The organism is Pseudomonas sp. B19125 (assembly GCF_044218855.1).
GTDB classification, from domain to species: domain Bacteria; phylum Pseudomonadota; class Gammaproteobacteria; order Pseudomonadales; family Pseudomonadaceae; genus Aquipseudomonas; species Aquipseudomonas edaphica.
Window position 1 is genome coordinate 5,376,912 of sequence record NZ_CP162589.1, and the last position, 57,214, is coordinate 5,434,125.

General features: G+C 60.3%; 56 protein-coding genes (2 of these 56 only partly in view). 29 read left to right on the forward strand and 27 right to left on the reverse strand.

The window, feature by feature from the left end:
- The 6 genes from adeC to AB4P96_RS24505 all read left to right on the forward strand — a co-directional run.
- Positions 1-64: the 3' end of an AdeC/AdeK/OprM family multidrug efflux complex outer membrane factor gene (gene adeC, locus AB4P96_RS24480; RefSeq protein WP_017137246.1), read on the forward strand. Its footprint begins 1,394 nt before the window's first position; the window shows 64 of its 1,458 coding nt (coding positions 1,395-1,458); the start codon falls outside the window, past its left edge; its stop codon occupies positions 62-64.
- Between the two features lie 164 nt (positions 65-228).
- Positions 229-1,926 (forward strand): molecular chaperone HscC, encoded by a 1,698-nt coding sequence (locus AB4P96_RS24485; protein WP_395600174.1) that lies wholly within the window; start codon positions 229-231, stop codon positions 1,924-1,926.
- 11 nt (positions 1,927-1,937) lie between these two features.
- The gene (locus AB4P96_RS24490; protein ID WP_395600175.1) at positions 1,938-3,620 is read left to right on the forward strand and encodes a J domain-containing protein; all 1,683 of its coding nucleotides are present in this window, start codon (positions 1,938-1,940) and stop codon (positions 3,618-3,620) included.
- A gap of 153 nt (positions 3,621-3,773) precedes the next feature.
- The gene (locus AB4P96_RS24495; protein WP_186616823.1) at positions 3,774-5,024 is read left to right on the forward strand and encodes an OprD family porin; all 1,251 of its coding nucleotides are present in this window, start codon (positions 3,774-3,776) and stop codon (positions 5,022-5,024) included.
- 83 nt (positions 5,025-5,107) lie between these two features.
- On the forward strand, positions 5,108-5,995 hold the full coding sequence (locus AB4P96_RS24500; RefSeq protein ID WP_017137240.1) for a polysaccharide deacetylase family protein: 888 nt from the start codon (positions 5,108-5,110) through the stop codon (positions 5,993-5,995).
- A gap of 110 nt (positions 5,996-6,105) precedes the next feature.
- On the forward strand, positions 6,106-7,701 hold the full coding sequence (locus AB4P96_RS24505) for a M91 family zinc metallopeptidase (RefSeq protein ID WP_395600176.1): 1,596 nt from the start codon (positions 6,106-6,108) through the stop codon (positions 7,699-7,701).
- 27 nt (positions 7,702-7,728) lie between these two features.
- Here the strand turns inward: AB4P96_RS24505 and pcaC are convergent, their stop codons facing one another.
- The 11 genes from pcaC to pcaR all read right to left on the reverse strand — a co-directional run bounded on the left by pcaC (position 7,729) and on the right by pcaR (position 18,747).
- Positions 7,729-8,127 carry a 4-carboxymuconolactone decarboxylase gene (pcaC, locus tag AB4P96_RS24510; RefSeq protein ID WP_017137238.1) on the reverse strand — a complete coding sequence of 133 codons (399 nt, stop codon included), beginning with the start codon at positions 8,125-8,127 and terminating at the stop codon, positions 7,729-7,731.
- A gap of 245 nt (positions 8,128-8,372) precedes the next feature.
- On the reverse strand, positions 8,373-9,164 hold the full coding sequence (gene pcaD / locus AB4P96_RS24515) for a 3-oxoadipate enol-lactonase (protein WP_017137237.1): 792 nt from the start codon (positions 9,162-9,164) through the stop codon (positions 8,373-8,375).
- A 10-nt stretch (positions 9,165-9,174) separates the two neighbouring features.
- Complete coding sequence (locus AB4P96_RS24520) at positions 9,175-10,539, reverse strand: 3-carboxy-cis,cis-muconate cycloisomerase (RefSeq protein ID WP_395600177.1); 1,365 nt, start codon at positions 10,537-10,539, stop codon at positions 9,175-9,177.
- 9 nt (positions 10,540-10,548) lie between these two features.
- The gene (locus AB4P96_RS24525; RefSeq protein WP_017137235.1) at positions 10,549-11,844 is read right to left on the reverse strand and encodes an MFS family transporter; all 1,296 of its coding nucleotides are present in this window, start codon (positions 11,842-11,844) and stop codon (positions 10,549-10,551) included.
- A 189-nt stretch (positions 11,845-12,033) separates the two neighbouring features.
- Complete coding sequence (pcaG, locus tag AB4P96_RS24530) at positions 12,034-12,600, reverse strand: protocatechuate 3,4-dioxygenase subunit alpha (protein WP_395600178.1); 567 nt, start codon at positions 12,598-12,600, stop codon at positions 12,034-12,036.
- Position 12,601: 1 nt separating this feature from the next.
- Positions 12,602-13,306, reverse strand: coding sequence for a protocatechuate 3,4-dioxygenase subunit beta (pcaH, locus tag AB4P96_RS24535; protein WP_017137233.1), 705 nt, complete (start codon positions 13,304-13,306; stop codon positions 12,602-12,604).
- A gap of 17 nt (positions 13,307-13,323) precedes the next feature.
- A complete protein-coding gene (pcaF, locus tag AB4P96_RS24540) occupies positions 13,324-14,526 on the reverse strand; it encodes a 3-oxoadipyl-CoA thiolase (RefSeq protein WP_395601000.1) in 1,203 nt (400 codons plus the stop codon).
- Entirely contained in the window at positions 14,523-15,302 is a 780-nt protein-coding gene (locus AB4P96_RS24545) for a CoA-transferase subunit beta (RefSeq protein ID WP_058421725.1), read from the reverse strand. The genes pcaF and AB4P96_RS24545 overlap by 4 nt, the downstream gene beginning before the upstream one ends.
- Positions 15,302-16,159, reverse strand: coding sequence for a CoA transferase subunit A (locus tag AB4P96_RS24550; protein ID WP_017137230.1), 858 nt, complete (start codon positions 16,157-16,159; stop codon positions 15,302-15,304). The genes AB4P96_RS24545 and AB4P96_RS24550 overlap by 1 nt, the downstream gene beginning before the upstream one ends.
- A 260-nt stretch (positions 16,160-16,419) precedes the next feature.
- Positions 16,420-17,760, reverse strand: coding sequence for an MFS transporter (locus tag AB4P96_RS24555; RefSeq protein WP_017137229.1), 1,341 nt, complete (start codon positions 17,758-17,760; stop codon positions 16,420-16,422).
- Positions 17,761-17,904: 144 nt separating this feature from the next.
- Positions 17,905-18,747: a pca regulon transcriptional regulator PcaR gene (pcaR, locus tag AB4P96_RS24560; RefSeq protein WP_017137228.1), complete on the reverse strand. Its 843-nt coding sequence runs from the start codon at positions 18,745-18,747 to the stop codon at positions 17,905-17,907.
- Here pcaR and AB4P96_RS24565 point away from each other — a divergent pair.
- From AB4P96_RS24565 to AB4P96_RS24575, 3 genes are all read left to right on the forward strand, one after another.
- Positions 18,736-18,957, forward strand: a complete 222-nt coding sequence (locus tag AB4P96_RS24565; RefSeq protein ID WP_157786502.1) for a hypothetical protein — start codon at positions 18,736-18,738, stop codon at positions 18,955-18,957. The two genes, pcaR and AB4P96_RS24565, sit on opposite strands and share 12 nt — an antisense overlap.
- Positions 18,958-19,252: 295 nt before the next feature.
- Complete coding sequence (locus AB4P96_RS24570; protein ID WP_003189295.1) at positions 19,253-19,453, forward strand: hypothetical protein; 201 nt, start codon at positions 19,253-19,255, stop codon at positions 19,451-19,453.
- Positions 19,454-19,787: 334 nt separating this feature from the next.
- Positions 19,788-21,263, forward strand: a complete 1,476-nt coding sequence (locus AB4P96_RS24575; RefSeq protein ID WP_017137227.1) for an inorganic phosphate transporter — start codon at positions 19,788-19,790, stop codon at positions 21,261-21,263.
- A 201-nt stretch (positions 21,264-21,464) separates the two neighbouring features.
- Here AB4P96_RS24575 and ccoM read toward each other — a convergent pair whose 3' ends face one another.
- The 3 genes from ccoM to AB4P96_RS24590 form a co-directional block, all read right to left on the reverse strand.
- Positions 21,465-21,581 (reverse strand): cytochrome c oxidase subunit CcoM, encoded by a 117-nt coding sequence (gene ccoM / locus AB4P96_RS24580; protein WP_017137226.1) that lies wholly within the window; start codon positions 21,579-21,581, stop codon positions 21,465-21,467.
- Positions 21,582-21,724: 143 nt separating this feature from the next.
- Positions 21,725-21,919 carry a hypothetical protein gene (locus tag AB4P96_RS24585; RefSeq protein ID WP_138452551.1) on the reverse strand — a complete coding sequence of 65 codons (195 nt, stop codon included), beginning with the start codon at positions 21,917-21,919 and terminating at the stop codon, positions 21,725-21,727.
- Positions 21,920-21,987: 68 nt separating this feature from the next.
- The gene (locus AB4P96_RS24590) at positions 21,988-22,473 is read right to left on the reverse strand and encodes a lipocalin-like domain-containing protein (protein ID WP_395600179.1); all 486 of its coding nucleotides are present in this window, start codon (positions 22,471-22,473) and stop codon (positions 21,988-21,990) included.
- Positions 22,474-22,631: 158 nt separating this feature from the next.
- On the opposite strand from AB4P96_RS24590, the gene AB4P96_RS24595 reads away from it, so the two are divergent.
- The 3 genes from AB4P96_RS24595 (at position 22,632) to AB4P96_RS24605 (ending at position 25,243) form a co-directional block, all read left to right on the forward strand.
- Positions 22,632-23,504, forward strand: a complete 873-nt coding sequence (locus tag AB4P96_RS24595) for a LysR substrate-binding domain-containing protein (RefSeq protein WP_169985436.1) — start codon at positions 22,632-22,634, stop codon at positions 23,502-23,504.
- Between the two features lie 90 nt (positions 23,505-23,594).
- Positions 23,595-24,065, forward strand: coding sequence for a RidA family protein (locus AB4P96_RS24600; RefSeq protein ID WP_099548591.1), 471 nt, complete (start codon positions 23,595-23,597; stop codon positions 24,063-24,065).
- Positions 24,062-25,243, forward strand: a complete 1,182-nt coding sequence (locus AB4P96_RS24605) for an aminotransferase class V-fold PLP-dependent enzyme (protein ID WP_395600180.1) — start codon at positions 24,062-24,064, stop codon at positions 25,241-25,243. Before AB4P96_RS24600 ends, AB4P96_RS24605 begins: the two co-directional genes overlap by 4 nt.
- Here the strand turns inward: AB4P96_RS24605 and AB4P96_RS24610 are convergent.
- Positions 25,240-25,581 carry a hypothetical protein gene (locus AB4P96_RS24610; RefSeq protein ID WP_017137220.1) on the reverse strand — a complete coding sequence of 114 codons (342 nt, stop codon included), beginning with the start codon at positions 25,579-25,581 and terminating at the stop codon, positions 25,240-25,242. The two genes, AB4P96_RS24605 and AB4P96_RS24610, sit on opposite strands and share 4 nt — an antisense overlap.
- A 217-nt stretch (positions 25,582-25,798) precedes the next feature.
- Here AB4P96_RS24610 and rapA point away from each other — a divergent pair, with 217 nt between their 5' ends.
- Positions 25,799-28,645, forward strand: a complete 2,847-nt coding sequence (rapA, locus tag AB4P96_RS24615) for an RNA polymerase-associated protein RapA (RefSeq protein WP_186616816.1) — start codon at positions 25,799-25,801, stop codon at positions 28,643-28,645.
- Positions 28,646-28,817: 172 nt separating this feature from the next.
- Here the strand turns inward: rapA and AB4P96_RS24620 are convergent, their stop codons facing one another.
- On the reverse strand, positions 28,818-30,164 hold the full coding sequence (locus tag AB4P96_RS24620) for an MFS transporter (protein WP_017137218.1): 1,347 nt from the start codon (positions 30,162-30,164) through the stop codon (positions 28,818-28,820).
- A gap of 251 nt (positions 30,165-30,415) precedes the next feature.
- On the opposite strand from AB4P96_RS24620, the gene AB4P96_RS24625 reads away from it, so the two are divergent.
- Both AB4P96_RS24625 and AB4P96_RS24630 read left to right on the forward strand, forming a co-directional pair.
- On the forward strand, positions 30,416-30,781 hold the full coding sequence (locus tag AB4P96_RS24625; RefSeq protein ID WP_099548587.1) for a YkgJ family cysteine cluster protein: 366 nt from the start codon (positions 30,416-30,418) through the stop codon (positions 30,779-30,781).
- Between the two features lie 138 nt (positions 30,782-30,919).
- Positions 30,920-33,184 (forward strand): putative bifunctional diguanylate cyclase/phosphodiesterase, encoded by a 2,265-nt coding sequence (locus AB4P96_RS24630; protein WP_395600181.1) that lies wholly within the window; start codon positions 30,920-30,922, stop codon positions 33,182-33,184.
- A gap of 284 nt (positions 33,185-33,468) precedes the next feature.
- On the opposite strand, the gene AB4P96_RS24635 is transcribed toward AB4P96_RS24630, so the two are convergent.
- Together AB4P96_RS24635 and AB4P96_RS24640 are read right to left on the reverse strand one after the other, a co-directional pair.
- Entirely contained in the window at positions 33,469-33,789 is a 321-nt protein-coding gene (locus AB4P96_RS24635; RefSeq protein ID WP_017137214.1) for a DUF2288 domain-containing protein, read from the reverse strand.
- Positions 33,786-33,992: a hypothetical protein gene (locus tag AB4P96_RS24640; protein WP_138453093.1), complete on the reverse strand. Its 207-nt coding sequence runs from the start codon at positions 33,990-33,992 to the stop codon at positions 33,786-33,788. Before AB4P96_RS24640 ends, AB4P96_RS24635 begins: the two co-directional genes overlap by 4 nt.
- Positions 33,993-34,130: 138 nt before the next feature.
- Between AB4P96_RS24640 and AB4P96_RS24645 the strand changes: the two genes are divergently transcribed.
- From AB4P96_RS24645 to AB4P96_RS24665, 5 genes are all read left to right on the forward strand, one after another.
- Positions 34,131-35,258: a branched-chain amino acid ABC transporter substrate-binding protein gene (locus tag AB4P96_RS24645; RefSeq protein WP_395600182.1), complete on the forward strand. Its 1,128-nt coding sequence runs from the start codon at positions 34,131-34,133 to the stop codon at positions 35,256-35,258.
- Positions 35,259-35,486: 228 nt separating this feature from the next.
- Positions 35,487-36,410: a high-affinity branched-chain amino acid ABC transporter permease LivH gene (gene livH / locus AB4P96_RS24650; protein ID WP_017137212.1), complete on the forward strand. Its 924-nt coding sequence runs from the start codon at positions 35,487-35,489 to the stop codon at positions 36,408-36,410.
- A complete protein-coding gene (locus tag AB4P96_RS24655) occupies positions 36,407-37,660 on the forward strand; it encodes a high-affinity branched-chain amino acid ABC transporter permease LivM (protein WP_099548585.1) in 1,254 nt (417 codons plus the stop codon). Before livH ends, AB4P96_RS24655 begins: the two co-directional genes overlap by 4 nt.
- Positions 37,657-38,424 (forward strand): high-affinity branched-chain amino acid ABC transporter ATP-binding protein LivG, encoded by a 768-nt coding sequence (gene livG / locus AB4P96_RS24660; RefSeq protein ID WP_017137210.1) that lies wholly within the window; start codon positions 37,657-37,659, stop codon positions 38,422-38,424. Before AB4P96_RS24655 ends, livG begins: the two co-directional genes overlap by 4 nt.
- Position 38,425: 1 nt before the next feature.
- A complete protein-coding gene (locus tag AB4P96_RS24665) occupies positions 38,426-39,127 on the forward strand; it encodes an ABC transporter ATP-binding protein (protein WP_099548584.1) in 702 nt (233 codons plus the stop codon).
- A gap of 50 nt (positions 39,128-39,177) precedes the next feature.
- Here the strand turns inward: AB4P96_RS24665 and AB4P96_RS24670 are convergent, their stop codons facing one another.
- Positions 39,178-40,470 (reverse strand): MFS transporter, encoded by a 1,293-nt coding sequence (locus AB4P96_RS24670; RefSeq protein ID WP_395600183.1) that lies wholly within the window; start codon positions 40,468-40,470, stop codon positions 39,178-39,180.
- Positions 40,471-40,695: 225 nt separating this feature from the next.
- Between AB4P96_RS24670 and AB4P96_RS24675 the strand changes: the two genes are divergently transcribed.
- From AB4P96_RS24675 to AB4P96_RS24690, 4 genes are read left to right on the forward strand one after another with little or no spacing between them, the layout of a single operon-like run.
- The gene (locus AB4P96_RS24675; RefSeq protein WP_017137207.1) at positions 40,696-41,004 is read left to right on the forward strand and encodes a DUF2282 domain-containing protein; all 309 of its coding nucleotides are present in this window, start codon (positions 40,696-40,698) and stop codon (positions 41,002-41,004) included.
- Between the two features lie 23 nt (positions 41,005-41,027).
- Positions 41,028-41,915 carry a DUF692 domain-containing protein gene (locus AB4P96_RS24680; protein ID WP_017137206.1) on the forward strand — a complete coding sequence of 296 codons (888 nt, stop codon included), beginning with the start codon at positions 41,028-41,030 and terminating at the stop codon, positions 41,913-41,915.
- Positions 41,912-42,688 carry a DNA-binding domain-containing protein gene (locus AB4P96_RS24685; protein WP_017137205.1) on the forward strand — a complete coding sequence of 259 codons (777 nt, stop codon included), beginning with the start codon at positions 41,912-41,914 and terminating at the stop codon, positions 42,686-42,688. Before AB4P96_RS24680 ends, AB4P96_RS24685 begins: the two co-directional genes overlap by 4 nt.
- Positions 42,685-43,170, forward strand: coding sequence for a DoxX family protein (locus AB4P96_RS24690; RefSeq protein WP_017137204.1), 486 nt, complete (start codon positions 42,685-42,687; stop codon positions 43,168-43,170). The genes AB4P96_RS24685 and AB4P96_RS24690 overlap by 4 nt, the downstream gene beginning before the upstream one ends.
- On the opposite strand, the gene AB4P96_RS24695 is transcribed toward AB4P96_RS24690, so the two are convergent.
- Positions 43,161-44,075 (reverse strand): LysR family transcriptional regulator, encoded by a 915-nt coding sequence (locus AB4P96_RS24695; RefSeq protein WP_395600184.1) that lies wholly within the window; start codon positions 44,073-44,075, stop codon positions 43,161-43,163. The two genes, AB4P96_RS24690 and AB4P96_RS24695, sit on opposite strands and share 10 nt — an antisense overlap.
- 104 nt (positions 44,076-44,179) lie before the next feature.
- Here AB4P96_RS24695 and AB4P96_RS24700 point away from each other — a divergent pair, with 104 nt between their 5' ends.
- The gene (locus AB4P96_RS24700; protein ID WP_099548580.1) at positions 44,180-44,779 is read left to right on the forward strand and encodes a short chain dehydrogenase; all 600 of its coding nucleotides are present in this window, start codon (positions 44,180-44,182) and stop codon (positions 44,777-44,779) included.
- Here the strand turns inward: AB4P96_RS24700 and AB4P96_RS24705 are convergent.
- Positions 44,764-45,144: a hypothetical protein gene (locus AB4P96_RS24705; RefSeq protein ID WP_170036492.1), complete on the reverse strand. Its 381-nt coding sequence runs from the start codon at positions 45,142-45,144 to the stop codon at positions 44,764-44,766. The genes AB4P96_RS24700 and AB4P96_RS24705 overlap by 16 nt on opposite strands.
- A 182-nt stretch (positions 45,145-45,326) precedes the next feature.
- Here AB4P96_RS24705 and AB4P96_RS24710 point away from each other — a divergent pair, with 182 nt between their 5' ends.
- Both AB4P96_RS24710 and AB4P96_RS24715 read left to right on the forward strand, forming a co-directional pair.
- Entirely contained in the window at positions 45,327-45,998 is a 672-nt protein-coding gene (locus AB4P96_RS24710) for a COG3650 family protein (protein ID WP_099548579.1), read from the forward strand.
- A gap of 106 nt (positions 45,999-46,104) precedes the next feature.
- Positions 46,105-47,718, forward strand: a complete 1,614-nt coding sequence (locus AB4P96_RS24715) for an NAD(P)/FAD-dependent oxidoreductase (protein WP_017137201.1) — start codon at positions 46,105-46,107, stop codon at positions 47,716-47,718.
- 135 nt (positions 47,719-47,853) lie between these two features.
- Here the strand turns inward: AB4P96_RS24715 and AB4P96_RS24720 are convergent, their stop codons facing one another.
- On the reverse strand, positions 47,854-48,948 hold the full coding sequence (locus AB4P96_RS24720; protein ID WP_017137200.1) for a PLP-dependent cysteine synthase family protein: 1,095 nt from the start codon (positions 48,946-48,948) through the stop codon (positions 47,854-47,856).
- A gap of 215 nt (positions 48,949-49,163) precedes the next feature.
- Between AB4P96_RS24720 and nhaA the strand changes: the two genes are divergently transcribed.
- A complete protein-coding gene (gene nhaA, locus AB4P96_RS24725) occupies positions 49,164-50,339 on the forward strand; it encodes a Na+/H+ antiporter NhaA (RefSeq protein ID WP_017137199.1) in 1,176 nt (391 codons plus the stop codon).
- 196 nt (positions 50,340-50,535) lie between these two features.
- Entirely contained in the window at positions 50,536-52,158 is a 1,623-nt protein-coding gene (locus tag AB4P96_RS24730) for a methyl-accepting chemotaxis protein (RefSeq protein WP_169985418.1), read from the forward strand.
- Positions 52,159-52,441: 283 nt separating this feature from the next.
- On the opposite strand, the gene AB4P96_RS24735 is transcribed toward AB4P96_RS24730, so the two are convergent.
- The 5 genes from AB4P96_RS24735 to AB4P96_RS24755 form a co-directional block, all read right to left on the reverse strand.
- A complete protein-coding gene (locus AB4P96_RS24735) occupies positions 52,442-52,906 on the reverse strand; it encodes a glycine zipper 2TM domain-containing protein (protein WP_017137197.1) in 465 nt (154 codons plus the stop codon).
- 262 nt (positions 52,907-53,168) lie between these two features.
- Entirely contained in the window at positions 53,169-53,816 is a 648-nt protein-coding gene (gene pdxH, locus AB4P96_RS24740) for a pyridoxamine 5'-phosphate oxidase (RefSeq protein WP_099548576.1), read from the reverse strand.
- A 27-nt stretch (positions 53,817-53,843) separates the two neighbouring features.
- Positions 53,844-55,001, reverse strand: a complete 1,158-nt coding sequence (locus AB4P96_RS24745; RefSeq protein ID WP_099548575.1) for an OmpA family protein — start codon at positions 54,999-55,001, stop codon at positions 53,844-53,846.
- A gap of 142 nt (positions 55,002-55,143) precedes the next feature.
- Positions 55,144-56,289, reverse strand: a complete 1,146-nt coding sequence (locus tag AB4P96_RS24750; RefSeq protein ID WP_017137194.1) for an EstA family serine hydrolase — start codon at positions 56,287-56,289, stop codon at positions 55,144-55,146.
- 82 nt (positions 56,290-56,371) lie between these two features.
- Positions 56,372-57,214, reverse strand: the end of a protein-coding gene (locus tag AB4P96_RS24755; protein ID WP_099548574.1) for a beta-galactosidase. It continues 1,455 nt past the right edge of the window; only the last 843 of its 2,298 coding nucleotides appear in the window; the start codon falls outside the window, past its right edge; the stop codon is at positions 56,372-56,374.

The window sequence follows — 57,214 nt, forward strand, 5'->3', positions numbered from 1 at the left end:
GAACGAGCAGACCGCGAAGAACGAGCCGTTGAAAGAAGAAGCACCGGCGCTGAAGTTGTTCTGATCGTGCTGATGTAGATAAAACCGCTTCCCTTACCGGAAGCGGTTTTTTTTTGCCATGTCGTTAATCAGCGCGAATCAAAGGTGGGCGCTGGCTTGCCTTCCCTTCAACCTTTCAGGGTAAAATTAGTAACAGATTCTTACAGACCACAGAGGGAGCTTGTCGTAATGATCGTAGGAATCGACCTGGGGACGACCAATAGCCTGGCCGCCGTGTGGCGCGGCGATGCGGCCGAAATGGTGCCCAATGCGCTTGGCCAGTTGCTGACCCCCAGCGTGGTCGGCCTGGATGATCAAGGCCGTATCCTGGTTGGCCAAGCCGCCAAGGAACGCCTGCATACTCACCCACTCCTGACCACGTCGCTGTTCAAGCGCTACATGGGCAGTGCCACCGAAGTGCGCCTGGGCGACCGCTCGTTCCGCCCCGAAGAGCTGTCGGCGCTGGTCCTCAAAAGCCTCAAAGAAGACATCGAGCGCACCTACGGCCAAACCGTCACCGAAGCAGTGATCAGCGTGCCCGCCTACTTCAGCGACGGCCAGCGCAAAGCCACGCGCATTGCCGGTGAACTGGCGGGGCTCAATGTTGAAAAACTGATCAACGAACCCACCGCCGCCGCCTTGGCTTATGGCTTGCACCAGCGTGACAAGGAAACCTCGTTCCTGGTGTTCGACCTCGGCGGCGGCACCTTTGACGTGTCGATCATCGAGCTGTTCGACGGTGTGATGGAAGTACGCGCCAGCGCCGGCGACAACTTCCTGGGCGGCGAAGACTTCGACACGTTGTTGCTGGAACACTTCGTCGACAGCCAGCGCAATGCCCAGGGTTTTCCGCCCACCAGCAGTGTATTGCAAGCCCTGCGCCGCGAAGCCGAGCGTGTGCGCAAAGCCTTGGGTCAGGACGACAGCGCCGAGTTCGCCCTGCGTATAGATGGCCGACAGTGGGTCACAACCATCACCCAGGCCGAACTCGCCAAGCTCTACACGCCGTTGTTGGAACGCCTGCGCGCACCGATTGAACGCGCCCTGCGCGACGCACGGATTCGGGTCGGCGACCTCGATGAAATCCTGCTGGTCGGCGGCACCACGCGCATGCCGCTGGTGCGCAAACTGGCCGCAGGTTTGTTCGGGCGTTTCCCGTCCATCAGCCTCGACCCGGACCAGGTGGTCGCCCACGGCGCGGCGATCCAGGCCGCGCTCAAGGCCCGCTCGGCGGCGCTGGAAGAAATCGTGCTGACCGACGTCTGCCCCTACACCCTGGGTATCGAAACCTCGAACCAGTACGGCGGCCATATCGAGAGCGGGCATTACCTGCCGTTGATCGAACGCAACAGCAGCGTGCCGGTGAGCCGGGTCAAAAGTGTGGTCACGCTCTACGACGACCAGCCCCGCGTGCTGCTGAAAATCTACCAAGGCGAAAGTCGCCTGGTGAAAGACAACATCGAACTGGGCCAGTTGGAAATCCCCGTGCCCAAGCGCAAGGCTGGCGAAGTCTCGCTGGACGTGCGCTTCACCTACGACAACAACGGTTTGCTCGAAGCCCAGGTGAACATCCCGCTGACCGGTGAGCAGCACTCGCTGGTGATCGAGAACAACCCCGGCGTGCTCAGCCCGCAAGAGATCCAGCAACGCCTGCAAGCGTTGGCATTGTTGAAAATTCACCCGCGCGACCAGCAGGTCAACACCGTGCTGACCGCCCGCCTCGAGCGGCTCTACCAGGAAAACCTCGGCGAATTGCGTGAGCAACTCGGACACTGGGCCGCGCAGTTCCAGCAAGTGCTCGACACCCAGGACGAACGCCGCATCCGTGAGGCCCGCAGCGAGCTGACCCGACAACTTGAGCAACTCGATAACGGGTTCTGGCGCTGAAGGAAATCCACATGGACTGTTGGACAGTGTTGCAACTGGCAGACGATGCCGACGAACGGACCATCAAGCGCACCTACGCGCGACTGCTGAAAAACTGCCGCCCGGACGATGACGCCGAGGGTTTCCAGCGCCTGCGCGAGGCCTATGAACAGGCGCTGAACATCGCGCGCTGGCGGGCCGACAACGAGGAAGTGGAAACCGTCGAGGCGCCAATGGCCGAGCAGGCACACGGCAATCTCAACGATCTGGCTGAACTGATGGACGTTCGCCCCTTGAGCCCTGCGTCGTTCGAACCGCCCATGGCGAAAAACGCGTATGACCTCGCCGAGCTGATGAACATCAGCCCACTCAGCCCCGCCGCGTTTGAAGCGCCAAAGCCCGACCCGGCCCACGCGCTGCTCGCCGGCGTGAACGTGCACAACCTCGATGAACGCTGGGCCCAGGCCCAACAGCAGAGCTGCGAAGAAACATTCCAGGCCGGCCTGCTGCGCCACTGCTTTGAAGCCCCCGGCGAGCGCAGTGCAATTGCCGGTTGGGCGATGCAACACCTGGAATGGCTGACGCCCTGGCAACAGGTGGTGATGACCCCGTGGCAGCACGAAGCCCTCACCAGCGAGCTGCTGCAGGACTACCGCCGCACCTTGCAGGAACTGCTGGAGCAAAAGGCCGAGCGCGAGTTCATCACCCAACTGACGCACTACAACGAGCAAGCCTGGCTGCGGGTGTTCGATCAGCAGCAACAGTGGCAGCGCATTATTCTGCAACTGCTGCACGACACCCAATGGAGCGTGCCGCTGTTTGAACGCGTGTGCCAGGCCTTTGGCTGGGACGACCAGAAAGGCGTGTACCCGGAACCTGAGTGGATGTGGCGTGGCTTGGTGTCGCGTTGCGAGCAGGAAAGCTTTTATCAGCACCTGCAAACCAAGGCGCAGGACACCACTTGGAAGTCCGCCGATGCCATGGCCGCACGTCTGCTGCTGACGCCCCTGTCAGAGACGCATCAATACAGGATGACGGCAAGTTTCAGCCACAACGATTGGAACGCTTGCCAGCAGTTGGCCGAAACATTGAATTGGCGCTACCCGCAGTTGCTGGAACGCCTGCCACAGACTGATGTGTTTTTCTGGCGCAAGTTTCTGCCCCGTCCGGTGTCCCATCACTGCTGGGTACAGGTATGGGGCGGCCTGGCACTGGCTACCGCCGTGGCCGTTACTCCACATACCACATCGAACTGGACCACCGAAGCGATCATGCTGGTAGCGCTGACCTTTATCCCAGCCTTCATCGCGATTCGCGGCGCCCAATTATGGGCAGCCTTGACCGCATGGCTGATCGTCCCAGACCTGTGGCTAAGCAAGCGTATGCTGCCGGAACGCTTCAACCCGCATCAACATTGGCTGGTGTTGCGCCACAGTATCCCGCAGTTATGCCTGTTACTGACATTCGGCTTGCTGCTGGGAGTGATGGGCATGGCGACGTACCTCGGGATGATTCTGATCCACCTGTTTCACCGCAAGCGGATCGGTAAAGTCAGCGAAAATATCGAGCACCTTTACCCTTGGATCAGCGGCCTGCATTGGGCGCACTGGAGCCCGCTGCAGCCCGTATTTTTAACGGTGATGCTGCTGGCTACCCTGCTTAGCCAGCGCTACCTGCCCGAAATTCCATGGACCAGCCTGATCCACTTTCTATAAACCCTTGAAGCCTGGCCGCCCTGCCGTCAGGGTGGCCCGCAACTTGCGTTCGATCATCGCCCACAACCCGCCTTCCCCCACTTTCATCGCCCCCGCACCGCCCCGCACCATGGCCGGCACCTGCATAAACCCAATAACAACAGGTCCAACACCATGAGCACGTTCCGCCCGCGCCAGCTATTGCTGGCAACTGCTGTCGCCAGCCTTGCCCTGCCCGTCGCCGCCGAAGAACACGGCTTTCTCGAAGACGCCAGCGCCAACCTCAACCTGCGCAACTTCTTCTTCAACCGCAATTACACCAACCCGACCAAAACCCAGGGTGGCGCGCAGGAGTGGACGCAGAGTTTTATCCTCGATGCCCGCTCCGGCTTCACCCAGGGCACGGTGGGTTTCGGTGTGGATGTATTGGGCATGTACTCGCAAAAGCTCGATGGCGGGCGCGGCACCGGAGGCACCCAGCTATTGCCGCTGGACCGCGACGGCCGCCCGGCGGATAACTTCGGGCGTCTTGGGGTCGCGTTCAAGGCGCGAATCTCCAAGACCGAAGTCAAGGTCGGCGAATGGATGCCGGTGCTGCCGATTTTGCGCTCGGACGACGGCCGCTCCCTGCCGCAAACCCTGCGTGGCGGGCAGATCACCTCAAAGGAGATCGACGGCCTGACCCTCTATGGCGGCCAGTTCCGCGCCAACAGCCCACGCGACGACAGCAGCATGACCGACATGTCGATGGTCGGTAAAACCGCCTTCACCTCCGACCGTTTCAACTTCCAGGGCGGTGAATACGCGTTCAACGACAAACGCACCCAAGTCGGCGTGTGGAATGCCCAGCTCAAGGACATCTACAGCCAGCAATACATCAACTTGATCCACAGCCAACCCATAGGCGACTGGACCCTGGGCGCCAACCTCGGCTTTTTCTACGGCAAGGACGACGGCAGCGCCCGGGCAGGTGACTTGGACAACAAGACCTGGTCCGGCCTGTTCTCCGCCCGTTACGGCGGCAACACCTTCTACGTCGGCCTGCAAAAACTCACCGGCAACAGTGCCTGGATGCGCGTCAACGGCACCAGCGGCGGCACCCTGGCCAACGACAGCTATAACTCCAGCTACGACAACGCCCAGGAAAAGTCCTGGCAAGTGCGCCACGACTACAACTTCGCCGCGCTGGGCATACCTGGCCTGACCTTGATGAACCGTTATATCAGCGGTAGCAACGTGCATACGGGCACCATTACTGATGGTAAGGAGTGGGGCCGCGAGAGTGAAGTGGGCTATACGGTGCAAAGCGGCACCTTCAGGAACCTCAATGTGCGCTGGCGCAATTCCACGATGCGTCGTGATTACAGCAACAACGAATTTGATGAGAACCGGTTGATCGTCAGCTACCCGATAAGTCTGCTGTAAACCAGCGTCGGACTTACTGTATGGTGCGCGCCTGCCGCTGCTGATCCGCCCAGCAGCGGCCTCTATTCGAGCGCATGCACACCATGAAATTCTTCGCCATGCTGGTCCTGGCTCTGAGCCTTTGCGGCTGCATCGGCGCACCTGTCGTCCTGACGCCGCAGACGGCGCAACGCTTGCAGGCTCAGGCGCCCATCCGCTTTTTGTTGACCTTCGATGACGGCCCCAGCGCCTCGGGTTATAACAACCCCAGCCGGTCGGTGATGGCCGATTTGCTGCACAACCCGATACTGCCGGGCATCAAGGCGGTATTTTTCCTGCAGACCGAAGCGTCCCGCTCCGGTGGCAGCCTGCGGGGTCGCAAGACCATGGAGCGCGAATACGCCGCCGGGCATGTGTTGGCCTTTCACACAGCCACGGCGTTTCACACCAACCACCGTTGGCTCAATGACGCCGAGCTGGAAAGCACCCTCACCGAGGGCGCAGCCGACATTGCGTCGATCACTGGCACTGCGCCCACGCTGGTACGCCCACCCTTCTGGAACTACGACCGGCGCACCTTCGCCGCCTACCAGCGCCACGGCATGCATGTGCTGCTGACTGACCTGAGTGCCAATGACGGAAAAATCTGGGGTTTCAATGGCAGCCCACGCCGGCGAGCGAACTTGTATCGGCAACTGTCTGTGGTGCGCGAACGCATTGCTCTGGGCGAACTGCCAACGGTGGACGGCGTGATACCCGTGGTGGTGACCTTCCACGATATCAACCGTTACACCGCGCGACACATGCAGGAGTACTTGCAAATCCTGATGGACAGCGCTCGAATCAATGGCATGAAGGTCGCAGCCGAGCCGTTCTACACCGACCACGCCACGCTGGAACGCGCAGCGCTGGCACGCACAGTCAAGGATATGAATGAAGTAGTGCATCTGCCGGGGGTGTGGAACTGGGTGTGGGATGCGGACTCGCATTAGTCGCTCTGCGACGACCGGTTATATTTGCTGCTACTTGCGCTTGCCGCTCATGGGGAACTCAAGTTCACGCCGCCAACACACATAGGGACGTCAATAAAAAAGAGAATCCCATGAACGTCACTTCGCCATCGCTTAATCAGCATTCGATTGCCCTCCCGGATACAACGCCAACAGCATCGCAAGCGCCCATTGAGATCAGTGCCCGGCGTTCCTACTACGTGGGGCGCGACAGACCGATAGATTTTCTATACCTATCCTCGCATTCCAAACTCACTCCCGATCAGCATCCGCTGGACAGTACCCAAAAAAAATACATCAACACCGACGTATTGCGACACGACAAGCACGTGAAGTTCTACCAGGAAATCGCCTACATGAGCGAAAACGGCAAGCCGATAGGCTCGTCCTCCAACGAACTTGTAATCGAGACCGGTAACCGTGCCGACAAGGTAACCATTAAAAAAGGCCCGGGTCATAGTCTGATCGCGACCATCAACAATAAGCCCTATCAACTGAACCTGCTGACGTCCCCTGACGGCAGTGAATCGCAACCCTTACGCATCAGGACCAACGGGGGCGACGATTGTGTTCTGATCGATCCTGAAGTTAAAAACGCCATTCGCATCGAGCTCGGCGCCGGCAATGATTACGCGCGTGCCGGCGCAGGAGACACCCGCCTCTATGGCGGTGCGGGAGACGATATGCTCAAGCTTGGGAGCGGCGACGGCATCGCATTCGGTAACGATGGCAATGACGTGTTGATCGCCGGCACCGGGAACGGTGTCCTGAAAGGCAACAATGGCAATGACCGTATGCAGGCAGGAAAAGGCTCGGCTGATCGTCGCCTGTTCATGGACGGCGGCGACGGTCACGACTTCATGATTGTCACGCGCAACGACACTCAAATCCCGACAGTCCTGCACGGCGGCAAAGGTGAAAACCTGATCGTCGCAAATGGCCCCGCCACAATTTACACCGGGCGCGACAAAAACATCGTCAGGTCTGATAACGACAATACCGTCATCTACGCCAAACCGTCGGACGAGGTTCATCGTACCCCGGGCTCCCAGCGCGTTCACACGCAACACAGCGAGGTGGGCAAAAGTGGCTATGTGATTGAGGGCTCTACCGAGTTCGTACAAAACGTAGAAGACGATATGGAGCTGCTAAGAATATCCCGGCAAGGCAAGAGAATGCTCGGTACTGCCGACGCCGCGGCTCAGCGGAATGATTCCCCGGTACGCATTACTGAATTGACGGAGGACAACGGCAGCTACTACTTCAGTAATGCGGCCATTCGCAACCACCTCGAAGCAGGTCACTCTATGGATACGCTGGCACCTGCGGCCCAAGGCTTCATCACACACCAACAAGCTGGCGCCGTCGCAACGGGTGCGCAGATACAATACAACCCCTCGTATTCGCTGGATGCAGACAGCGCACCCGTCAACGCCCTCTATCACGAAATGGCCCACGCCTATAATGGCGCCTCGGGAACGTTCCTCGCAGGCAGCACCGCCATACCGGAGAACCCCGACGGTGAACCCAATGATGAACGGCAAGCCGTAGGGCTGTTTACCGTGGCTCAGCCATTTAATTTTGTAGGTCACCCCGCGGCCGAACCGAGTACAACAAACCCCAAGCCGTTTTCCGAAAATGGGTTCCGAGAGGAGATGCGCCGTCCGTTACGCACTACCTACACCTGAGGGGTATTGAGCGAGGGAGTGGGTTGATCAAACCGACTCCCGTGACTCGACGCCCAGCTCATCCCACACCGACTCGGCCAAGTGGAACGTCGCATTGGCTGCCGGTATCCCGCAGTAGATCGCGCTCTGCATCAGCACTTCCTTGATCTCGGCGCGTGTCACGCCGTTGCTGGCGGCGGCACGCAGGTGAAGTTTTAATTCTTCACTACGATTCATGCCGATCAACATGGCGATGGTGATCAGGCTGCGGGTATGCCGAGGCAGGCCGGGGCGGGTCCAGATATCACCCCAGGCGTGGCGGGTGATCATTTCCTGGAACTCGCTGTTGAACTCGGTCAGGGCATTGAGGCTGCGGTCGACATGGGCATCGCCCAGCACTTCGCGACGCACTTGCAGGCCATCGGCATAACGTTGTTTCTCGTCCACAAAAACTCCTTAAACATTTGATAGAAGCTCGAACACGTGTGGCGAGCAGGCTTGCCCTGCGCTGGGGCGCGAAGCGGCCCCAAAACCTGGCGATGCGGTTCATCGGGAAGAACGCGGTGGCTGTATCAGGGCCGCTTCGCCGCCCAACGCAGGGCAAGCCTGCTCGCCACAACAAGCCTGTCTGTCACAACAAGCCTGCTATACAGAACACGTCAGCTCTCCAGAACAAGCTCGCTGCCACAGGTTTAATCAGCCAACAGGAACGCCAGCACGCGGTCGCTGAACGCGGCGCCGGCCTGTACGTTGGACAGGTGCGCCGCGTAGAACTCGGCGTACTCGGCGCCCTTGATCTGATTCTGGATAAAGCGGCTGCCGGCCGGCGGCGTAACGGCATCTTCGGTGCCGGCAATCGCCAGGGTCGGCACTTGGATCGTGGACAGTTGCTCGCGCAAATCCGCATCGCGTACGGCTGCGCAGTTGGCGGCGTAACCTTGGGGCGACGTGGCGGCAAGCATGTCGGTAATCTGCTGGGCCTGGTGCGGGTTGGCGGCGGCGAAATCGGCGGTAAACCAGCGTGCAATCGACGCATCGCGCAGCGCTACCATGGCCGCCGCACCGTCACGCAAAACCATCTCGATTCGCGGGTTCCAGATCTCCGGCGTGCCGATCCTGGCGGCGGTGTTGCACACCACCAGGCGCAGCAGGCGATCACCTGCGTGGATGCCCAGCCATTGGCCGATCAGGCCGCCCATGGACAGCCCGCAAAAATGCGCACGCTGAATATCCAGCGCATCGAGCAACGCAATCACATCGCGACCCAGCTGCTCGATGCTGTACGGCCCTTCGGTGACCAGGGATTTGCCATGGCCACGGGTATCGAAACGCAGTACGCGAAAGTGCTGGGTGAAGGCCGGGATCTGGATGTCCCACATATGCAGGTCGGTGCCCAACGAGTTGGACAACACCAGCACCGGCGCGCCCTCAGGCCCGTCCAGTTGGTAATGCAATGGGCCTTCGGCCAGTTGTACAAATGCCACGGCGGTCTCCTTACGCAGTCAAAGCAAAATGGTCGGTCACCGCACGGGTAACCCAGGTTTGAGCCTGGCCCAAGTAATGGGCCGGATCGAGCAGGCGGTCCAGTTCCACCGCCGACAACTCGGCGGTGACCTGTGCTTCGTCCGCCAGAACCGCGCGCAGATGTCGCCGTTCGGCGACGGCGCGTTTACAACATTGCTCCAATAGATGGTGAGCGGTCTCGCGGCCCAGGCGCTGGGCAAGCACGATACTCACGGCTTCGGCCAGCACCAGGCCCTGGGTCAGATCGAGGTTGTGCGCCATGCGCTCGGGGTCGACCTCCAAGCCTTGGCTCACCAGCAGCGCCTGTTTCAAGGCACCCGACACCAGCCGGCAAATCTCTGGCAGGGTTTCCCACTCGGCGTGCCACAGGCCCAGGCTGCGCTCATGCTCCTGGGGCATGGCGCTGAACATCGTCGCCACCAGCCCCGGCACGCGGGTGGCCGCGCTGATCAACACGGCGGCGCCGACGGGGTTGCGCTTGTGCGGCATGGTCGATGAGCCACCCTTGCCCGGCGCCGATGGCTCGAACACCTCCGCCGCTTCGGTCTGCATCAACAGGCTGAGGTCGCGCCCCAGCTTGCCGAGGCTGCCGGCGATCAGGCCGAGCACGCCGGCAAACTCCACCAGTCGATCACGTTGGGTGTGCCAGGGTTGCTCGGGCAGGCCCAGTTGCAGCTCAGCCGCCAAGGCCTGCGCCACCGGCATGGCGTGCTCACCGAGTGCCGCCAGGGTGCCGGACGCGCCGCCAAACTGCAGCACCAGCAAGCGCGGCTTCAGCTCGGCCAGGCGTTGGCGACTGCGCGTCACCGCGCCCAGCCAACCGGCGATTTTCATTCCGAGGGTGACCGGCGTCGCATGCTGCAGCCAGGTCCGCCCAGCCAAAGGTACGTCGGCATAACGCTGGGCCTGGGCAGCAAGCACCTCGCCCAATTGCGCCAGGTCCGCTTCAATCAGCGCGAACGCCTGGCGCAGTTGCAGCACCAGCCCGGTGTCCATCACATCCTGGCTGGTCGCGCCCAGGTGCACGTAACGCTCGGCACCGGCATCTTCAGCAGTAATCAACTTGCCCAAGGCCTTCACCAGCGGAATTGCCGAATTCCCCGCCGAGGCAATCGCCTCGCCCAGGGCATCCACATCGTAAAGCGAAGCCAGGCACGCCTGGGCAATCGGCGCGACGGCGGCTTGCGGAATCAGCCCGACCCGGGCCTCGGCCCGGGCCAGCGCCGCTTCGAAATCCAGCATGCCCTGCAAACGTCCCTGGTCGCAGAACACCTCGGCCATGCTGTCAGCGGTGAAGTAAGCGTCGAACAGTTGATTGCTCGTGCGCAGTGTCATAACTCATCCCTAGAGGTCGTGATGTAGATAAGCCGCCTGTTTGGGCAGACGCAGGCTGAACAGGAAAGCGACCGCCATCATCGCGGTGACGTACCAGTAAAAGGTATTTTCCATGCCAATGGATTTCAGGCTCAACGCAACGACTTCGGCCGAACCACCAAAAATCGCATTCGCCACCGCATACGCCAGGCCCACACCCAGTGCGCGCACCTGCGGCGGGAACATCTCCGCTTTGACCAGGCCGCTGATCGAGGTGTAGAAGCTGACGATCGCCAAGGCCAGGGTGATCAGCACAAAGGCCAGGAACGGACTGGTGACGGTTTTCAGGGTCAGCAGGATCGGCACGGTGAACAGCGTGCCCAGGCCTGCGAACCAGAGCATCGAATTACGTCGACCGATCTTGTCCGCCAACATGCCGAACAGCGGCTGCATGCACATGTACAGGAACAGCGCGCCGGTCATGATGTAGCTCGACGTCTTGGCGTGCATGCCCACGGTGTTCACCAGGTATTTCTGCATGTACGTGGTAAAGGTGTAGAAAATCAACGAGCCACCGGCGGTGTAGCCCAGCACGGTAATGAAGGCTTTGCCGTGGTCGCGGAACAGCGCGACGATGCTGCCGGCGTCTTTGTCTTCACGCATTTCCTTGCTGGTGGTTTCTTTCAAGGTGCGACGCAGCAGCAGGGAGATCACCGCAGCAATGGCACCGATCACGAACGGAATACGCCAGCCCCAGGCGCGCAGTTCTTCTTCACTCAGGATCTGTTGCAGGATCACCACCACCAGCACCGCCAGCAATTGGCCGCCGATCAGGGTCACGTATTGGAATGAGGCAAAAAAGCCGCGCTGGCCCTTGAGTGCCACTTCACTCATGTAGGTCGCCGTGGTGCCGTATTCGCCACCCACCGACAGGCCCTGGAACAGGCGCGCCACCAGCAGCAAGGCCGGCGCCCAGGCGCCGATATCTTTGTAGGTGGGCAAAAAGGCGATGACCAGCGAACCGGCGCACATCATCAGCACCGAGATCATCATCGAATTTTTGCGCCCGTGCTTGTCGGCCACTCGGCCAAACAGCCAGCCACCGATGGGTCGCATCAGGAATCCGGCAGCAAACACCCCAGCGGTGTTGAGCAACTGGACCGTGGGATCGTCCGAGGGGAAAAACGCCGGGGCAAAATAAATCGCGCAGAAGGCATAGACGTAGAAGTCGAACCATTCGACCAGGTTGCCGGAGGAGGCCCCGACAATCGCAAAAATCCGTTTGCTGCGTTCTTCTCCGGTGTAGTGACTCGTTTTTGTTGTCATGTTTTTTTACTCAGTGGGAACGGTTATAGCCTAGACATACTTTGCAACAACCATGTTCCGCAAGCAGACTTTTGCATAGGTGCGGCCTTGAGGGCGCCATCGCAGGCAAGCCAGCTCCCACCTTTGAACCTGTTCACCGTTCAAAATGTGGGAGCCGGGCTTGCCCGCGATGGCGCCCGCCAGCTCAACTCAATAATCGAAGAACACCGTCTCCTTGTCTGTGCCCTGCAAAATCACATTCCACTGATGCACACCCTGCGCATCCGGCTTGGCAATCAACGTGCCGCGACGCTCAGCAGGCACACACGCCAGCAACGGGTCATCGCCATTCAACGCTTCGCCATCGAAATAGATCCGCGTCAGCAGGTGCTTGACCAAACCACGGGCAAACACCAGCACCACCAGATGCGGCGCCTGGGTCGTGCCTTGCAGGCCCGGCACACTGCCCGGCTTGATGGTGGTAAACCGAAAGCGGCCTTCGGCATCCACCGGCACCCGGCCAAACCCTTCAAAGGTGGGATCGACGGCCTTGGCCTGCTCGTCTTCGGGGTGGTCGTACTTGCCGGCGGCATTGGCTTGCCAGACTTCCAGCATGGCGTCGTTGACGACATCACCGTTGCCGTCCACCACCTGCCCGCTGATTGCCACGCGCTCGCCCAAGGTGGCCGGCACGGTCAGGTCTTCGCGGTTCAGCCAGGTCAGGCCGATGTGGTAATACGGCCCGACGGTTTGGGACGTGGTCGCATTGAGGGTCATCTCATTTCTCCATCGGCGTGGCGTCGCGGCCGCGCAAAACGATGTCCCAGCGATAGCCGAGGGCATAGGACGGAATGGTTTTTTCCAGATCAAAACGCGCGATCAGACGCTGCTTGGCGCTGGTGTCCGGCACACAGTTGTAGATCGGGTCGTATTCCAGCAGCGGGTCACCGGGGAAATACATCTGCGTGACCAGTCGCGTCAGCACGCTGGGACCAAACAGCGAGAAGTGGATATGCGCCGGGCGCCACGCGTTGTGGTGGTTGCCCCACGGGTAGGCGCCGGGCTTGATGGTCTGGAACTGATACCAGCCGTCGGCGTCGGTGACGGTGCGGCCGGTGCCGGTAAAGTTCGGGTCCAGCGGCGCATCGTGCAGGTCGCGCTTGTGGTTGTAGCGACCGGCGGCGTTGGCCTGCCAGATCTCCACCAGAATGCCCGGCACCGGCAGGCCGTTTTCATCCAGCACACGGCCGTGGATGATGATGCGCTCGCCCTGGGGCTCGCCTTCGTGCTGGGCGGTGAGGTCGTTGTCCTTCTCGTTGATCCGCTCGGCGCCGATGGTCGGGCCAGTGATTTCCGACAAGGAGTGCGGCAGAAACACCAATGGCTGGGACGGCGAACGCAGGTTCGTCGACTGGTAGGCCGGGTGCAGGTAATCAGGTTGGGTGCCCGCTTGCGGGCGCCGGTAACCGGGCTTGTCACTCATGGAGCAATCCTCTCTTATCAGATGCGTTCAATCGCCAGGGCCAGGCCTTGGCCGACGCCCACACACATGGTCGCCAGGCCTTTGCGGCCGCCGGTTTTCTCCAACTGATGCAGTGCCGTCAGCACCAACCGCGCGCCGCTCATGCCCAACGGGTGGCCAAGGGCGATGGCGCCGCCGTTCGGGTTGACCTGCGCGGCATCGTCGGCGATCCCCAGTTCACGCAGCACCGCCAGGCCTTGGCTGGCGAAGGCTTCGTTGAGTTCGATCACGTCAAAGTCGGTGACCGCCAAACCAAGGCGCTCCACCAGTTTGCGCACCGCCGGCACCGGGCCGATGCCCATCACCCGCGGCGCAACGCCGGCGCTGGCCATGCCCAATACGCGAGCGCGGGCGGTGAGGCCGTGCTTTTTGACCGCTTCGGCAGACGCCAGAATCAGCGCCGCCGCACCGTCATTCACGCCCGACGCATTGCCGGCGGTGACGGTTTTATCCGGGCCATTGACCGGCTTGAGTTTGGCCAGGGCCTCCAGGGTGGTGTCGCGTGGATGCTCGTCGTGCTCCACCACGGTTTCGCCTTTTTTATGGGCGACGCGCACCGGCACGATTTCTTCAGCAAAGAACCCGGCGGCTTGCGCGGCGGCGGTGCGTTGCTGGCTGCGCAGGGCGAAGGCGTCCTGATCGGCGCGGGACACGTGGTAGTCGTCGGCGACGTTATCGGCCGTTTGCGGCATCGCATCCACGCCGTATTGGGCCTTCATCAACGGGTTGATAAAACGCCAGCCGATGGTGGTGTCTTCCAGTTTCATGTTGCGCGAAAACGCCGCGTCAGCCTTGCCCATCACGAACGGCGCACGGGACATCGACTCGACGCCACCGGCAATCGCCAGCTCCATTTCGCCGCTGGCGATGGCGCGGAAGGCCGTGCCGATCGCGTCCATGCCCGAGGCGCACAGGCGGTTGAGGGTCACGCCCGGAATGCTTTGCGGCAAGCCCGCCAACAGCAACGCCATACGCGCGACGTTGCGGTTGTCTTCACCGGCCTGGTTGGCGCAGCCGAGGAACACTTCGTCGACCGCGCTCCAGTCCACCGACGGGTTGCGCTCGATCAGTGCCTTGATTGGCAACGCTGCCAAGTCATCGGCGCGCACCGTGGACAAGCCACCGCCGAAACGGCCGATGGGCGTGCGGATGGCATCACAGATAAAGACGTCACGCATCAGGCTTCTCCCGGTGCTTGGCCGTGGGCAGCAGCAGTGCGCGCTTCGAGATCACGCAGCGCGGTCAACTCCACGTCGGTCGGCTCGGCGGTGGTGCTTACGTGGTCGGCAAAACGAATCGCCCAACCGGTGGCTGCCACCACTTGCTCGCGGGTGACGCCAGGGTGCAGCGCGGTGACCACAAACTCATGGCTGCCCTCCTCCGGCTCCATGATGCACAGGTCGGTAATAATCCCTACAGGGCCGGCGCCAGGCAGGCCCAGGCGCTTGCGTGAGTCACCGCCTTCGCCATGGCCGACCGAGGTGATGAAGTCCAGCTTGTCGACAAACGAACGCGCCGACTGCTTGAGGATGATCAACACGCTCTTGGCGGAACCGGCAATCTCCGGCGCGCCACCGGCACCCGGCAGGCGCACTTTGGGTTGGTGATAATCGCCCACCACGGTGGTGTTGATGTTGCCGAAGCGGTCGACCTGGGCGGCGCCGAGAAAGCCGACGTCGATGCGCCCGCCTTGCAGCCAGTAGCGAAAAATCTCACCGGTCGGCACGACCGTGTCGGCGGTTTCTGCCAATTCGCCGTCACCGATCGACAGCGGCAATACGCTTGGCTTGGCGCCAATCGGGCCGGATTCGTAAATCAGCACCACGTCCGGCGAGGAGGTCAGGCGTGCCAGGTTGGCGGCCTTGGAAGGCAAGCCGATGCCGACAAAGCACACCGAGCCGTTCTTGAGGCGGCGCGCGGCGGCGACGGTCATCATTTCATTGGTCGAGTAAGCCATTACTTGGCCTCCTGCGCGTGGGCCAGCTTGGCCTGGAATTCACTGAAGTCAGCGGTGCCGTGGATGTATTCGTCGATCCACGCGGTAAAGGTCCCACGGTCGCGGGCGATGGGGTCCCACGCCTGATAGAAGCGGTTGTCGCGCTCGTTGTAGCCGTGGGCGTAGGACGGGTGCGCACCACCGGGTACATGGCACACCGCAGTCAAGGCCCAGGTCGGCAGTACGCAGCTGTTCATCGGTGCATTCAGGTCATCGACGATTTCTTCGACGGTGACGATGCAACGCTTGGCCGCCAGGGCCGCTTCCTTCTGCACACCGAGAATGCCCCAGAGCAGCACATTGCCCTTGCGGTCGGCCTTTTGTGCGTGGATCACGGTGATGTCCGGACGCACCGACGGCACGGCCGCCAGCACTTCGCCAGTGAATGGGCAGGTGACGGTTTTGATCAGCGGGTTGACCTTGGGCAGGTCGGAGCCGGCATAGGCGCGCAGCACCGCAAACGGCAGGCCCGAGGCTCCGGCAACGTAGGCATTGGCCAGGTCGGCGTGGCTGTGTTCTTCGATCTCCAGCGGCTGCGGCCATTGCTTTTCAACGGCGTCGCGCAGGCGATGCAGGGAACCCACGCCCGGGTTGCCGCCCCAGGAGAAAATCAACTTGCGCGCGCAGCCGGCACCGATCAACTGGTCGTAGATCAGGTCAGGCGTCATGCGCACCAGCGTCAGGTCTTTCTTGCCCTGACGAATGATTTCATGACCCGCTGCCGTAGGGATCAGATGAGTGAAGCCTTCGAGGGCGACGGTATCGCCGTCGTTCACGAAGCGCTTGACCGCATCACGCAGGGTGAGAATTTCAGCCATGGGGTTGGGCTCCCGGTGTTGATCGAAAAAGGCGCTGAGGTGGCGCCGAAGTGCTTGAAGATTAAGCCGGGCAAATGGGCCAAACAATCCGATAATCGACTCAGCGTTCGATTATCGAACGGATTGTTGTCTAGCTAATCGTTTACGAAAACTCGCTCAGTCTGAGGGCCTGGCTTATGTGGGAGCTGGCTTATGTGGGAGCCAGCTCCCACCCAAGCCAGCTCCCACACAATTTAGCGCCCACTTGAATCGCGCGGGGATCAGGTAGCATCCGCATGGCTGACCATGCCCTTGATCACCACGGCAGCCGTGGCCAACGCCGCCGGAATCACCAGCGCCGTCAGCACTTGTTCGAAGTTCCAGCCCAGGCCCAGCAAGGTGGCGCCCATCCACGCGCCGAGGATCGCGCCGAAGCGACCGATGCCGAGCATCCACGACACACCGGTCGCGCGGCCCTGTGTCGGGTAGAAGCGCGCGGCCAGGGATGGCATGGCCGATTGCGCGCCGTTGACGCACATCCCGGCGATCAACACCAAGGTCGCCAGTACGGTGATATTGCCCAGGCTCTGCCCCACTGCGTAGGCAAACACCCCGGCCAACAGGTAGAAAGTACCGATGACCTTGTGGGGATTGAAGCGGTCCATTGCCCAGCCCACGCCGACCGCACTCAGCACGCCGCCGAACTGGAACAACGCGCCGATAAAGGCTGCCTGTTCCATACTGGCGCCGCTGTCGCGCATCAGGGTCGGCAGCCAACTGGTCAGCAGGTAAACAATCACCAGGCCCATAAAGTAGGTGAGCCACAGCAGCAGGGTGCCGGCGCTGTAGGTGCCGGAGAAGATCACCGCGAACACGTTGCGCGCCTTGACGGTTTTTTGCTCGGGCACGCTGAAGCTGCTCGCCTGGGCAACGATCGTAGGTTCGATAGGGGACAACGTCTTGCGCACCTTGTCGGTGCCACGGTTGCGCACCACCAGGTAACGCGCCGATTCCGGCAGCCATACCAATAGCACCACCGCCAAAATCAACGGCAGAATGCCGCCGATCAGCAGCAGGCTATGCCAGCCAAACGCCGGGATCAGCTTGGCCGAGATAAACCCGCCGCCGGCCATGCCCAGGTTGAAACCGCAGAACATGCTGGTCACCAGCAACGATTTGTGGCGCTCGGGGGTGTATTCGGACAGCAGCGTCGTGGCGTTCGGCATCCCTGCGCCCAGGCCCAGCCCGGTCAGGAAGCGCAACACCAGTAGCTGATCGACGTTGCTGCTGTAGGCCGAGGCCAGGCTGAATGCGCCAAACACCAACACCGCACTCACCAGCACCACTTTGCGGCCAAAACGGTCCGCCAGCGGGCCGGAACCGAGCGCACCAAACACCATGCCGATCAACGCGGCACTCATTACCGGGCCGAGGCTGGCGCGGTCGATGCCCCAGTCCTGGGACAGCGCAGGCGCAATAAAGCCCATGGCAGCGGTGTCGAGGCCATCGAGGAAGACAATCAGGAAACACAGGATTACCACACGCCACTGGTAACGCGAGAGTGGCTGGGCGTTGATAAAGGACTGCACGTCCAGGGTGGTACCGACAGAAGGCTGATTCATTATTTTTATTCCACACCGATGGCGGGCCAACGACCTGGGGTCGTCGTTATTATTGGGCGGCTCTTCAGAGCGCTGCCGCACAGTAATAAGTCGGGGGAAACAGCGTCAATTGATCAAGCCGGGATCTGTGCGGTCACCGAACACTTAGGCAAACAGTTGCGCACTCAACTCGCGGCTGGCGCTGAGCATGCTTGGCAAAAACCGCTGCTCTAGCTCGCTGCGGCTGACACGCCCGGCGTGGGTGCTGACATTGAGCGCGGCCAACACCTGGCCGGAAGCGTCGTACACCGGCACGGCGATGGAGCGCAAACCCTGCTCCAGCTCCTGATCGACGATGCACCAGCCTTGTTGACGCACTTGTTGCAGGCATTCGAACAAGGCTTCGGGCGTGGTCAGGGTGCGGCTGGTCTTGGTTTGCAGGTCGGCGTGGTCGAGATAGTCCTTGAGCGAGGCATCGTCCAGCGCCGCCAGGAGGATGCGCCCCATCGATGTGCAATACGCCGGCAAACGCCCGCCCACCGACAGGTCCACCGAGATCAGGCGCTGGGTGGTGGCCGAGCGGGCGATATAAAGGATGTCGTCGCCTTCCAGGGTCGCCATGTTGCAAGCCTCGTGCAATTGCTCGCTCATACGGTCCAGGTAAGGCTGGGCCGATACGGCCAATGGCGTGGAGGACAAATACGCATGCCCCAGGGTCAAGACTTTGGGCAGCAGCGAATAGGTGCGCCCATCGGTGGTGGCATAACCGAGCTTGATCAAGGTGTGCAGGCAACGGCGTACGGCGGCACGCGGGATTTCGGTGCGATGACTGATCTGGGCGATGGTCAGGTGGCGTTTGCGCTCCTGAAACGCCTGCACCACGGCCAGGCCGCGCGCCAGGGAGGTCATGAAGTCCGGATCACCGGTAAACGCCTGGATACGCTTGGCCGGTGAAGCCACGATCGGCGGCGCCACTGATGCGAAGGAGTTGCGCAATTGATCGTTCATTTCCAGGGTCCTTTCTCTTGTTTTCAACCGCAGGGAGGGTTGGCCGCCATTACAAGCCGTGCCGGCCGGGATGCACAAGGTTGCGCCCGCAACATCGGGCGATTATCGGACAGCCATGCGATTATCGCAATTTTGCCGATGGAACCCGACAGCCGGGTAGACCACTACAGTCATGCGCAAAACACGCAAATGACTCACACCGTCATGTAACAAAAGTCTCACACGAAGTTGACGCTTTTTAACTTAATGCTGATAGTTTTATCCAAATGCGCCGCTATAATGCAGCTTGTGCAGAGGTCAGCCCGATTTCATTATCATCGGGAGTGGAGCTCACGAGGCGATGCGCGTTACAGGCATCATCGGTCACACATACCTGTTTATAAGATCTGCCCTTTGGCCCTTTTTCAAACTTGAATGGTTCTACTGTTCAATTTTGAACAACCCGAGGACGACTTTCAGGCATGACGCTGCACCGTCAATACACTCAACTTAATTAGGTAACACTGTGACGAAAGACGAACTGCGCGCGGAACTTGAGCGCCAGGAACAACGTTACAAGGACGTTTACGGCGGGGAAGTCACCACCTACGCCGCGCAACCTGAACCCGAGCGCAAACCCTGGCGCAAACGGGCCAGTTTGCTGGATCAGGCATTTGCCCAGGAAATTCAAAAGATTGAACAGGAACTCAAGACCGAAGAGCCATAAGCCCTTCGCTCAGAGTTTCCAGGGTCTTGCTGTCTCTGCCGGCCCAGCGCCGGCGGAAGGCACCGTGCATTGGCTCACCATTGGTCAGCGTCCTGCTGCCGCCAACGAAATTTCATACAAATGTTTCAGACATGACGTTTGCATGACAAATCCGTGTCTTTTCGGCCCCGCACTTTATAAATCAAAGACTTGCCAAAGCCCCGAAAACCCTGGGATGCGCCGCTTTGCCCGGTGTTTTTTCAGTGAAGATTGTTACCGATGAGCAGCTAATGCATCGATTACTGAGGTTTTCTGGCATAATCGCGCCCCCTTACGACCGGGTCAGAAAACCTTCATGATCGATTTATTCAGCGGACTGGATGCTTGGGTTCTAGTGAGCCTGTTGCTCGCCCTGGCCTTTGTCCTCGCCTTCGAGTTCATCAATGGCTTTCATGACACCGCTAACGCGGTGGCCACAGTCATCTACACCAAAGCCATGCCGCCGCACCTGGCCGTGTTCTTCTCCGGGGTGTTCAACTTCCTCGGCGTGTTGCTCGGTGGTGTCGGCGTCGCCTACGCCATCGTGCACTTGCTGCCGGTGGAGTTGTTGATCAATGTGAACACCGGCCATGGCCTGGCAATGGTCTTCTCTTTATTGGCAGCGGCGATCACCTGGAACCTGGGCACCTGGTACTTCGGTATCCCGGCCTCCAGCTCCCATACCTTGATCGGCTCGATCCTTGGTGTCGGCCTGGCCAATGCCCTGATCAACGACATCCCCTTGGCTGACGGTGTGAACTGGCAGAAAGCCATCGATATCGGTGCTTCCCTGGTGTTCTCGCCGATGGCCGGCTTCCTGGTCGCAGCTCTGGTGCTGATCGGCCTGAAATGGTGGCGCCCACTGTCGAAAATGCACAAGACCCCGGACCAGCGCCGCAAACTTGACGACAAGAAGCACCCACCGTTCTGGAACCGTCTGGTACTGGTGATCTCGGCCATGGCCGTGAGCTTCGTACACGGCTCCAATGATGGCCAGAAAGGCATCGGCCTGATCATGCTGGTGCTCATCGGTATCGTACCGGCGCAGTTCGTACTCGACCTGGGCAGCACCACTTACCAGATTGAACGTACTCGCGATGCCACCGTGCATTTGAGCCAGTTTTACGAGCGCAATAACGCCACGCTCGGCGAGTTCCTGGCACTGGGCAAAAGCGTGAAGGACGACCTGCCGGGCAAGTTCCGGTGCAACCCGCAGCAGACCGAGCCGACTATCAATGCCTTGATGGAAACCCTGAAAGGCGTTTCCGACTACCACTCGCTGACTGCCGAGCACCGCATTGAAGTGCGCCGCTACTTGCTGTGCCTGGACGACACCGCGAAGAAAGTCGGCAAGCTGCCGGGCCTGGATGCGCGTGAGAAGTCCGACCTGGACAAGCTGCGCAAAGACTTGACCGCCACCACCGAGTACGCCCCGTTCTGGGTGATCCTCGCCGTCGCACTGGCCCTGGGCCTGGGTACCATGGTGGGCTGGAAGCGTGTGGTACTGACCATCGGTGAGAAGATCGGCAAGCAGGGCATGACCTATGCCCAAGGCATGTCGGCACAGATCACCACGGCGAGCATGATTGGCTTGGCCAACATTTTCAGCCTGCCGGTTTCCACCACTCACGTACTGTCTTCAGGCGTGGCCGGCACCATGGTTGCCAATAAGAGCGGCCTGCAAGGCGGCACGGTGAAGACCATCCTGATGGCTTGGGTGTTGACCTTGCCGGCAACCGTGGGCCTGTCGGCCGGGTTGTTCTGGCTGGCGTCCAAGGCATTGGGTAGTTGATAGGCTGCGGCTGAAAAAGAAGGCGCGATCCTGATGGGGATCGCGCTTTTTTTTATCTCACAACTACAGGTGCGGGACGCAGAGCGTCCTCGGCGGCATTCCCACGCGGAGCGTGGGAACGATCACATTAAATAGCAGGCAAAAAAAAGGGCGACCGAAGTCGCCCAAAATGCCTTGCGTGCTCATGTAACCCAGAAGAACTTACGGTTCTTTACGCTTATTAGCGTCCTTCCAGATAAAAATCCCAAACCCTACAAAAAACAGCACCATGAGGCTGACAGTCAGCACCCCGGCAAACACCACATTATCGAAAAACATGACCGGCCTCCTGCTCATGCCCTGTTGCGATAGGGCTAAGTTAATGGAGAAGGCGGAGTGGAAAATTGACCGGGATCAATGTCGCCCGCAACGGGGCTTAAAGAAGGGTAATAACTGACCTGCATCAACAAATGCAGGCCGTTTCAACGCTTTTTCGGCTTGTTCTTGGGTTTTTTCTTAACTTTGCCAAGCGGCATCGCCTGCTCAAATGCCTGGCGAACTTCATTCAGGCGCTTGTCATTCAAGTCATGCACACGTTTGGCACGTTCGGCATTCAGGTCGATCAGTTTGTCGTCTTCACTCATGGCTGGGCTTACGTCGTGGCGGGAATGGCTCAATAATGCGGCCTCTCCCGCTCGACGGCAAATGCCAGGGTGAAAATCCTCGTACTTCTCTTTCCTGGCGCTTATTTATCCCGCTCAAACGTAATGATGGAACGTGTAGTCCCCGGCCAATTCGGCATTTGGCGCCAGGGCGTCAGCACTTCCAGCGTATCGCCCCTGACCTGAAAATCGCGGCATTGCACCGTCCCCACCCACGCCGGATTCCAGGCAGAATCAACCTCTGTGCACCATTGATTGCCCTCGACCCGCTCAATACCGGTATAAGCCACCAGCGTATTCAACAGCGCTGATTTTTCAGCGTCGGAAGCGCCGGCTTTTCTTCCCTCACCGGTCAACACGAAAGCCACTCGATGATCCGCGGTAAAAATAACGCGCCCGGAAGGACGGCTGCCCATTGCCGGAATTTTCTCACGGGTATCCTGGGACTCGACCTGATAGCCGACCAGCTTCCAGGCCCCGACCAGCGGTGACTCATTCGCTGCTGCGCCCGCGCAAAGGCCCATCGAAACAGCCAACCCGATCACATTTGCCTTTATAGGGAATTTCATCGCTCTACCGTCTCAAAAAAGACACAGAGCTTTGCGCACGGCTGCCCGGGGAGATGTAGGGCATATCCCCAAACTACGACAGGAGAATCTGCGGGCGACAAAAGGAAGCACATCGCCCAAAATCGACACTTCCCAACTTACCCTGTAGGCGCACTCAGTTGGCACTGCACAATGACCTTCCGCCGCTGCTGGCCCTGCGCGCTTTTGAGGCGGTGGCGCGGCACTTGAGTTTTATCAAGGCCGCCAATGAGTTGTCGGTTACCCAGAGCGCACTCAGCCACCAAGTGCAAAAGCTCGAACAGTATCTGGGCAAACCACTGTTTATCCGACGCACCCGCGCGATTGATCTGACCGCCGACGGCCAAGGTTACTACGACGAAATCCGCCCGGCCCTCGATATGATCGCCGCCGCCACCCGCGCGCAGAAAGTCGCCCCCACGACCACAATTTTGCGCGTGGGCCTGCTGGCCTCGTTTGCCACCCTGTGGCTGGCCCCGCGTCTGGCCGGGTTTCTCAACCGCTACCCGCATATCCAGGTGGAACTGCTGCCCGCGATTCAATTAGCCAACGTCGCCACCGCCGAGGTCGACCTGGCCATCCGCTATGGCAAGGGCGACTGGCCCGATGTACAGGCCACGCGTTTGATGGCGGAAGTCATTTCACCGGTGTGCAGCCCGGCCTTCAAGGCCAGCCAACTGCACAATGCGCCCTTGTTGATGGCCACCTCGCACCGCCCTTTCGAGTGGACGGATTGGTCGGCGCACTACCAGGTCAACCTCGACCACCATTCCCGCGTGCTGCTGCACGACTACAACATCGTGGTCGAAGCCGCCGTGGCTGGCCAAGGCATCGCCATGGGCCGTCACCGCCTGATAGAGCGCAGGCTCAAGGACGGCAGCCTGGTGGAAGCCTTTGACTGGCCGCCCTACCACAGTGAAATCGGTTACTGGCTGATCGTGCCTCAAGGCCCTGCGAGCCAAGCGGTCGAATGCTTCAGTCAATGGTTGAAAGACACCTGCGCCGATGCATGAGCTATTTCGATACGTCGAGTGAGATCTATCCGTTTGTCGCCCATTGATACAACAAACATGCTCAAACCTCTTAACCCAAGAGGATCCAACATGAGCGACTCCATCCGCCAACGCGTACAAGCCCTTGGCCTGACGCTGCCAACCCCTAGCCAGCCGGCGGCCAATTACATCAATCATGTGGTCAGCCAGAACCAGCTGTTTATCTCCGGGCAAATTCCTATGCTCGACGGCAAACCCGCCTACATCGGCCGGCTGGGGCAATCCCTCAGCGATGAAGAAGGTGCCCAGGCAGCAGAGCTGGCGGCGTTGGGCTTGCTCGGCCAGTTAAGTGCTGCCGTCGGTGATGACCTGTCGCGTGTAGTACGCATTCTCCGCTTGGGCGTGTTCATCGCCAGCAGCGGCGATTTCACGCGCCAAAGCGTAGTTGCCAATGGCGCATCCAATCTGGTGGTCAATGCCCTGGGCGACAAAGGCCGGCACGTGCGCACCGCCGTCGGTGTGTCGAGCCTGCCCGCCGGCGTCGCCGTGGAGGTGGACGCAATTTTCGAGCTGCTGTCGTGAGCCCGCTGCAGGTCCAGCATCTGCGTGACGACACACCTGGCTGCCAATCGGGCATCGTGCACTTCAACCATGCCGGTGCCTCGCTGCCGAGCCAAGCCACCCTCGACGCGATCATCGACCAGTTGCAACGCGAAGCCCGCGATGGCCCGATGGAGGCCGGCGAGCATGGCGCGATCCTGGTGGAAAAAGCCCGGCGCGCAGCTGGGCAATTACTCAATGCGCCCGTCTCCTCGATTGCCTTCGCCAGCAGCGGCTCAACCGCCTGGAGCCTGGCGTTCCAGGCCTTGGGGCCGTGGCAGCCGGGCGATCGCATCCTGGTCGGGCGCCATGAATGGGGCGGCAACCTGGCGAGTATGCAGTTGGCCGTGCAAGCGGGTGCCCGAGTGGAGGTGATTCCCTGCGATGCAACCGGCGCAGTCTGCCCATTGGCGCTGGAAGCAATGATTGATGCCAACGTCAAGCTGATCGACCTGACCTGGCTGCCGGCCAACGGCGGCCTGATCAACCCTGCCCAGGCCATCGGCGAAGTGGCCAGGCGCCACGCAATCCCCTACTTCATCGACGCCGGCCAAGCGATCGGCCAGTTGCCGGTGGATGTGCAGGCGCTGCACTGCGATGTGCTCAAGTCGGCCGGGCGTAAACACCTGCGCGGGCCGCGGGGTACGGCGCTGCTGTATGTGCGACCAGACTTTCTGCAACGCCTGAGCCCCGCCCAGCGCGACGTGTTCTCGGCGCCCTGGACCGTTGAAGGGTTCGACCTGCGTAACGATGCCCGCCGCTTTGAAACCAGCGAAGTGTCCTACGCCTTATTGGCGGGGTTGGGCAATGCGTTGCAGGAAGTTAACCGACTGGGCGTGGAGCGGACATGGGAAAGGGTCTTGCAGCTTAGCGGACGAATCCGCGACGCGCTGCGTCAGATTCCGGGCGTTTCCCTGCACGATCTGGGCACGCTTCACTCAGGATTGATCGCCTTTAACCTCGCCGGCTGGGAGGCGTTTGAACTCAAACGTCGGCTGGGATTAAAGCGCATCAACATCGGCGCCAATGGTGTGGCCTACACGCCTCTGGATATGCAGGCGCGGGGTCTTACAAGCATCGCGCGGGTTTCTGTCAGCCCACTCAACACCGAACACGACATCGAGTTGCTGATCGCCGCGCTGCGCGAATTGCGCGATTAAACCTCGACGTCCACCCACAAACCCTGGCGCGGCGCGTCCTCGATCAGCGGCGCTACCGGCACGGTGTTGTCGGCGTTGAGCTCATCGCCGGGGATCGCCAAGTGCGCGTCAGGGTCTTCATCCGCTTCGCGCCGGCGTTTCTGCTGTTCTTGCTGGCGGCGTTGTTCTTCGCGCAGTAACAAAGTCGACTGCTCGGCATCGCCCTTTTTCAGGTCGATGGTGCTTTCGTTGGAGCCGGCCTGCACGGGCACCACGGGCGGGATATCCGGCTTCTGGCGCACCGGATCAAGTTGCGACGTGACCGGTACAACGCTCAAGGGCAGTATGGGTGGCAGCATGGTTTTTAGTCTCCTATTGCGCAGACTGTCGGCTGCGGGAGGGGCGACTTGAGCATCAAGCCCCCAACTTGTGAACCAATCGTCATCTATCCGACGAACATATCGCCCTTTTTCTTGCCGCTTGGAGCTTAAAGCTTGAAGCTGCAGCTATTCCTTTTGGTCTGGAAGCCGTGTTCCGTTAGAATAGTCGGCTTTTTCACGGCGGGAGTCAGGCAGCATGGCGCAGCAGTATCAACCGGGGCAACGCTGGATTAGTGACAGCGAAGCAGAGCTGGGGTTAGGCACCGTTCTGGCACAGGACGGGCGCTTGTTGACCGTGCTCTATCCGGCCACTGGCGACACTCGTCAGTATGCGCTACGGAATGCGCCCCTCACTCGCGTGAGGTTTTCGCCGGGTGACAGCATCACCCATTTCGAAGGCTGGAAAATGACCGTACAGGAAGTCGACGACGTCGATGGCCTGCTGGTCTACCACGGCCTCAATGGGCAGAACGAGCAGGTCACCCTGCCGGAAACCCAACTGTCGAACTTCATCCAGTTCCGTCTGGCCAGCGACCGTCTGTTCGCCGGGCAGATCGACCCGCTGGCCTGGTTCTCGCTGCGCTATCACACGCTGGAACACACCAGCCGTCAGTTGCAGTCCTCGCTGTGGGGCCTGGGCGGCGTGCGTGCGCAACCTATTGCTCACCAACTGCACATCGCTCGCGAAGTCGCTGACCGTATCGCGCCACGGGTATTGCTGGCCGACGAAGTGGGCCTGGGCAAGACCATCGAAGCCGGCCTGGTGATTCATCGCCAGTTGCTGTCGGGTCGCGCCAACCGCGTGCTGATCCTGGTGCCGGAAAACCTGCAACACCAGTGGCTGGTGGAAATGCGCCGCCGCTTTAACCTGCAGGTTGCGCTGTTCGACGAAGAGCGTTTTATCGAAAGCGATGCCGCCAACCCGTTCGAAGACACCCAGCTTGCACTGGTTGCACTCGAATGGCTGGTGGACGACGAGAAGGCCCAGGACGCGCTGTTCGCCGCCGGCTGGGACCTGCTGGTGGTCGACGAAGCCCACCACTTGGTGTGGCATGAAGAAAAAGCCAGCCCGGAATACGCGCTGGTCGAGCAACTGGCCGAAGTGATCCCTGGCGTGCTGCTGCTCACCGCCACCCCGGAACAACTGGGCCAGGACAGCCACTTCGCACGCCTGCGCCTGTTGGACCCGAACCGCTTCCACGACCTGCACGCCTTCCGCGCCGAAAGCGAGAACTATCGCCCGGTAGCCGAAGCCGTGCAGGAACTGCTGGACAAGGGCCGCCTGTCGCCAAAAGCGCACAAAACCATCCAGGGTTTCCTCGGTGACGAAGGTGAAGCACTGCTCACCGCCGTCAACGATGGCGACACCGAAGCCAGCGCACGCCTGGTGCGTGAGCTGCTCGACCGCCACGGCACCGGCCGCGTACTGTTCCGTAACACCCGCGCCGCCGTGCAGGGTTTCCCGGAGCGCAAGCTGCATGCCTACCCGCTGCCGAACCCGGACGAATACCTCGAACTGCCGCTGGGCGAACACGCCGAGCTGTACCCGGAAGTCAGCTTCCAATCGCAACCGGATGTTGAAGAAGAAAACCGCTGGTGGCGCTTCGACCCGCGCGTCGAGTGGCTGATCGACCAGCTGAAAATGCTCAAGCGCACCAAAGTGTTGGTGATCTGCGCCCACGCCGAAACCGCCATGGACCTGGAAGACGCCCTGCGCGTGCGCTCCGGCATCCCGGCCACGGTGTTCCACGAGGGCATGAACATCCTCGAGCGTGACCGCGCTGCTGCCTACTTCGCAGACGAAGAGTTCGGCGCCCAGGTGCTGATCTGCTCGGAAATCGGCAGTGAAGGCCGCAACTTCCAGTTCTCCCACCACTTGGTGCTGTTCGACCTGCCGTCCCACCCCGACCTGCTGGAACAGCGGATCGGCCGTTTGGACCGGATCGGCCAGAAGCATGTGATCGAACTGCACGTGCCGTACCTGGAAACCAGCCCGCAAGAGCGCCTGTTCCAGTGGTACCACGAAGCGCTGAACGCGTTCCTCAACACCTGCCCGACCGGCAACGCCTTGCAGCATCAGTTCGGCCCACGCCTGCTGCCGCTGCTGGAAAACGCCGACGACGGCGAGTGGCAAGCCCTGATCGACGAAGCGCGTGCCGAGCGCGAGCGTCTGGAACAGGAACTGCACACCGGTCGCGACCGCTTGCTGGAGCTCAACTCCGGCGGCGCGGGTGAAGGCGATGCGCTGGTGGAAGACATTCTTGAGCAAGACGACCAGTTCGCCCTGCCGATCTACATGGAAACCCTGTTCGACGCCTTCGGCATCGACAGCGAGGACCATTCGGAAAACGCACTGATCCTCAAGCCCAGCGAAAAAATGCTCGACGCCAGCTTCCCCCTGGGCGACGACGAAGGTGTGACCATCACCTACGACCGTAACCAGGCGCTGTCGCGTGAAGACATGCAGTTCATCACCTGGGAGCACCCGATGGTGCAAGGCGGCATGGACCTGGTGCTGTCCGGCTCGATGGGCAACACCGCCGTGGCGCTGATCAAGAACAAGGCGCTCAAGCCAGGCACCGTGTTGCTCGAACTGCTCTACGTCAGTGAAGTGGTTGCGCCGCGCTCGCTGCAACTGGGCCGCTACCTGCCACCGGCCGCCTTGCGCTGCCTGCTGGATACCAACGGTAATGACCTGTCCGGTCGTGTGTCGTTTGAAACCTTGAACGACCAGTTGGAAAGCGTGCCACGCGCCAGCGCCAACAAGTTTGTGCAGGCCCAGCGCGATCAGCTCACGCCACGCATCAATGCCGGTGAAGAGAAGATCACCCCGCGTCACGCCGAGCGTGTGGCCGAGGCGAAACGCCGTCTGGCAGCCGACACCGACGAAGAACTGGCGCGCCTGACCGCGTTGCAAGCGGTCAACCCGACCGTGCGCGACAGCGAGCTGGTGGCGCTGCGCAACCAGCGCGAGCAAGGCCTGGCCATGCTCGACAAGGCGGCGCTGCGGTTGGAGGCGATTCGGGTGTTGGTGGCGGGTTGATAACCGCCCTGCCCTGCTAAAAAGAAGGCCCGCGCATTGCGGGCCTTTTTTATTTGATCGTTCCCACGCTCTGCGTGGGAACGCCGCCCTGGACGCTCTGCGTCCGCTCCTAGAAGCATGACGCAGAGCGTCACAGGATGCATTCCCACGCGGAGCGTGGGAACGATCAAGATCAAGCTACAGCGGCAGCAGCCGGCACCTCAACCGCCCCCAACCCATCCTTCATCTTCTTGGCATCGCGCACAAAACTGCGCGAGGCCTGGAACAGAAACAGCATGGTCAAGAACAGCGCCACCGGAATCAGGTACATGGCGTCGTGCAACCCAACCGCTTTATACGCCTCGGTCATCTGCGAGGCGCCATCGGCGTACATCGCCGAATGGGCAAAATGGTCGGACAGGCCGCCCACCACCACCGGCCCCATGCCACCGCCGAGCAAGTACAACCCGGCAAAAAACAGCGCCATCGCCGTGGCGCGCAGGCGTGGCTCAACCACGTCCTGAATCGCCGTGTACACGCAGGTGTAGAAGTTATAGGCGAACAACCAGCCCACACTGAACAGCGCCACAAACACGCCAATCTCAATGCGCCCCGCGTGCAAGGCCCAGGCAGTGGTAATGGTCGAGATAATCAAGCTGCACGCGGCAAACAGCAGCCGGCCGTTGGCGACGCGCTGATGGATCTTGTCGGCAATCCAGCCGCCCAGGGTCAGGCCCACCAGCCCGGTGATGCCGACGATCACGCCGGTGGCCACCGCGGCGTCCTGCAACGGCATCAGGAAGTAACGCTGCAACATCGGCACCAAAAATGAATTGCACGCATAGGTGGCGAAGTTAAAGCACAACCCGGCCAGCACCAGCCACAGGAAGGTCGGCACCGCCAGAACGCGACGAATCGGGCGGTCGACGCGCTCCTGGGAGACTTGCACGGTTTCCGCTGCGCCGCGCTTGGGTTCCTTGATATAGAACATGAAGATCGCGAGGATCAGCCCCGGCACAGCGGCGATAAAGAACGGTGCGCGCCAGCTGTCGAACGCCTTGACCATCGCGCCAATGGTGAAGAACGCCAGCAGCAGGCCCAACGGCAGGCCCAACATGAAAATGCCCATGGCCCGGGCGCGGCGGTGGGCGGGAAACAGGTCGCCGATCAGCGAATTGGCCGCCGGCGCGTAGCTGGCTTCGCCGATGCCGATGCCCATTCGCACCAGCAAAAAGGTCCAGAAGCTGCCGACCATGCCGTTGACCGCCGTCAGCCCGCTCCAGGCAAACAGGCCCCAGCCCATCAGTTTGCTGCGTGAGCCAGTATCGGCCAGGCGCCCGAGCGGCAGGCCGGCGATGGCGTAGACGATGGTGAAGGCGGTGCCGATGATACCGAGCTGGAAGTCGCTCAAGTGCCATTCCATGCGGATTGGCTCGATGATGATGGCGGGGATGGTGCGGTCGAAGAAATTGAACAGGTTGGCGAGGAACAGCAGGAACAGAATGCGCCAGGCATTCGCCGCTTGGGTCGAGTTCTGCATGGGTCCGTCTCTTTTATTGTTATGAGAGCTGCGATGCCCGATGCATCCTGCCCGGTACCTGCAACATAATCAGGCCAGGCACGCTTGTCTGTAATGATTCGTAAAGCTGATAGGGCATGATTTCACCCGCAGTGACGGGACTTTCCCTACGAAAATATAAGTTCGCGCCCCCCTTCCCAACCGCCATGGCACGGATAGAATGGCGAGCCTTCCGTAACACCCACATCCTACTTTTCTTATCGATGACGCCCATGTCCGAAGCCAGTCCGTGTCTGAGTTGCGGTGCCTGCTGTTCACACTTTCGCGTGTCTTTCTTCTGGGGCGAGTGCGCCTCATCGGGCGGCACGGTGCCCGATGACCTGGTGGTGCAGATCAACCCCACACGCGTGGCGATGATTGGTACCGACCAGAAACCCGCCAGGTGTTGCAGCCTCGAGGGTGAGGTCGGCAAGGGCACCCGTTGCACCATCTATGAACAACGCTCAAGCCCCTGCCGAGAGTTCGATGCGTCGTGGAGCCAGGGCGAGCAGAACGTCGACTGCGATACCGCCCGCGCCGCCTTTGGCCTGCCGCCATTAGAAGCACCTTTTGAACTGGACCTGCCGATCAGCGCTTAGCATCAAACGCTATGGCGGGCATGCCAAAATGGTTGAAAGCAAAGTGCCATTATCCATGGCAAATCCTGCGCGGCTTCTATACTCGACTTCATAGGTCATCGCCGTTGGCTGTGACGTGACGCTATGACGGGGCTTGCTATGGAATGGCTGGGTCTGCATTTTTTTACCGACCTGCCAGAGAACGGGCACTTATTACTCAATTGCAGTCATAACCCTTTTCTGGTGCTACTGGCGTATCTGGTTGCTTGCGCGGCCGGCTTCGGCACGCTGGACATGGCTGAGCGCGTCGGCCATGTCGAAGACCCTACCGCCCGCCGTCATTGGCGTTGGCTGGGAGCGGGTTGCCTGGCGGGTGGCATCTGGTCGACGCACTTCATCAGCATGTTGGCCTTCCAGGCACCTATCGCCATTCATTATGAATTGATCATGACGTTCGCCTCGCTGGTGATCGCCTTGATCGCTTCACTGTTCGCCATGCAAACCCTGAGTCATACCCATCTGCGATTCCATCAATACCTGCTGGCGTCGGTATGGATGGGCCTGGGTATCGCGCTGATGCATTACGTGGGCATGTCGGCCATGCGCTCCCAGGCCGATGTGTACTTCGAGACCGACCTGTTCATGGCCTCCGTGGCGATTGCCATCGGCGCCAGCCTGGCCGCGCTGTTGCTGTCGAGCTACCTGCGCACCGGCGCCGGCGTGTTTCATCAACTGCTCAAGTACGCCGCCAGCCTGGTGCTGGGCGCGGGCATCCTCAGCATGCACTTCACCGGCATGGCGGCCATGCGGATGCTGGTACCGGCCGGTGCTGACCTGTCGTTGCCACTGGATAACAACCCGATTCAACTGGGCCTGTCGGTGGCCGTGATCACCCTGCTGGTGATTGGCAGCAGCGTCAGCGCCGCCCTCGCCGACAAAAAACTGCAGCACAAGGAGCGTGACCTGCGCCGGGTCAACGCCCTGCTCAGTGAGCTGGACCAAGCCCGTGCCTCGCTGCAACAAGTGGCGCACTTCGATGCGCTGACCAGCCTGCTCAACCGTCGCGGCTTCAACCAGATCTTTGCCGAGAAGGTCGCCGAAAAAACCGCCGGCCACGGCATGATGGCGGTGATCTTCCTCGATATCGACCACTTCAAGCGCATCAATGACAGCCTCGGCCACGATGCCGGCGACCAACTGCTCACCGTACTGGCCGGGCATATCAAGGGGTCGGTGCGCAGCCATAGCGATGTGGTCGCGCGGTTTGGCGGCGACGAGTTCTGCATCCTGATCAACATTCACCATCGCGACGAAGCGCGGCACCTGGCCCAGCGCATCATGCATAAGATGAAAGAACCAATCGAACTGGCCGGCCGGCGCATGGTGATGACCACCAGCATTGGCATCAGCCTGTTCCCCGATGACGGACTGACCTGCGAAGAGTTGCTTAAAACCGCTGACCTGGCGCTGTACCAGTCCAAGGATTCCGGTCGCAACAGCTTGAACTTCTTCAGCTCCAACCTTAAAACCCGCGCCTTCCTCGAGCTGCAACTGGAGGAGCAATTGCGCGCTGCGTTGCGCGGCCGCAATGAATTGGTGCTGTTCTACCAGCCGATCTTCGACATGAAGCTGGGCAAGGTCACCCGCCTGGAAGCACTGGTGCGCTGGCAACATCCGCAACATGGGCTGCTGGCCCCGGACCGGTTTATCGGCATCGCCGAAAACAACGGGTTGATTGCCGAACTCGACCACTGGGTATTGCGTCAGGCCTGTCACGATTTGAGCCTGCTGTCTGACCGCGGTTACACCGAGCTGACCATGGCCGTGAACTGCTCGGCCTTGAACCTGGCCCGTGACGAGCTAGCCGATGAGATCGAAGCCGCCCTGCGTTTTGCCGGGATCGCCGCCAGCCGCCTGGAACTGGAAGTCACCGAAAACGCGCTGATGGGCAATATCAGCAGCACCCTGGCACTGTTGCGCCAGATCCGCGCCCTGGGCGTTTCGCTGGCCATTGATGATTTCGGCACCGGTTATTCATCCCTGGCCTACCTCAAGCGCCTGCCGCTCAATACCCTGAAGATAGACCGGTCGTTTATCCAGGACATTCCCAAGTCCACCGCCGATGTCGAGATCGTCCAGGCGATCATCGGTATGGCCCACACCCTGCACTTGCAGGTGGTCACCGAAGGCGTGGAAACCCAGGCGCAATTTGAACTGCTGCTCAAGCACGGCTGCGACTTTATCCAGGGTTACCTGCTGAGCCCGGCGGTGCCTTTGAGCGATGTGGTGGGTGTGATCCAGGGCATCCAGATGCGCAACCCACTCTACCCGTTCAGCATCGAGGGCAATAAGGACGCCATCGCGCCGAAGGACCCTGGTGCAGTCCGCATCGGCCCGCCGTCGATTGTCAGGCCCATTCGATGACGTCGTATCTTTGGGATTTAGCCATCATCTACTTGGATGAACGCCGACGAGCGGCCGAATCATCGGAGTACGCCGGGTACTCCTCTTGAAAAGTCAGGGTTGATCGTTCCCACGCTCTGGCTTTGCCACACCCGGAAACAATTCCCCCGATGTTCCGCCCACTTTAAAACTGTTCCCGTGACGCTTACGTCACCGTCACCTGTGACCTTTCTCTACGGCAAGATGCCATCACGGCGCCAGCGGTTACTCGGCTACACACTTGCTCGGCAATAAAACGCGCACCTTTATAGTGCGAGCCTTTCTTGCGCCGCCCTTTCCTGGATCAGAATCCACGGCGAAACCACGACCGCCCACAGGCTCGGATCACGCTCAACCAAGTCCAACGCCCGCGTCGCAGACACTTCGCCAAGGCTCCCTGCGGCCAGCCAACCAGCGACTTTGTCGCGGTTATCCTCGGCCATTCCTTCGGCCGCTTCGATCAAATCCAGGCCAGCGTCGACCCACAATAGGGCACCCTTGGCAAAGAACGGTTCAAGCTCCTTCCAGGAAATTTCGGCGGTTTCACCGAGCAGCTTGGCATAGAGGGTGCTAGGTTCTTGCGTCATGGGAATTCACCTGAAGAAAAAATCGGCGCAATCATAGCGTCAGGCGTCAGGCAGAAAAACCCAGTTGCAAATGAGGCACCGAACGAAAGTGTCAGGAAAGCCAAGGATTGCCCGAAACTCTGGCATAAGCCCGCCGCAATTCTGTCTTTTTCTTTCATTAAAGCGACACACCCAAGGTTTGCCCCCAGCAGCCAGCTTTTCAAGCGATCAACCGGCGCTCTACACTGTACCGGTACAGTTGCCAGGGCAATGCCGGGGGGATATCCGCGATATCTGATCCGGTTCTGCAGCTCACAAGGCCGCTAGAACTATAAAAAATACAACAGTAAGAGTGGAGCACTATGAATAAGGCTACTAAGCAGATTTCCAAACTGTTTGCCGCTATGGTCCTGGCTGGGGTTGCCGGCCATTCGTTCGCAGCCGACACCATCAAGATCGGTATCGCCGGGCCTAAGACAGGTCCAGTGACGCAATACGGCGACATGCAATTCATGGGTGCCAAGCAGGCAATCGCTGACATCAACGCCAAGGGCGGTGTCGAAGGCAAAATGCTTGAAGCGAAAGAATACGACGATGCGTGCGATCCAAAACAAGCCGTTGCCGTAGCGAACAAAGTGGTCAACGACGGCGTCAAGTTCGTGGTCGGTCACCTCTGCTCCAGCTCCACTCAGCCAGCGTCCGACATCTATGAAGACGAAGGCGTGATCATGATCACCCCGGCGGCTACCAGCCCGGAAATCACTTCCCGTGGCTACAAGCTGGTGTTCCGCACCATCGGCCTGGACAGCGCCCAAGGCCCAGCGGCCGGTAACTACATTGCTGACCACGTGAAGCCGAAAGTCGTTGCTGTTATCCACGACAAACAGCAGTACGGTGAAGGCATCGCCACCGCCGTCAAGCAGACCCTCGAGAAGAAAGGCGTGAAAGTCGCCCTGTTCGAAGGCATCAACGCTGGCGACAAAGACTTCGGCTCGCTGATCCAGAAGCTCAAGCAAGCCAACGTCGACTTCGTCTACTACGGCGGCTACCACCCAGAGTTGGGCTTGATCCTGCGCCAGGCCAAGGAAAAAGGCGTGAACGCCAAGTTCATGGGCCCAGAAGGTGTGGGTAACGACTCCATCTCGCAAATCGCCCAGGGCGCTTCCGAAGGCCTGCTGGTCACCCTGCCGAAATCCTTCGACACCGACCCGGCCAACAAGGCCATCGTTGAAGAGTTCACCAAGAACAAGCAGGACCCAACCGGTCCGTTCGTGTTCCCGGCCTACTCGGCCGTTGAAGTGATCGCCGGCGGTATCGCCGCCGCGAAAAGCGAAGACACCGCCAAAGTGGCTGCTGCTATCCACGCCGGCACCTTCAAGACCCCAACCGGCGACCTGAGCTTCGACGCCAAGGGCGACCTGAAGGACTTCAAATTCGTGGTCTACGAATGGCACTTCGGTAAACCAAAAACCGAAGTTTCCCCTCAGTAAGCCAGGCGTTACTGGTCCAACAAGCCCACTGTGAGAGCAGTGGGCTTTGTTTTACGAGGTTTATGGGCCATGTCACCCGCGATCCGGGCGCTGGCTCACCTGAAAATCTTAAAACCGTCACCAGCGGTTCGCTGGCAAACGCTTCGTGCAACCTGATCACAGAGCAGGGCACCGAGCCGGAAATGACTCCACCAGTGAAATGCGTATCGGGTTTTTAGGAGCGCTGTAATGCCTGAGATCTATCATTTTTTCCAAACGCTGGTTAACGGCATGACCGTTGGCAGCACCTATGCCTTGATAGCCATTGGCTACACAATGGTTTACGGCATCATTGGAATGATCAACTTCGCCCATGGCGAGGTGTACATGATTGGTTCCTACGTGGCCTTCATCGCCCTTGCCGGGCTGGCCATGCTGGGTATCCATTCCCTGCCGCTGTTGATGACCGCTGCGTTCCTGGCATCGATCGTCGTGACCAGTGCTTATGGCTACAGTATCGAGCGCGTCGCCTACCGCCCCTTGCGTGGCAGCAACCGTTTGATCCCGCTGATTTCCGCCATCGGCATGTCGATTTTCCTGCAGAACACTGTATTGCTGTCCCAGGACTCCAAGGATAAGTCCATTCCCAACCTGATTCCGGGGAGCTTCTCCTTCGGCCCAGGTGGCGCACAAGAAGTGCTGATTTCGTACATGCAGGTGCTGGTTTTCGTCGTCACCCTGGTGGCAATGCTCGGCCTGACCCTGTTCATTTCCCGCTCCCGTCTGGGGCGCGCCTGCCGGGCCTGCGCCGAAGACATCAAGATGGCCAACCTGTTGGGCATCAACACCAACAACATCATCGCCCTGACCTTCGTGATCGGTGCCGCACTCGCAGCCATTGCGGCGGTGCTGCTGAGCATGCAGTACGGCGTGATCAACCCCAACGCCGGTTTCCTGGTAGGCCTCAAGGCTTTTACCGCAGCGGTCTTGGGCGGTATCGGCAGTATTCCGGGCGCGATGCTCGGCGGGCTGGTGCTGGGTGTGGCTGAAGCCTTTGGCGCCGACGTGTTCGGCGACCAGTACAAGGACGTCGTGGCGTTCGGCCTGTTGGTTCTGGTGCTGTTGTTCCGTCCGACCGGCATCCTGGGCCGTCCGGAGGTTGAGAAAGTATGAGCAGATATCTTAAATCGGCGTTTTTCAGCGCCTTGCTGGTCTGGGCCGTGGCCTTTCCGGTACTCGGCCTCAAGCTGAGCATTGTCGGCATCAACCTGGAAGTGCATGGCACCGGTCCCGTGACCCTGACCATCATCGCCCTGTGCTCGGTGCTGATGTTCCTGCGCGTGCTGTTCACCCAGCAGGTCGGTGCGTTTTTCAAGGGCAACCGTGGCCCGTTGGTGTCGCCCAAGGTCAGCCAATTCCTGACCCTGCCGCGTACCCAGCGCTACATCATCATCGGGCTGATCGTGGCCGCGTTGATCTGGCCGTTCTTCGGCTCGCGCGGCGCCGTCGACATTGCCACCCTGATCCTGATCTACGTGTTGCTGGGCCTGGGCCTGAACATCGTAGTCGGCCTGGCCGGCCTGCTCGACCTCGGTTATGTGGGTTTCTATGCCGTGGGTGCCTACACCTACGCGCTGCTCTCGCACTACCTGGGCTGGGGCTTCTGGATCTGCCTGCCACTGGCCGGCATGGCGGCGGCCACGTTCGGCTTCCTGCTGGGTTTCCCGGTGCTGCGCCTGCGCGGTGACTACCTGGCGATCGTGACCCTGGGCTTCGGTGAAATCATCCGGCTGTTCCTGCGGAACCTCACCGATATCACAGGTGGCCCCAACGGCATCAGCAGCATCCCCAAACCGACGTTCTTCGGGCTGTCGTTCGACCGCACCGCAGCCGAAGGCATGCAGACCTTCCACGAATACTTCGGGATCGACTACAACCCGGTGAGCAAAGTGGTGTTCCTGTACCTGGTGGCGTTGTTGCTGGCATTGGCGGCACTGTTCGTGATCAACCGCCTGCTGCGCATGCCGATCGGCCGCGCGTGGGAAGCGTTGCGCGAAGATGAAATCGCCTGCCGTGCATTAGGCATGAACCCGACCGTCATCAAACTCTCGGCATTCACCCTGGGGGCAACCTTCGCCGGTTTCGCCGGCAGCTTCTTCGCCGCGCGCCAAGGCCTGGTGACCCCGGAGTCGTTCACCTTTATCGAGTCGGCGATCATTCTCGCCATCGTGGTACTGGGTGGCATGGGCTCGCAGCTGGGCGTGATCCTGGCGGCGATCGTGATGATCCTGCTGCCGGAAATGATGCGTGAGTTCAGCGAATACCGCATGTTGATGTTCGGCGCCATGATGGTACTGATGATGATCTGGCGTCCCCAAGGTCTGCTGCCGATGCAACGCCCACACATGGAGCTGCGCAAATGAGCCGCGAGATCCTGAAAGTCGAAAACTTGAGCATGCGTTTTGGCGGCTTGCTCGCGGTCAACGGCGTGGCCCTGACCGTCAAAGAGAAACAGGTTGTGGCGCTGATCGGCCCGAACGGCGCCGGCAAGACCACGGTGTTCAACTGCCTTACCGGCTTCTACAAGCCGAGCGGTGGCAGCATCCTGCTGGATGGCCAACCCATCCAGGGCCTGGCCGGTCACGAGATCGCCCGCAAGGGCGTGGTGCGTACCTTCCAGAACGTGCGCTTGTTCAAGGACATGACGGCGGTCGAAAACCTGTTGATCGCCCAGCACCGGCACTTGAACACCAACTTCTTTGCTGGCCTGTTCAAGACCCCGGCGTTCCGCAAGAGCGAGCGCGAGGCCATGGAATACGCGGCGTACTGGCTGGACAAGGTCAACCTCACCGAGTTTGCCAACCGCCCGGCCGGCACCCTGGCTTACGGCCAACAACGCCGACTGGAAATCGCTCGCTGCATGATGACCCGCCCGCGGATCCTGATGCTCGACGAACCGGCCGCCGGCCTGAACCCCAAGGAAACCGAAGACCTCAAGGCGCTGATCACGGTGCTGCGTGAGGAAAACAACGCCACGGTGCTGTTGATCGAACACGATATGAAACTGGTCATGAGCATTTCCGACCACATCGTGGTGATCAACCAGGGCACGCCATTGGCCAACGGTACGCCGGAGCAGATCCGCGACAACCCGGAAGTGATCAAAGCCTATTTGGGGGAAGCGTAAAATGCTGCAATTCGAAAACGTTTCCACTTTCTACGGCAAGATCCAGGCGCTGCACAGCGTCAACGTGGAAGTGCGCCAAGGTGAAATCGTCACGCTGATCGGCGCCAACGGTGCCGGCAAGTCGACCTTGCTGATGACCCTGTGCGGTTCACCCCAGGCCCATAGCGGCAGCATCCGCTACATGGGTGAAGAACTGGTGGGCCAGGCTTCCTCCGAGATCATGCGCAAGAGCATTGCCGTGGTGCCCGAAGGCCGTCGTGTGTTCTCGCGCCTGACGGTGGAAGAGAACCTGGCCATGGGCGGGTTCTTCACCGATAAGGGCGATTATCAGGAGCAGATGGACAAGGTGCTGCACCTGTTCCCACGGCTCAAGGAACGCTTCAGCCAGCGCGGCGGCACCATGTCCGGCGGCGAGCAGCAAATGCTCGCCATCGGCCGGGCGCTGATGAGCAAGCCCAAGCTGTTGCTGCTCGACGAGCCTTCACTGGGCCTGGCACCGATCATCATCCAGCAGATCTTCGATATCATCGAACAACTGCGCAAGGACGGTGTGACGGTATTCCTGGTGGAGCAGAACGCCAACCAGGCGCTGAAAATCGCCGACCGCGCCTACGTGCTGGAAAACGGCCGGGTGGTGATGCAGGGCTCCGGGGAGCAATTGCTCACGGATCCGAAGGTGCGTGAAGCCTATCTCGGTGGCTGAGCCATTGAGGTAACAAAAAAACGGCCTTCGGGCCGTTTTTTTATCGCGGTTCAAAGCGTCGCGACCAACTCCCCCTTGCCCGCGCGCTGGCCGGCCAGCATCAATGCCCCGCCCAATAGCAGCAAGCCCGCCGCCAGGAAGATATACGCGCCGTACACATCCAGCGGCGCGTCGAAATAGGCTATGACGCGCTCTGCCCTATTCAATGTCTGAGAACACACCAGCGTACCGGTCAACGAGGCGATGGCCAGTACCGGCGTGACCGTCGCGGACACACGCCCCATGTAGCCTTCAGGCACGGCTTCCTGAAGCATCGGCCCTTGCACAATCGCAAACACCGAGAAGAACAACCCACAACTGAACATCAGCGCCCAGGCCAGGTAAAACGGCGGATGCAGCGAATACGCCAGGTAACTGAACCCCATGCACAGCAACGCAAAGGTAAAGGCCTGGCGCGTGCTCAATGACTTCAACAGCGGCCGGACCAGCACGGCAGCAATCAACCCGCCCACAGGGAACGCTGCGAGAATCAGGCCGTATTCATAAGGGCTCAAGCCCAGGGTTTTGAAGGCGTACAAGGACAACGCGACGTTATTGACCCCCAGGGAAAACCCGTACAACGCGACACCGATCAACAACGTCCTGATCGAGGCGTGCCCCCAGGAAAACCGCAGCCCTGCGAGCACTCCATGCCAAAAGGGCAGCCGTTGTTGCTCGGCCAGCAAGGTCCGGCGCAGGCCCTGGGTAGATGCGATGCACAGGGCCGAACAGGCAAAGGCCAGCACATTGATCAGCAGTGCCAGGGCGGGGCCCACCCAGACAAACAAGGCCGGCCCCAGGGACGCCGACAACACTGAAATGCCCGTCAGGGAAAACATTGCCTTGGCCGATGCCTCAACGCGGCGTGCCGAAGGGATGACCACTTGCATGATCGCCTGGCGTGACGGGTTGAAAAACTGTGCGGCCGTGCTGTTCACCAACAACAACAGCAGAACGCCGACGAACACTTGCATCGGGTCCAGCCCGGCCAGTGAATAGATCACGAAAAAGATCAGGAAGTTGAGCACCCGAATCCCATCCGCCGCGATCATCACGTACAACGGGGCCATCCGATCGACCCAAGCCCCGGCCAGTGGGGCCACCCATACACGCGGTATAGCCGAAGCCGCCACTGCCAGGCCTACGGCCGTCGGCAAGAACGCACTGTCGTGAAACAGGTCAGTCACCAGCCACACAATGACGGTGCTCTCGAAAACGAACTCGCCAAACGATGAGAGGGCTTGCCCCAGCCACAAGAATGAGAAATTTCTGCTGATGAAAAAATCTGCAAAGCGGTTTTTCACAGCCAACGCTCCTTATTGGTCTTGCGCACATTCGCCCAGTGCCAGGCATTGCTTGATCCTACAGCAAGCGCATACGGGGCTTGCGAACACTAAGATTCACGGCGCCATTTGCTCGGCCTCGAAAATTTATTTATCACCTGCTGTAACGCAGCCTGATGCCCCAACTCTAGAGGGGTAAGCAAGCAAAAACGCTTCCTTACCCAACCTCACTGCTGGAGTTACACCATGACTACTAAATCCCGTTCGCTGTCCGCCGCTACCCTCGTTCTGGCCCTGGGTTCGGCCCTGAGCTTTTCCGCCCTGACCAACATGGCCCACGCTGACGAAGCGAAAATGGACAAGTGCTTTGGTGTCGCCGAAGCCGGCAAGAACGATTGCGCTGCAGGCGCCGGTACTACCTGCGCCGGTACCTCGAAAGTCAAAGACCAGGCCAACGCCTGGAAACTGGTCCCAGCCGGCACGTGCGCCAAGACCCCAAGCGCCACCTCGCCGACCGGTTTCGGCCAGGAAGCAGCCTTCACCGCCAAGTCCTGAAACCCTGCAAAACCTGAGTACTGATGATGACGCTTTTACCCCAGCACACGGTCTCACCGGCTCAGGTGCCCGGCCTCCCTTACCGGGCCGGGCTGGGGCTGAAGAACGAGCATTTTCTTGAAGTGCTCGAGACGTCGCCCGATATCGGTTTTTTTGAAGTTCACGCCGAAAACTACATGGTCGCCGGCGGCCCGTTTCATCACTACCTGGGTTTGATACGCGAGCAGTACCCACTGTCATTGCATGGCGTGGGTCTGTCCATCGGCGGCGAAGGCCCGCTTAATCGTGAGCACCTGGCACGGTTGGCCACGCTGATCGAACGCTATCAACCCCACTCTTTCTCTGAACACCTGGCCTGGTCCAGCCACGGCCCGGTGTTCCTCAATGACTTGCTGCCGCTTGCCTACGACGCCGCGACCCTGGACCGGGTGTGCGAGCACATCGATCAGGTACAAAGCACCCTCAAGCGGCCGATGCTGCTGGAGAACCCCTCGACGTACCTGCAGTTCCAACGCTCGACCCTGGACGAGACGGACTTCATCAGCGAGGTCATCCGGCGCACCGGTTGCGGGCTGTTGCTGGACGTCAACAACGTCTATGTGTCGTGCATCAATCATCAGCGCGATCCACTGGCCTACATCAATGCGCTACCGCTGAAGGCCGTCGGTGAGATTCATCTGGCCGGCTTTGCCGAAGACACCGACAGCCTGGGCGACCGCCTGCTGATCGATGACCATGGCGCGCCCATCGATAACGCGGTGTGGCAGCTCTATGAACAGGTGCTCAAGTGCACCGGCCCGGTGGCCACGCTGATCGAGCGGGACAACCAGGTGCCCGCCTTCAGCGTGTTACACGCCGAAGCCCAACACGCCGACTGGCATCTGTCACAGGCGAAGGTATTGAAGCCATGAGCGATCAAGCTGCATTTGCCGGCGCCTTGCTCGACGCCGATCAGGCCTGCCCCGACGGATTGTTCAGCAGCAACGGCGCCGACCCGGCCAGCCGTTTCGCGGTGTATCGAAACAATGTCCACAGCTCGCTGATCAACGCGCTCGCCGCCGCTTATCCGGTAACGCTGCAATTGGTTGGCGATGAATTTTTTCGCGCGATGGCCAGCCTGTACGTGCAAGCCAGCCCGCCCGACAGCCCGTTGATCAGCGATTACGGCAGCACGTTTGCCGCGTTCATCCAGGCGTTCGAACCGGCTGCGAGCGTGCCTTACCTGGCGGACGTCGCACGCCTGGAACGCCTGCGGGTGCGTGCTTATCACGCCGCGGACCGCCAGCCACTGAATCAGCAGGCCATCCTAGAACAACTGCAAGGGCCGACCGACCTGGGGCAGCTAAGCCTGCACCTGCATCCGTCCCTGGCCACCTTGAATTCACCCTACGCCGTGGTTGCGGTATGGGCCGCGCACCAGACCGAAGGCACCATTGCCACCTTGAACCCTTGGTACGCCCAAAGTGCACTGGTGTTACGCCAGGGCTTGGCGGTCAAGGTCTTCGCCATCGACAGCGGTTCGGTGGCGTTTATCAACAGCCTTGACCAGGGATCAGGCCTGGAAATGGCGGTAGAGCACGCGCTTGAAGCATCAGCCGAATTCGACCTCAACCATTGCCTGACACTGCTGATCAGCCACGACGCCATCATTCATTTGCACACAGAACAAAAGGAATCGCCATGAACACTTCCCCTACTTGCCTGGTAAAACGGACCATCGCGCTGTTCGAAAAAATCCCCTACAGCCTGATCGCCTTTCTCGCACGGTTTTCCATTGCGGCGGTGTTCTGGAAGTCCGGCCAGACCAAGGTCGAAGGCTTTGCGATTGATATCATCAACGGCACCTTCCAATTGGGCGAACCCAAGCTTGCCGCTTCAACCCTGCCGCTGTTTCGCAGCGAGTACCACGTGCCCTTGCTGTCACCGGAAGTGGCCGCGCACATGGCAGCATTTGCCGAACACTTTTTCCCGGTACTGATCCTGGTGGGCTTTGCCACGCGCTTCTCGGCCCTGGCGCTGATCGGCATGACCTTGACCATTCAACTGTTCGTCTACCCCGAGGCCTACCCCACCCATGGCACCTGGATCGCGTTACTGCTGCTGTTGGTGGCCAAAGGCCCAGGTTGCCTGTCGATTGATCACCTGATCGCGCGCCGCTACCGCTGAAGGCGATCCAGGGTTTCGCCGCTGCGTCTGAACCAGTCCACCAAGTAGTCGGCCAACACTTGGGTTCGGCGCGGCAGGCCACCTTGATAAGGATGAACCAGGTACATCGGCATGCTGCGCGTTTGATAATCACGCAGCAGCCAGCGCAAGCGCCCGTCGGCCAGTTCTGCCGGTAACACGTAGGACGGCAGGCGGGCGATGCCGGCGCCCACCAAGGCGGCTTTTTTCAACAGGTTGTAGTGGTTGGAAGCGAAGGTACCGCTGACCCGCACCCGCAGCAGTTCATGTTGCTGGTGGTACAACCACTCCTCACGCCCGCTGTAATGGCTGTTGAGCAGACAGGTGTGCGCGGCCAGATCCGCAGGCGTCAGCGGTTCGCCATGCTGCGCAAGGTAGGCCGGGCTGGCGCAGGTCATTTCATGCCAGGCCAACAGTGGCTTGGCCACCAGCCGCTCGTTATCCATCGCCCCCATGCGCACGCCCAAATCGAAGCCATCACGCGCCAGGTCGCGGTAGCTGTTGTTCAGTTCCAGCTCGATCTGAACCTGCGGGTATTGCTGGGTGAACTCCAGCAACAAGCCATCGAAGAAGGTTTCCCCCAGCGACACCGGAACCGTCATACGCACTGGCCCAGCCAGATCGTCCTTGAGCCGCGCCAACGCCTGACGGGCGCGCTCCACCTGGGCCACCAGCGCCTGAGCCTGGGGCAACAACGCCGCACCGGCGGCGGTCAGGCTGAGCTTGCGAGTGGTACGGTGCAATAACACCACCGAAAACTGCGCTTCCAATTGGCTGATGCGCTTGGACAATTGGCCCGTGCTGCAGCCCAATTGCTCCGCCGCCAGGGTAAAACTGCCCGCCTCGATCAGCACGGCAAAGGCCGCCAGGTCATCCATTTCGCTCATGGATTGTTTCCAATTGAAAACCAAAGGTTGCCTATTAGCGCGTTTATCCACTTAAAAAGCCATCCTAGACTGAAACCTCACTTAATCCCCGGAGGAACAGCACGATGAAAATCCTATTGATTGGTGCCAGCGGCACGGTCGGCTCAGCGGTCAAGGCGGAACTGGCGCAGCGTCACGAGGTGATCAGCATCGGCCGCAGCGGCGGCGACTTCCAGGTGGATATCAGCGACAGCGCATCGATCCGCAAACTGTTCGAGCAGACCGGCAAGTTCGACGCGTTGGTCTGCGCGGCAGGCAGTGTGAATTTTGTGGCACTGGGTGAGATGAGCGAAGCCGACTTTGAACTGGGCCTGCGGGACAAGCTGATGGGCCAGGTCAACCTGCTGCTGATCGGCCGCGACTACGCCAACGACGGTGCCTCGTTCACCTTTACCAGCGGCATCCTGAACCGCGATCCGATCCGCACCGGCGCCTCTGCCGCATTGGTCAACGGCGCATTGGATGCCTTCGTCAAGGCGGCGGCGATCGAATTGCCGCGCGGCTTGCGCATCAACTCGGTGAGCCCGACCGTCTTGCTCGAAGCCATGGGCAGCTACGCGCCGTACTTCCGTGGCTACAAACCGGCTCCGGGTGCCGATGTAGCACTGGCCTACGCGAAAAGTGTCGAAGGCTTACAGACTGGTCAGACCTACATCGTGGGTTGAGTGGCGCTTGCCTCACGCGAGAACTGAGACATCCACTCGATCACCAGTGCGCGCGGGGCAACAAAACTGAACTGCCCACCCAGCTCACTTTGAACCATGGCGGTACTGAGCTGATAGCCGTCGACATAAAGTGTCAGGTGCTTCTTGTAGGCAAGCAACGTAAGGGATTTCGCTCTTGCCTTCGCTTCAGGAGTTAACGTGACATTCACCTCAACGTAGGCCGGATCAGGGTTTTCGGCCTTTTTCAGCGTCACCGAGATGTCGGTGAAATCACTGGCTGACGAGAGGACGAACCGGATGGGCTCGTCTGACAAGGCAGCGCCTGCCCAGAGCAAAAGAACGCAAATACTCCATTTGATACTCATCACGGCCCCCTACCAAAAACGCCGACACTCTCACGGCTCTCCAATCTTCACTATAGGAAACATCCCTATTAGTAACGCCTGCGCTGCCATCGTCCAGGGAACAGATTATTCAAACTGTGTCCCGAGCTTGTGATGCGGCGCCACCCTGCGTAACGTGGCGGCACTAGTTTGGAGACCCAATAATGCGCGCCGCCCGTACCCTTGCTCTGTTTGCCCTGCTGCCCCTCTTCACCGCTTGCCAGATGTTCGAGAGCGAGCCGGCCAAACCGTCTACCGTCGGGCTGACCCGCATGCAGGGTGAGCTCACGGCAGTGGGCGACAAACTGCTGTTCCAGCCGTGCGGCGACAAACGCAACTACGTGGTCAATGACACCGGCGGCACCAGCGTCTTGCAGGAAGCCGCGTCCCTGGCCGGCCAGCAAGGCGTGCTGTTTGCCGATTTACGCGGCAAGTTTTCCGGGGTGGCCAGCGGCACCCAGGGTTCGGTCGACCTGCAACAACTGTATCGTGTAGAACGCTCGACCTCGGCCTGTAACGACCCGGACTTCAAACGCATGATTCTGCGGGCCAATGGCCATAAACCGGCCTGGGCGATGAGCGTAACGGCCAAGGGCATGGTGCTGGAACGCGAGGGCCAGCCGCCACTGGCGGTGCCTTTTGTCGAAGAGCAACTGGGTGACGGCCGTTTCAACCTGATGACCGAAGCCAATAACCAGCACATCGAACTGTGGGTAGCCCCACAACGCTGCATCGATGCCGCCAGCGGGAGCTTGCAACACATGACCGCCGAGTTGCGGGTCAATGGCCAGGTCCAGCGCGGTTGTGCATCATTCGGCGGCTCGCGGGACGACTGATTCAGCCTTGGGCTGTTTTAACATGACGGGAATCAGCCTTTGGGGCTTATAATCGCCGGTTTGCAAAACAGCCGGCATCGAAGCCCGCCGCCCACCGGATCCTGTCATGTTACGAATCACCGAACTCAAGCTGCCCATCGACCATCCCGAAGAAGACCTGCGGCCTGCCATCGTGCAGCGCCTGGGCATCGCCAGTGATGACCTGCTCGACTTCACCCTGTTCAAACGCAGCTACGACGCGCGCAAGAAATCGTCGGAGCTGTGCTTCATCTACACCATCGATCTGAACGTAAAGGGCGAAGCCGCCCTGCTGCTCAAGTTCGCCGATGACCGCAACATCAACCCGGCACCGGACGTCAGCTACAAAGTGGTGGGCCAGGCGCCGCGAGGCTTGGTTGAACGGCCGATCGTGGTGGGTTTCGGCCCCTGCGGCATTTTCGCCGGGCTGTTGCTTGCGCAGATGGGCTTCAAGCCGATCATCCTCGAACGCGGCAAGGAAGTGCGCCAGCGCACCAAAGACACTTGGGGCCTGTGGCGCAAAAGCGTGCTCAACCCCGAGTCCAACGTGCAATTTGGCGAAGGCGGTGCCGGGACCTTTTCCGACGGCAAACTCTACAGCCAGATCAAAGACCCGAAGTTCCACGGTCGCAAAGTGCTGCACGAGTTCGTCAAGGCCGGCGCGCCGGAAGAAATCCTCTACGTCAGCAAGCCGCACATTGGCACCTTCCGCCTGACCGGCGTGGTGGAAAACATGCGCGAGCAGATCATCGCTCTCGGTGGTGAAGTGCGTTTTGAGCAGCGCGTCACTGATGTGCTGATCGAAGACGGCCAGTTGAACGGCGTGGTCGTCGACGGCGGCGAGCAGATCCTCTCCAAGCACGTGATTCTGGCCCTGGGCCACAGCGCCCGCGACACCTTCCGTATGCTGCACGGCCGTGGTGTGTACATGGAGGCCAAACCATTCTCGGTGGGCTTCCGTATCGAACACCCGCAGTCACTGATCGACGCAGCGCGCCTGGGCAAATACGCCGGGCACCCGAAACTGGGCGCCGCCGACTACAAACTGGTACACCACGCCAAGAACGGCCGTTCGGTCTACAGCTTCTGCATGTGCCCGGGCGGCACCGTGGTGGCGGCGACTTCCGAGCCGAACCGCGTGGTCACCAATGGCATGAGCCAATATTCACGCAACGAGCGCAACGCCAACTCCGGCATCGTGGTCGGCATCACGCCTGAGGTGGATTACCCAGGCGGACCGCTGGCCGGTATCGAGTTGCAGGAGCGCCTGGAGTCTCACGCCTACATCCTCGGCGGCAGCAACTACGAGGCGCCGGCGCAGCTGGTGGGTGATTTCATCGCCGGTAAGCCGTCCACCGCCATTGGCAGTGTGGAACCGTCCTACAAGCCGGGGGTGGCCCTGGGCGACCTGGCGCTGGCATTGCCGGACTTCGCCATTGAGGCGATTCGTGAAGCGCTGCCGGCGTTCGAGAAGCAGATCAAAGGCTATTCGCTGCACGATGCCGTGTTGACCGGTATCGAGACCCGCACTTCGTCGCCGCTGCGCATTACCCGTAACGAGTCGATGCAGAGCCTGAACGTGAAAGGCTTGTTCCCGGCCGGTGAAGGCGCAGGTTACGCCGGTGGCATCCTGTCGGCGGGTGTTGACGGAATTCGGATTGCCGAAGCGTTGGCGCGGGATATGCTGGGTATAGAAGCTTAAGCACTTCTTACAGCCAACCCGTATCAAATGTGGGAGCTGGCTTGCCTGCGATAACGGAGTGTCAGTCGCCGAATTTATCGACTGAACCACCGCCATCGCAGGCAAGCCAGCTCCCACATGGGTTTATTGGGCGTGTCAGATATTTGCGCGCAGGACGCTGGCAGGCAACGGCTCACCCTTCTCTACACTGGCCGCAACGGCTGCAATCAAGCCGCCAAGCTCATACCCCTGCTCCGCCAACCAAGCCTGATCGTAGTATGTGTTCGCATACCGCTCGCCCCCATCACACAAGATCGCCACGATCGACCCCGACTCCCCCGCCGCTTTCATCTGCAGCGCCGCGACCAAAGCGCCGATCAGGTTAGTCCCGCTGGAACCACCCACCCGCCGCCCCAACCGCTCGGCCAGGTAATGCATGGCTGCCAATGACAGCGCATCCGGCACCTTGACCATCGCATCAATCACCTGGGGTAAAAACGAAGCCTCGACGCGTGGCCGGCCGATCCCTTCGATGCGTGAACCGCACTCCAGACGCAAACTGGCATCGCCCGTCTGGTAGTAGTCAAAAAACACCGAACGCTCGGCATCGGCACACAGCACGCGGGTGCAATGCTGGCGATAACGCACGTAGCGGCCCAGGGTCGCCGTGGTGCCACCGGTGCCGGGGCTGGAAATCAACCAGCTCGGCTCCGGGTAATGCTCAAAACGCATCTGCTGGAAAATCGACTCAGCGATGTTGTTGTTTGCCCGCCAGTCCGTCGCGCGCTCGGCGTAGGTGAACTGGTCCATGAAGTGACCGCCACTTTCCTTCGCCAAACGTTCGGACTCGGCGTAGATCTGCGTCGGATCCTTTACCAGATGGCTCTTGCCACCATAGAAGGCAATCTGGTCGATCTTCGCCTGGGACGTGGTGGCCGGCATCACCGCGATAAACGGCAGGTCAAGCAAACGCGCAAAGTACGCCTCCGACACCGCAGTAGACCCACTGGACGCTTCGATCACCGGCGCACCCGGCTTGAGCCAGCCATTACACAGCGCATAAAGGAACAGCGAACGCGCCAGCCGATGTTTGAGGCTGCCAGTGGGGTGGCTGGACTCGTCCTTGAAGTACAACTCGATACCCGGCAGCCCCGGCAACGGAAGAGGGATGAGGTGCGTGTCGGCGCTGCGCTGGAAGTCCGCTTCGATGACACGGATGGCTTCGCGAGCCCAGGTACGGTGGTCGTTCATGAGGTGAGTCTCTAAGGGTTTCAGTCCCGATTTTAGGGGCTTTCCTACACGCCACACAGATACAGTGACGACTCAATTAGACACACAATTGCTAAGCTTTGACGCAAGACCGATCCTGACCCTCTCTTATAACAAATAAGAATATAACTTTTGTTTTAACAACTAACAGTACGGGTTAGGGTACCCACCTATTGAACCTTATTGGAGAGCATCCCTTGCCTCTGCGTAACACTTTCACCCGTTTCTTCCAGCTGGAGGCCGCCAGCGGTCTGTTATTGATCGCCGCTGCCGCTTTGGCGCTGATCATCAATAACTCACCACTATCCCACCTCTACGGCGCCTTCCTCGATACGCCGGTGGTGGCGCAGGTTGGCGCGCTGAAAATCGCCAAGCCAGCGCTGCTGTGGATCAACGATGGCCTGATGGCGCTGTTCTTCCTCCTGATCGGTCTGGAGGTCAAACGCGAGTTGCTCGACGGCCACCTGTCCAAGCCATCGCAAGTGGTACTGCCGGGGGCGGCCGCGATTGGCGGCATGGTGGTGCCGGCTTTGATCTATTGGGCACTGAACAAGGACAACCCCGCCGCACTTGCCGGCTGGGCAATCCCGATGGCCACCGATATCGCTTTTGCACTCGGCGTCCTGGCCCTGCTCGGCAAGCGTGTACCGGTGTCACTGAAGCTGTTCCTGATGACCCTGGCCATCATTGATGACCTGGGCGCTATCATCGTCATCGCGGTGTTCTACTCCGCCGAACTGTCGAATGCAGCCTTGGCGGGCGCGGCCACGTGCCTGGTCGCCTTGATCGCGATGAACCGCCTGGGCGTGGTCAAGCTCGGCCCGTATATGATCATCGGCCTGATCCTGTGGGTCTGCGTGCTTAAGAGTGGCGTGCACGCCACCCTGGCCGGGGTAACCTTGGCGTTCTGCATTCCACTGCGCACCAAAAATGCCGAACCCTCGCCACTGCTGACTCTGGAGCACGCCCTGCACCCTTGGGTGGCCTACGCTATCCTGCCGTTGTTCGCCTTCGCCAACGCTGGCGTGTCGCTGACCGGGGTTACCCTGGACAGCTTCACTCACCACGTGCCCATGGGCATCGCTGCCGGCCTGCTGATCGGCAAGACCATCGGCGTGTTCGGCCTCACTTGGCTGGCCATCAAGACCGGAATCGCCACCCTGCCCAGCGGCGCCAATTGGGGCCAAGTGCTGGGAGTGGCCATCTTGTGCGGCATCGGCTTCACCATGAGCCTGTTTGTCGGCTCCCTGGCGTTTGTGCCGGGCGCCAGTGAGTTCGCGGGTGAGGATCGAATGGGCATCCTCACCGGGTCGATCCTGGCAGCCTGTATTGGCTACGCGGTCACAGCGCTGGCGAGTCGCAAGAAAGCCTGAACACTCTGAACGCCCCACAAAAAACCCCAACCGGTTACCCGGTTGGGGTTTTTCTTTTGGCGAAGATGACACTTTCGCGTAACGCCTAAAGACTTTGTCTCGGCCGCCGACTAAGGATTGTGGCGATCCGCCTGCCCCGTCTGGGGCACCCGCCTGACACAGCTCTTCAACGCGTTCCCAGCCCGAGCGAAAACCCATGTTCCTGAGAAATATAAGAATCGCAGCCAGAGCCTTCATCGGCTTCGCTGCTATTGCGTCGCTGAGTGTGTTTCTCGGCCTGTTCGCGCTCAAGCAGATCGGCGAAGTGCAGTCCCAGGCTGCCGACATCCAAAACAACTGGATGCAGCGCGTGAGGATCCTCGCCCTGGCCAATGCCTCGCTGGATCGTTTTCGCTTGGGGGAAATGGCGCACATCCTGTCCGCCAGCGACGCCGATATGCAGACCTACGAAGACAAATCCGCGGGTCGCCTGAAAAGCGTCAAGGAGCAACTGGCTCAATATGCAGCGCTGTTGCGCACGCCGGAGGAAAAATCGCGCCTGGACGTGTTTAACCAGAGCCTGGAAGGGTACGCCAAGAACCACACCGAGATGCTCAAACGCTCGCGCTCAGGTGACAAGGCTGGCGCCCGTGACTTTCTCAACAGCATTCGAGAAAGCTATGAGCAGATGACCAAGAACTTCGATCAGTTGATCGACCTCGCCAACAAGGGCGCAGAACTTGCCGGCCAGACTTCCGTGGCCGCGTACCAGCATGCCGTGGGCGGTATCGCCATCGTCATCGTGCTGGTAAGTGGCGGCACGGTGCTGGTGGCCTGGCTGCTGACCCGCAGCATCACCGGCCCCATCATTGAGGCGGTACGGGTGGCTGAAACCATCGCCAAGGGCGATCTCAGCCAGCCCATAAACCCGACCGGCAATGACGAAGCCACACGCCTGTTGCGGGCACAAGAGACCATGCGCAACAACCTGGTGCAGACACTGCGGCAAATAACCGGCTCGTCGAGCCAACTGGCGGCAGCGGCCGAGGAACTGAATGCCGTTACTGCCGAGGGCAGCCGCGACCTGCAGCAGCAACATGGCGAGATCGAGCAGGCCGCCACCGCCGTCACCGAGATGACCACGGCCATTGAAGAGGTCGCCCGGAATGCCGCCACCACCTCCGACCTGTCCCAGGCGTCGCGCAGCATCGCCTTGAAAGGCCAGCAACGTATGGTCGAGGCACTGAGTTCCATCCAGGCCCTGACCCGTGGTGTAGAGCTAAGCTCCAGCCAAGTGGGCGGCCTGGCCGAGCAGGCCAAAGGCATCGGCAAAGTGCTCGACGTTATCCGCACCATTGCCGAGCAAACCAATTTATTGGCACTGAACGCGGCCATCGAAGCGGCGCGGGCCGGTGATGCGGGCCGTGGTTTTGCCGTGGTCGCCGACGAAGTACGCGCCCTCGCCCATCGCACCGCGCAATCGACCCAGGAAATCGAACAGATGATTGGCAGCATCCAGACCAACACCGCCAGCACCGTCAACACCATGCTCGACAGCAGCACCATGACCCAGCAAACCATTGGCCTGGCCGAACTGGCGCAGCAAGCGCTGGCGGATATCCTTGCCGCTAATGACGAGATCAACAACCGCAATCTGGTGATTACCACGGCGGCGGCGGAGCAAGCTGACGTTGCCCGGGCGGTCGACCGCAACTTGCTGAATATTCAACAGTTGTCGATTCAGTCCGCCGAAGGCTCGACTCAGACCACCGCCGCTTCGCAATCGCTTGCCAGCCTGGCGCATGAGTTGAATACGATGGTGAAGCACTTTCAGGTGTGAAGTATCCGCGCGAATGCCTGCCCGGACACTGTAACTGTGGCGAGGGAGCTTGCTCCCGCTGGGTCGCGTAGCGGCCCCTGCTCTTTGCTTTAAAAGCATGGGACCGCTACGCGGTCCAACGGGAGCAAGCTCCCTCGCCACAGGCAAACTTAGACATGGCTTGCAATAAAAACCGCCCTACTAAAGCGGTTTTTTTATTGCCTGCACTTTCTCAAAAAACCGCAGGCAATAAAAAACCCCAACCCGTCACCCGGTTGGGGTTTTGCGTTTCTACAACCAGCGCTTAGCGCGTTACACGGCTGGTGCCGTTAACCGTCATGATGCGCACGCGGTCGCCAATGCGGAAGATTTCGTTAGGGTCGACGGCCTGGACGTAGGCGCGCATGCTGCCGTCGTCTTCGCGAACGGTAACTTCAACACCCTGGGTGCGGGTCAGTCCTTCTTCAGCGGCGGAACCCAGCAAGCCACCGGCAACCGCACCGATAACGCCAGTGACGATACTGCCACGGCCACCACCGATCGCGCTGCCGCCAACGCCGCCGACCACTGCACCGGCAACACTGCCGATTGGGGTCTTGGTGCCTTCGATTTTCACCGGACGCAGGGATTCAATGGTGCCCATACGAACGGTCTGTACACGACGCGCCTCGTCACGGGAGTACGAGTCGCCGGTCAGACTCGAGGCGCAGCCACCCAACAGCAACGACAAGGTGGTAAAGCAGGCAACTAGTAAAACAGACTTACGCATAGCATCAACTCCAAAGGACAGGTGTTCATTAGACGCCGCTGCTTGGCGCCTGTCACGGCAAGCACGCCAGAAAATTGCTTTCATTCAGCCTGAGTACAGACTGCCAGCACCAAAAAACTCGACGAACGGTAGCTCCCGCCCCGATCCAAAAATCACGTGGAAGCGCTCTTTATTGTAGTCACGCAATCAAAAACGCCGAAGCCTCTGTGTAGAGACTTCGGCGTGATGATCACCATTCAGATGGAATGACGAAAGGTGTAGCTCAGGGCGCCAGGCGCTCGCGCGTCCACTCGCCCGCTTGCAGGCGATAGTTCAGGCGGTCATGCAGGCGACTGGCGCGGCCTTGCCAGAACTCGATGCGCTCAGGCAACAAACGATAGCCACCCCAATGCTCGGGGCAGTCGGGTTGGGTATCGCTGAAACGCTGTTCGGTCTGCTTGAGCAGCTCCTGCAGCTCTTCACGGTCACGAATGACTTGGCTTTGCGGCGATGCCCAGGCGCCAAGACGGCTGCCCAAAGGCCGGACCTGATAATAGGCATCCGACTCTTCAGGCGTGACCTTGACCACCCGCCCTTCGATGCGCACCTGGCGCTCCAGGGAGGGCCAAAAGAAGGTCATGGCCGCAAACGGCCGCGCCGCGAGTTGTTCACCCTTGGCGCTCTGATAGTTAGTGAAGAAGGTAAAACCCTGTGCATCCAGGCCCTTGAGCAGCAGGATGCGACAGTGCGGGCGACCGTCCTGGTCGACCGTTGCCAGGGTCATGGCATTGGCCTCCACCGGTGGCTGCTCGGTTTTCACCGCATCGCCAAACCATTGGTGGAACAACGCAAACGGCTCGTCCGGGGCCTGGGCCTCGCTCAAACCGTCCCGTGTGTAGTCACGGCGCATATCGGCCAGTGCCTGGGTCATGCAGCTTTATCCTTCTGTTTCAACGGATCAGTTTTTCGCCTGGTCGTTCGCAGCCGGGGCGGCAGCCTTCGGTGCGGCTTTTTTCGCGGCAGGCTTGGCAGCGGCTTTTTTCGCAGCTGGCTTGGCGGCGGCTTTCTTGGCCGGGGCCTTTTTCGCCGGGGCGGCTTTTTTCGCTGCCGGCGCCGGTACTGGGGCCGGAGCAGTTTGCACCGCGACCATGTCGGCGACCGGTGGTTTGCCCGAGTTGTACTTGCTCAGCAGCGCCAACATAGTTGTACGCTGAGTGAACATGATTTCCATGCGACGGTTCAGCGCACGTCCCTGATTGCTGTCGTTGGCGGCACGCGGCATCAGGTCGCCCATACCGCGCAGCATCAAGCGATCCTGCTTCAAGCCGCTGAGGCTGAAGATAGAGGCGATGGATTGCGCGCGTTCTTTGGTCAACGCCTGGCTGGCCGGGGCGGTACCTGTGGCATCAACGTGACCCAGGACCAGGACCGCGGTCTTGGGGTCAGCTTCAACAGCTTTGGCAACGCGTGTGAACGGGCCGAGTGTGACCGGCAGCAGCATTGCCGGGCGTTTCGGGTTGTAGGAGCCGTCCACCGGGGCAATCACGACCAATACGTTGTCACGACGTTCCAGTTGCAGGTTGCTGTCCTTGATGGCGGCGCGCAGACGCGGCTCATAATCATCCAGCCAGGCTTGGGTGATTTTCGGGTCGGGCATCTGCACGTTGGTCACATCAACCTTGGCCAGTGGCTTTGGCTTGCTTTCGAACGGCCACCACCATTTGGTTTCGGTGTCGGTCTTGGCGACGGCAGGCGCAGCATCCGGCGTGGAAGCAGGGGTTGCGGCCTTGAGGTCGGCTTTCAGGTCGGCTTTGGCATCCGCCGCTTTTTCGTCGGCGCTTTTGGCAGCGAACGGCCACCAGTTGAAGCCGGTGTCAGCCTTGGCTACCGGTGCAGGCGCTGGAGCAGCAGCGGCGGCCACAGGTTCGACAGGCTTGGCGCCGGCGGCAGGTTTGGCATCCGGCTTGGCGTCGGTTTGTGTCACGGCGTCCTTGGTAGCAGCCTTGTCAGATCCAAATGACCACCAGTGCCCACCTTCGGCATCACTTTGTGGTGTTTGTGCGCAGCCAGTAATAGTGAGGCACAGCGCCAGTGCCAAGGACTTGTTCGATAACATGAGGTATCCACAAAATGAGAAAAAACGGGGGGCCTGGTTGACCCGTTAAACAGACGCTTAGAGAACAGTAAAGTTACACAATTTCGTTCAGCGCCTTCTTATACTTGCCTTTGTAACAAAAAAACGTGAAACAGCAAGCTCTTTACAGACAACCGGCCAATATTCCGACCAACTTCTGCGCACGCGGGTCCATAAGTACATAAGGGCCCAGTGTATTAGTCACGAAACCAAATGCTACATCGCGCTCAGGGTCGGCAAACCCCACCGAACCACCGGCGCCAGGGTGGCCAAACGCACGCGGGCCAAGGCCAAAGGTGGCATTGGGCAGTTGCGGTTGATCCAACATGCACCCCAAACCGAAACGGGTTTGAGTCAATAATGTTTTGTCTGGCCCGATACTGTGTTCGCGGGTCAATTGTTCGAGCATGTCGCTCTCAAGCAAACTACCGTCCAACAATCCGCTATAAAAACCTGCCAGGCTGCGCGCATTACCGTGACCATTTGCCGCTGGCTGCTGCATCCGCCGCCATTCGGGCTTATTAGTGCTGGTCAGAATAGACGGTGGGTTGGCAAATGCACGGGTGGTCATGGCATTAGGTTCGCGCATCATTACTTGAAGTAAACGTTGCGCGGCTTCATCGCCCATATTGCCTTTGCTGCGCGCTATATGCGCAACCCGATAAAACTCTTCGTCCGCCAAACCGACATGGAAGTCCAGGCCCAGGGGCCGCGCAACCCGCGCCACAATCGACTCGCCCGGCCCGCGCCCGTCGGCACGGCGCAGCAACTCGCCGACCAACCAGCCATAAGTGATGGCCTCGTAGCCATGCCCTTCGCCCGGCGTCCACCACGGGGCTTCGGCCGCCAGGGTGTCGACCATCAGTGGCCAGTCATACAGGGCTTCGGTCGGCAGCATCTGGCGAATCGCCGGCAGCCCGGCCTGGTGGCAGAGCAACTGGCGCAGCGTGATGGTTTCTTTACCCGCCGCGGCAAACTCGGGCCAGTAGTCGGCAACTGGCGCATCCAGTTTCAGCTTGCCTTCGGCAACCAGCTGCAGGGCCGTGACGGCAGTGAAGGTCTTGGTGCAGGAGAACAGGTTGACGATGGTGTCGCTGTGCCAGGCCTCGGCACCGTCCTTATCGGCGGTACCGGCCCACAGGTCGACGACGGTTTCGCCGCCGATCTGGATACAGAGCCCGGCACCACGCTCCTGCGGGTCATCGAACAACGCGGCAAAGGCTTCACGTACCGCTTCGAACTGGAGCTCGTAATGACCCTGAATCTGCACCTAAGCCGCCTTGGAAAACACCGTAAGAAGTGGCCGACATTGTTCCAGTCATTGCAGGTTTTGTGAACCCGTCAGTGATGAATCAATGGCCATTTCCAGAGTGTCCACCCGCATGCCCGGCGCCCTGCCCCGCGCCTTTGCCTTCTTGCCCGGACTTGCCGCCTTCGTTCTCGCGAACCTTGCTGGCCGCCTTGGCTTTTTCGGCCTCCTTGCCCAGTTGGTCGACCGCCGCCAGGTTGCTTTTACGCACACTCTCGACAAAGCCCTGGAACGGCACATCGGTGATGCCCACCAGCCCGAAGTGGCCGTTCTCGCCATCCAGCAGGCGCCCGGTGACCGGCTGGTCCAGGTACTGGAACCAATGCACGCCGACAATCGATGGCTCGGCCATGGCCTGCTTGAGGAAGTTGCTGTACGCCACGCCACGGTCTTCTTCACGGGCCAACTGTGTCACGCCGCCCCAGAACGGGCCACGGTCGGCCGAGCCGAAGTTGAACTCGGTGATCAGCACCGGCTTGTCCAGCGCGCGCAAGGCAGCAAAGTCATAACCGTCCTGCGGCTTCAGGGTGTACATGTTGAAACTCAGCACGTCGCAATACTGGGCGCAGGACGCCACGGCCTCGGGCGTGCTGACGGCATACCGACCACCCAGCAGCAACTGGTTGGGCGCGTGCCATTTCAACGAATCGGAGATGGTTTTGAAGTAGGCATCAGCGAAGGTCTTCTGGAAATATTTGAAGTCAGCTTCGATTTCCGGGTGCTCGGGGCTCGGCATCGGCGGCTCGAAGCCTGGGTCTTCCATCAGCTCCCAACCCGCCAGGTGGATGCCCCAGGCTTTCGACAGGCCTTCTTCGTTACGGTACTTGTCGCGCAGTTGTTTTAGGAATGCGCGTTTGGCCGGTACGTCGGTGGTCATGCGCAACGT

Coding starts and splice junctions, on each gene's coding strand:
- pcaR (WP_017137228.1), bottom strand. CDS start 18,747: ATGAACGATCAATTGCGCAACTCCTTCGCATCAGTGGCGCCGCCGATC.
- AB4P96_RS24590 (WP_395600179.1), bottom strand. CDS start 22,473: ATGAAATTCCCTATAAAGGCAAATGTGATCGGGTTGGCTGTTTCGATG.
- AB4P96_RS24745 (WP_099548575.1), bottom strand. CDS start 55,001: ATGTTATCGAACAAGTCCTTGGCACTGGCGCTGTGCCTCACTATTACT.
- AB4P96_RS24630 (WP_395600181.1), top strand. CDS start 30,920: ATGGAATGGCTGGGTCTGCATTTTTTTACCGACCTGCCAGAGAACGGG.
- AB4P96_RS24665 (WP_099548584.1), top strand. CDS start 38,426: ATGCTGCAATTCGAAAACGTTTCCACTTTCTACGGCAAGATCCAGGCG.
- AB4P96_RS24730 (WP_169985418.1), top strand. CDS start 50,536: ATGTTCCTGAGAAATATAAGAATCGCAGCCAGAGCCTTCATCGGCTTC.
- AB4P96_RS24500 (WP_017137240.1), top strand. CDS start 5,108: ATGAAATTCTTCGCCATGCTGGTCCTGGCTCTGAGCCTTTGCGGCTGC.
- ccoM (WP_017137226.1), bottom strand. CDS start 21,581: ATGTTTTTCGATAATGTGGTGTTTGCCGGGGTGCTGACTGTCAGCCTC.
- AB4P96_RS24715 (WP_017137201.1), top strand. CDS start 46,105: ATGTTACGAATCACCGAACTCAAGCTGCCCATCGACCATCCCGAAGAA.
- AB4P96_RS24695 (WP_395600184.1), bottom strand. CDS start 44,075: ATGAGCGAAATGGATGACCTGGCGGCCTTTGCCGTGCTGATCGAGGCG.
- AB4P96_RS24555 (WP_017137229.1), bottom strand. CDS start 17,760: ATGAATCAGCCTTCTGTCGGTACCACCCTGGACGTGCAGTCCTTTATC.
- pcaH (WP_017137233.1), bottom strand. CDS start 13,306: ATGAGTGACAAGCCCGGTTACCGGCGCCCGCAAGCGGGCACCCAACCT.
- AB4P96_RS24690 (WP_017137204.1), top strand. CDS start 42,685: ATGAACACTTCCCCTACTTGCCTGGTAAAACGGACCATCGCGCTGTTC.
- AB4P96_RS24735 (WP_017137197.1), bottom strand. CDS start 52,906: ATGCGTAAGTCTGTTTTACTAGTTGCCTGCTTTACCACCTTGTCGTTG.
- AB4P96_RS24505 (WP_395600176.1), top strand. CDS start 6,106: ATGAACGTCACTTCGCCATCGCTTAATCAGCATTCGATTGCCCTCCCG.
- AB4P96_RS24600 (WP_099548591.1), top strand. CDS start 23,595: ATGAGCGACTCCATCCGCCAACGCGTACAAGCCCTTGGCCTGACGCTG.
- AB4P96_RS24685 (WP_017137205.1), top strand. CDS start 41,912: ATGAGCGATCAAGCTGCATTTGCCGGCGCCTTGCTCGACGCCGATCAG.
- AB4P96_RS24610 (WP_017137220.1), bottom strand. CDS start 25,581: ATGCTGCCACCCATACTGCCCTTGAGCGTTGTACCGGTCACGTCGCAA.
- pdxH (WP_099548576.1), bottom strand. CDS start 53,816: ATGACCCAGGCACTGGCCGATATGCGCCGTGACTACACACGGGACGGT.
- AB4P96_RS24575 (WP_017137227.1), top strand. CDS start 19,788: ATGATCGATTTATTCAGCGGACTGGATGCTTGGGTTCTAGTGAGCCTG.
- AB4P96_RS24700 (WP_099548580.1), top strand. CDS start 44,180: ATGAAAATCCTATTGATTGGTGCCAGCGGCACGGTCGGCTCAGCGGTC.
- pcaG (WP_395600178.1), bottom strand. CDS start 12,600: ATGACCCTCAATGCGACCACGTCCCAAACCGTCGGGCCGTATTACCAC.
- livH (WP_017137212.1), top strand. CDS start 35,487: ATGCCTGAGATCTATCATTTTTTCCAAACGCTGGTTAACGGCATGACC.
- rapA (WP_186616816.1), top strand. CDS start 25,799: ATGGCGCAGCAGTATCAACCGGGGCAACGCTGGATTAGTGACAGCGAA.
- AB4P96_RS24680 (WP_017137206.1), top strand. CDS start 41,028: ATGATGACGCTTTTACCCCAGCACACGGTCTCACCGGCTCAGGTGCCC.
- AB4P96_RS24645 (WP_395600182.1), top strand. CDS start 34,131: ATGAATAAGGCTACTAAGCAGATTTCCAAACTGTTTGCCGCTATGGTC.
- AB4P96_RS24675 (WP_017137207.1), top strand. CDS start 40,696: ATGACTACTAAATCCCGTTCGCTGTCCGCCGCTACCCTCGTTCTGGCC.
- AB4P96_RS24625 (WP_099548587.1), top strand. CDS start 30,416: ATGTCCGAAGCCAGTCCGTGTCTGAGTTGCGGTGCCTGCTGTTCACAC.
- AB4P96_RS24485 (WP_395600174.1), top strand. CDS start 229: ATGATCGTAGGAATCGACCTGGGGACGACCAATAGCCTGGCCGCCGTG.
- AB4P96_RS24550 (WP_017137230.1), bottom strand. CDS start 16,159: ATGGCTGAAATTCTCACCCTGCGTGATGCGGTCAAGCGCTTCGTGAAC.
- AB4P96_RS24720 (WP_017137200.1), bottom strand. CDS start 48,948: ATGAACGACCACCGTACCTGGGCTCGCGAAGCCATCCGTGTCATCGAA.
- AB4P96_RS24620 (WP_017137218.1), bottom strand. CDS start 30,164: ATGCAGAACTCGACCCAAGCGGCGAATGCCTGGCGCATTCTGTTCCTG.
- AB4P96_RS24490 (WP_395600175.1), top strand. CDS start 1,938: ATGGACTGTTGGACAGTGTTGCAACTGGCAGACGATGCCGACGAACGG.
- AB4P96_RS24710 (WP_099548579.1), top strand. CDS start 45,327: ATGCGCGCCGCCCGTACCCTTGCTCTGTTTGCCCTGCTGCCCCTCTTC.
- AB4P96_RS24635 (WP_017137214.1), bottom strand. CDS start 33,789: ATGACGCAAGAACCTAGCACCCTCTATGCCAAGCTGCTCGGTGAAACC.
- livG (WP_017137210.1), top strand. CDS start 37,657: ATGAGCCGCGAGATCCTGAAAGTCGAAAACTTGAGCATGCGTTTTGGC.
- AB4P96_RS24545 (WP_058421725.1), bottom strand. CDS start 15,302: ATGGCTTACTCGACCAATGAAATGATGACCGTCGCCGCCGCGCGCCGC.
- AB4P96_RS24495 (WP_186616823.1), top strand. CDS start 3,774: ATGAGCACGTTCCGCCCGCGCCAGCTATTGCTGGCAACTGCTGTCGCC.
- AB4P96_RS24655 (WP_099548585.1), top strand. CDS start 36,407: ATGAGCAGATATCTTAAATCGGCGTTTTTCAGCGCCTTGCTGGTCTGG.
- AB4P96_RS24520 (WP_395600177.1), bottom strand. CDS start 10,539: ATGACACTGCGCACGAGCAATCAACTGTTCGACGCTTACTTCACCGCT.
- AB4P96_RS24705 (WP_170036492.1), bottom strand. CDS start 45,144: ATGAGTATCAAATGGAGTATTTGCGTTCTTTTGCTCTGGGCAGGCGCT.
- AB4P96_RS24525 (WP_017137235.1), bottom strand. CDS start 11,844: ATGACAACAAAAACGAGTCACTACACCGGAGAAGAACGCAGCAAACGG.